Consider the following 57247-nt stretch of genomic DNA (forward strand, 5'->3'; position numbering starts at 1 on the left):
GATCGCTGCCCGCCTACCTCGACGCGCGGGAGCGGGTCAGCGCGGTCAACGCCTCCCTCCAGGAGAACGTGCCCCTGATCCGGGTCACCCAGGCCTTCGGCCGCGAGGCGCGCAACGCCCGCGACTTCGCCCGTCTGGCCTGGGCGTTCCGCGACTCCAGGCTGCGGGCGCAGCGGCTGATGGCGACGTTCTTCCCGTTCGTCGAGTTCCTCAGCACCGCGGCGACCGCCATGGTCCTGGTGATCGGCGCCGGGCAGGTGCGTGACGGCCGGCTCACCGCCGGTGCCCTGATCGCGTTCCTGCTCTACGTCGAGTTGTTCTTCTCGCCGATCCAGCAGCTGTCCCAGGCGTTCGACGGCTACCAGCAGGCGGTCGTGGGCCTCGGCCGGCTGCGCACGCTGATGCGCGAGCCGGTCGGCACACCGGTCGCCGAGCGCCCGGTGCCGGTGCGCGAGCTGCGCGGCGAGATCGAGTTCGACCGGGTGTCGTTCGGCTACCGGGACGGCGGGCGTGAGGTACTCCACGAGGTCAGCCTGCGGGTCGCCGCCGGGGAGACGGTGGCCCTGGTCGGGACGACCGGCGCGGGCAAGTCGACGATCGTCAAGCTCGTCGCCCGCTTCTACGACCCGACCGCCGGGACCGTACGGATCGACGGCACCGACCTGCGCGCCCTGGATCCGGCGGGGTACCGGCGCCGGCTCGGGGTCGTCCCGCAGGAGACGTACCTGCTGGGCACGACCGTGCGGGACGCGATCGCTTACGGCCGTCCCGACGCCACCGACGCGGAGGTGGAGGCCGCGGCGCGGGCGGTCGGCGCGCACGCGATGGTGGCCGGGCTGCCGCACGGCTATCTGACCGCGGTCGGTGAGCGCGGCCGGGGCCTGTCCGCGGGCCAGCGGCAGCTGCTGGCGCTGGCCCGGGCCGAACTCGTCGACCCGGACGTCCTGTTGCTCGACGAGGCCACCGCCTCGCTCGACCTGGCCGGCGAACGCCGGGTGGCCGCGGCGACAGCGGCGCTCACCCGGCGGCGCACCACGCTCGTCGTGGCCCACCGGCTGACCACCGCCGCCCGCGCGGACCGGGTGATCGTGCTGCGGGACGGCACGGTCGCCGAGGCCGGCACCCCTCACGAACTGCTCGCGGCGCACGGCCCGTACCGAAGGCTTTGGGACGCGTTCCGCGCCGCCGGCGGGGCGGCGAGCGTCGACCGGATCGCGGCATCCGGGACGACACCCGGACGAGGGCCCGCCTCCACGGCCCCGGCAGCCCCCACACCCATTCCCACAGCCGCCCCCACACCCATCCCGGCGGCTGTCCCCACGGAAGGAACGTCATGACCATCCCGTACCGGCCCTTCGGCCGCACCGGCGTGCAGGTGAGCGCCCTCGCCCTCGGCGCGATGAACTTCGGCGCCCGGGGCAACCCGGACCACGAGGACGGGGTCCGCGTCATCCACCGCGCCCTGGACGCCGGGATCAACATCGTCGACACGGCGGACGTGTACTCCCAGGGCGAGTCGGAGGTGATCGTCGGCAAGGCCCTCGCCGATCGCCGGGACGACGTCTTCCTGGCCACCAAGTTCCACGGCCGCATGGGAGACGACGTCAACCGGTTCGGCAACTCGCGCCGGTGGATCCACCGTGCCGTCGAGGACAGCCTGCGGCGTCTCGGCACCGACCACATCGACCTCTACCAGGTGCACCGGCCGGAGGAGGACACGGACTTCGACGAGACGCTCGGCGCACTGACCGATCTGGTCCGCCAGGGCAAGGTCCGCTACCTCGGCACGTCCACGTTCCCTCCGTCGTCGATCGTCGAGGGGCAGTGGATCGCGGAGAGGCGGGGCCGTGAGCGGGTGGTGGCCGAGCAGCCGCCGTACTCGATCCTGGCGCGCGGCGTGGAGGCAGAGGTGCTGCCGGTGGCCCAGCGGTACGGCTTGGCGGTGATCCCCTGGAGCCCGCTGGCCGGCGGCTGGCTGACCGGCCGCTACCGGGCGGGCGGGCCGCAGCCCGAGTCGAGCCGGGCGGCCCGCCAGCCGGGCCGCTTCGAGATCGGCGGTGCGGAGAACGCGGCCAAGCTGGAGGCGGTCGAGTCGCTCGCGATCCTGGCCGAGCAGTCGGGCCTCACCCTGATCGAACTGGCCCTCGGCTTCGTCCTCGCCCACCCGGCGGTCACCGCCCCGATCATCGGCCCGCGCACCCTGGAGCAGCTGGAGTCCCAGCTCAGCGCGGCCGACAGGCCTCTGCCGGCGGACGTCCTGGACGAGATCGACAAGATCGTTCCCCCGGGCACCACCCTGTCGTCCCAGGACGCGGGCTACGCCCCGCCGTCCCTGCGCGAGCCGACGATCCGCCGCCGTCCCCTCGGCTGACGGGGACGGATCAGGGCGGGCCCGGCCCGCCGAGGGCCCAGCGAAGCCGATCCGGGGGCCGTGGCGATCACCGCGGCCCCGGGAGCGATGAACCATGCACAGGCGCTGCGCAGAGGGCGGAGGGTCGGCAAGCGGAGACAGGGCTGCGACGCATGCTGACCATTTGCTGACCCGAGGGGCCCATATCATGCCCCTGACCTGCACAGACGTCCAAATGCTAGATCTTGGACTTGAAGATCGCCTCATCGCCCCCACCTGCACGAGAGTCATTCCGTCCGGGTTGCCCCCGCCATCGGCAGGCGCCGCCCCCTTCCCACCATGCCACTGAACGCCGACACCCCCGGCCACGTCCACACCCGTGTCCGTGCACGATCGGGCGTCGATAATTTCGCCATGCTGCGCACATGCAAAACGCGTCCACCCGACCCCCGGCTGATTTATCGTCAGGAAAGTCAGCATCAGTACCGCTCAGGGCCGCCCCTCCAGGCCATGAACCGACAAGATCCACAACTCACCTCACCTGCCCTGACCTGCAAAGACCCTACCCAGCAGCGTGCCTGCTAGTCTCACCAGGAGGTATCCGTGAGGATGCTGATCAACGTCCCTGAGACCGTCGTCTCCGATGCGCTGCGGGGTATGGCCGCCGCGCATCCTGAGCTCCGTGTCGATGTGGAGAACCGGGTCGTGCTGCGGCGGGACGCGCCCGTCGACGGGAAGGTGGGGCTGGTTTCCGGGGGTGGGTCCGGGCATGAGCCGTTGCATGGGGGGTTTGTGGGGCCCGGGATGTTGGCGGCCGCGTGTCCTGGGGAGGTGTTCACCTCGCCCGTGCCCGATCAGATGGTGCGGGCCGCCGCCGCGGTCGACAGTGGAGCCGGGGTGTTGTTCGTCGTCAAGAACTACACCGGCGACGTCCTCAACTTCGACATGGCCGCCGAGCTCGCCGAGGACGAGGGCATCCAGATCGCGAAGGTGCTCGTCGACGACGACGTGGCCGTGACCGACAGTCTGTACACCGCCGGGCGGCGCGGCACCGGGGCGACGCTCTTCGTGGAGAAGATCGCCGGGGCCGCCACCGAGGAGGGGGCGCCTCTGGAGCGGGTCGAGGCGATCGCGCGGCGGGTGAACGAGCGGTCGCGGAGTTTCGGCGTGGCCTTGAGTGCCTGCACTACTCCCGCGAAGGGCAGTCCCACCTTTGAACTGCCTGAGGGGGAGCTGGAGTTGGGCATCGGGATTCATGGCGAGCCCGGGCGGGAGCGGCGCGCGATGATGACCTCGCGCGAGATCGCCGACTTCGCCGTCGACGCCGTACTGGAGGACCTGCGGCCGTCCGGTCCCGTCCTCGCCCTGGTGAACGGGATGGGGGCCACGCCGCTGCTCGAACTGTACGGGTTCAACGCCGAGGTGCAGCGCGTCCTTGCCGAGCGCGGGGTGCCCATCGCCCGCACGCTCGTCGGGAACTACGTGACCTCGCTCGACATGGCCGGCTGCTCCGTGACCCTCTGCGAGGCCGACGAGGAGCTGCTGCGGCTCTGGGACGCGCCCGTGCAGACGGCCGCCCTGCGGTGGGGTCGGTGAGGGCGGAAATGGACACGCTCGAACAGTTCGATGCCGAATTCTTCCGGCGGTGGCTGGGCGCCGCCGCTGCCGCCGTCCACCGGGAGGCCGATCGGCTCACCGAGCTCGACTCGGCGATCGGGGACGCGGACCACGGTGCCAATCTGAAGCGGGGTTTCGCCGCCGTCACGGAGGTGCTGGACAAGGAGCCGCCCGCCACGCCGGGGGCCGTACTCGTCCTCGCCGGGCGGCAGTTGATCTCCACCGTGGGCGGGGCGTCCGGGCCGCTGTACGGGACGCTCCTGCGCCGCACCGGCAAGGCACTCGGCGAGGCCGGCACGGTGACGCGGCAGGACCTTGCGGCGGCGCTGGCCACCGGGGTCGCCGCCGTCGGTCAACTCGGCGGGGCCCAGGTCGGCGACAAAACGATGCTGGACGCGCTCGTGCCCGCCGCCGAGGCGCTCGGCACCTCCTTCGCCGCCGCCCGGGACGCGGCCGAGGCCGGCGCCCTCGCGACCGTACCCCTGCGGGCGCGCAAGGGCCGGGCGAGCTATCTGGGTGAGCGGTCGGTCGGGCATCAGGACCCCGGGGCAACGTCGTCGGCGCTGCTGATCGCCGCGCTCGCGGAGGTGGCCGCCGCATGACCGGTCAGGTGGGCATCGTGCTGGTCTCGCACAGCGCGGCCGTGGCCGACTCCGTCGCCGCCCTGGCCCGGGGGCTCGCGGGCGGCGCGGCGACCGCGCCGGTCGCCGCCGCCGGAGGCACCCCCGACGGCGGGCTCGGCACCAGCTCCGAGCGGATCGTCGAGGCGGCGCGGGCGGTCGACGAGGGTGCCGGCGTGGCCCTCCTCGTCGACCTCGGCAGCGCCGTCCTGACCGTCAAGGCGCTCCTCGCCGAAGGGGACGAGCTGCCTGAGGGGGCACGTCTCGTGGACGCGCCCTTCGTCGAAGGTGCCGTCGCCGCGCTCGTCACCGCGAGCGCGGGCGGAGACCTGGACGCGGTGACGGCCGCGGCGGCTGAGGCGTACACCTACCGGAAGGAGTGAGCGAGGGGCACGAGGGGGTGAGGGGGCGCGCGCGAGATCCGTCGCACACCGTCCGGGGGCGTACCCGTGTTGTGATGTACCTGGTCAACCCACTAATGTCACAGCGCCTTGGTGTACGGGAAACCGGTGCGGTACCGGTGCGGCCCTCGCCACTGTGATCGGGAAGTCCGGCTCCATCCCTCCGGGGAAGCCACTGGACCACTGCGGGAGACCGCGGCGGTGTGGGAAGGCGGAGCCGCGGCGGCATGACCCGTCAGCCAGGAGACCGGCCAAGGTGCGTTGTCCATCCACGAGGTGCTGGAGAGGGTCTCCCAACCATGCATATAGCCGAGGGGTATCTACCCCCGTTGCACGCGGCCGCCTGGGGCGTCGCGTCCGCTCCCTTCGTCGTCCACGGCGTCCGCGCGCTGACCCGTGAGGTCAAGGCCAACCCCGAGTCCACTCTGCTGCTCGGCGCGTCCGGCGCGTTCACGTTCGTCCTGTCCGCGCTCAAGATCCCGTCGGTCACGGGCAGTTGCTCGCACCCGACCGGCACGGGCCTGGGCGCCATCCTGTTCCGTCCGCCGGTGATGGCGGTCCTGGGCACGATCACCCTGTTGTTCCAGGCGCTGCTGCTCGCGCACGGCGGGCTCACCACGCTCGGCGCCAACGTGTTCTCGATGGCGATCGTCGGGCCATGGGCCGGATTCGGTACGTACTGGCTGCTGCGCCGGTTCGACGTCCCGCTCATGGTGAGCGTGTTCTTCGGCGCGTTCGTCGCGGACCTGTCGACGTACTGCGTGACCAGCGTCCAGCTCGCGCTGGCCTTCCCCGACCCGGGCAGCGGTGTGGTCGGGGCGCTCGCCAAGTTCGGTTCCATCTTCGCGGTCACGCAGCTGCCGCTCGCCGTCAGCGAGGGTCTGCTCACGGTCCTCGTGATGCGGCTGCTCACGCAGTCCAGCAAGGCGGACCTGACCCGGCTCGGGGTCCTGCTCCCGTCCCGGAAGAAGAACGAGAACGCGGAGGCGAGCGCCTGATGAGCCGGAACGCGAAGATCAACTCCCTGCTCCTGCTCGTCGTCGCGGCCCTTGCGGTGCTCCCGCTGGTCCTGGGCCTCGGCGACCACAAGGAGGAGCCGTTCGCGGGCGCGGACGGCGAGGCGGAGGCGGCGATCACGGAGATCGCTCCCGACTACGAGCCGTGGTTCAGCCCGCTCTACGAGCCCCCCTCCGGCGAGATCGAGTCGGCGCTGTTCTCCCTTCAGGCCGCGCTCGGCGCCGGTGTGCTGGCGTACTACTTCGGCGTGCACCGGGGCCGTAAGCAGGGCGAGGCCCGCGCCGAGGCGAAGGCGCTGCGGTCGGGGGCGGCGTCCGGCTCGGCAGCGTCCGGCGACGCGTAACCGCCGCCGGTGCTGCCGATCGACGCGGCGGCGCACAGCAGTCGCTGGCGCCGCCGTCACCCGTGCGAGAAAGCCGTCCTCGGCTTCGGCCTGACACTGTGCGCGGTCTGTCTGCCGCCGTGGCCGGGTGCCGTCCTGGTCGCGGCGGCCACCCTCGCCGTCCTCCTCGGCCCCGCGGGGGTGCCGGGGCGTCAGCTGTGGCGCGCGTTCCGCATCCCGTTGGGCTTCTGCGTGACGGGGGCGATCCCGCTCCTGTTCGAGGTGGGCGGGGCGCGGGGGCTCGTCGTGTTCGCGCACGACGGTCCGGTCCGCGCCGGTGAGCTGCTGCTGCGGACCTCGTCGGCGTCTCTGGGCGTCCTGCTGTTCGCCTTCACGACGCCCGTCTCGGACCTGCTGCCCCGGCTTGTACGGGCCGGGGTGCCGGCGCCCGTGGTGGACGTGGCGCTGGTGATGTACCGGATCAGCTTTCTCCTTTTGGATTCCATATCCAAGATCCGACAGGCGCAGGCGGCCCGCCTCGGGCTGACGACCCGGGCGGCGACCTGGCGTTCGCTCGCCGGGCTCGGCGCGACGGCGTTCGTCCGCGCCTTCGACCGGGCGCAGCGGCTGCAGACCGGGCTCGCCGGACGCGGCTACGACGGGACGCTGCGCGTCCTGGTGCCCGAGGCCGCGGTCTCGGGCCGCTTCCTCGCCTCGACGGCCGGCCTGCTCACCGGGCTCGTCGCCCTCACTCTCGTACTGGAAAGGTCCCTGCCGTGAGCCCCGCACCCCCTGTCGTGGAACTGGTGAAGGCCACGTTCGCCTACGAGGACGGCCCGGTCGTCCTCGACGGCGTCGACTTCGCCGTGCCGGAGGGCCGGGCGCTCGCGCTGCTCGGCCGCAACGGCGGCGGCAAGACGACGCTGCTGCGGCTCCTGAGCGGCGGCCTGCGCTGCGGCGGCGGGGCGCTCCGGCTCGACGGTACGGAGGTGTCGTACGACCGGAAGGGGCTGACGCGGCTGCGGACGACCGTGCAGCTGGTGGTCCAGGACCCGGACGACCAGCTCTTCGCGGCCTCGGTCGGGCAGGACGTGTCGTTCGGGCCGATGAACCTGGGGCTTCCGGAGGAGGAGGTACGGCTCCGGGTGCGCGAGGCCCTGGAGGCGCTGGACATCGCCGCCCTTGAGGACCGGCCGACGCATCTGCTCTCGTACGGGCAGCGGAAGCGGGCGGCGATCGCGGGCGCCGTGGCGATGCGCCCCCGGGTCCTCATCATGGACGAGCCGACCGCCGGGCTCGATCCGCACGGGCAGGAGCGGCTCCTGGAGGTGCTCGGCCGGCTGCGCGACGCCGGTACGACGCTGGTGATGGCGACCCACGACGTCGACCTGGCGCTGCGCTGGGCCGACGAGGCCGCGGTCCTCACCCCGGAGGGCCTGCGGACGGGCCCCATCGAGACGCTGCTCGCCGACGACGCGCTCCTGGACGCGGCCCGCCTGCGCCGCCCATGGGGCATGGCGGTCACCCGCCTCCTCCGCGCCCACGGCCTGCTCGCCCCGGACGCGCCCGGTCCGCGCACGGCGGAGGAGCTCGCGGTGTGGGCGGGGACGGCGGTGACCGAGTAGCGCGGATACCGGCCGGTACGCGGATACCGAGGAGGGCGGATGCCGAGTGGAGCGGATACCGGGGAGAGCTCCGAATGCCCCGGTCATCGCGCAGGGCGGTTACCGAGTAGTAGCGCAGATCACGTGACCAGCCTTCTGCAACTAGTTGCATAACAGGGTCGGGGTCGCCTACAACAAGGGTGACCACCCTGCGCGAGGAGGCGCCCCCATGAACGCGACCCCGACCCCGACCCCGTACCCGCATCTGCTGAGCCCGCTCGACCTCGGGTTCACCACCCTGCCCAACCGGGTGCTCATGGGTTCCATGCACGTCGGTCTCGAAGAGACCGAGAACGGGTTCGCGCGCATGGCCGCCTTCTACGCCGAGCGCGCCCGCGGTGGCGTCGGGCTCATCGTGACCGGTGGCATCGCGCCCAACGAGGCCGGCCGGCCGTGGGACGGCGGCGCCAAGCTGACCACCGACGAGGAGGTCGCCGAGCACCGGCTCATCACCGACGCCGTGCACGCCGAGGGCGGGCGGATCGCGATGCAGATCCTGCACTTCGGCCGGTACGCGTACCACCCCGGGCTCGTCGCGCCGAGCGCGATCCAGGCGCCGATCAGCCCCTTCGTACCCAACGAGCTGACCGACGCCGAGGTCGAGCGGACGGTCGAGGACTACGCCCGCTGCGCCGAGCTCGCCAAGGAGGCCGGGTACGACGGTGTCGAGGTCATGGGCTCCGAGGGTTACCTCATCAACGAGTTCATCGCCTCCGCCACCAACCAGCGCACCGACCGCTGGGGCGGCAGCTACGCGAACCGGGTGCGCTTCCCGCTGGAGATCGTCCGCCGGATCCGCGAGCAGGTCGGCGAGGAATTCATCGTCATCTACCGGCTCTCGATGCTGGACCTGGTCCCGGGCGGTTCGACGCTGGAGGAGGTCGTCTCCCTCGCCAAGGAGATCGAGGCCGCCGGCGCGACCATCATCAACACCGGCATCGGCTGGCACGAGGCCCGGATCCCGACCATCGCGACCTCCGTCCCGCGCGGCGCGTACACCTGGGTCACCCAGAAGCTGATGGGCTCGGTGAGCATCCCGCTCGTCACCAGCAACCGCATCAACACCCCCGAGGTCGCCGAGCGGATCCTCGCCGAGGGCCGCGCCGACATCGTCTCCATGGCCCGCCCCTTCCTGGCCGACCCCGACTTCGTCGCCAAGGCCGCCGCGGACCGCTCCGACACCATCAACACCTGCATCGGCTGCAACCAGGCCTGCCTGGACCACACCTTCAGCCTGAAGATCACCTCCTGTCTGGTGAACCCGCGCGCCTGCCACGAGACCGAACTAGTCCTCTCCCCCACCCGGCTCGCCAAGCGGATCGCCGTCGTCGGCGCGGGCCCGGCCGGTCTCGCCTTCTCCGTCTCCGCCGCCGAACGCGGCCACTCCGTCACCCTGTTCGACGCGGCGGACGAGATCGGCGGCCAGCTGAACATCGCCAAGCGCGTACCGGGCAAGGAGGAGTTCGACGAGACGCTCCGCTACTACCGCGTCCAGCTGGACGCGCGCGGGGTCGAGGTCCGGCTGAACACCCCAGTCTCGGCCGGTGACTTGAACGGGTACGACGAGATCGTCGTCGCGACCGGCGTCACGCCGCGCACCCCGGAGATCGAGGGCGTCGACCACCCGAGCGTAGTCAGCTACCTCGACGTCCTGCGCGACGGCGCGCCCGTCGGCGAGCGCGTCGCGATCCTGGGCGCGGGCGGCATCGGCTTCGACGTCGCCGAGTACCTCACGGACGGCGGCGAGGGCGCGAGCCAGGACCCCGAGACGTACTTCAAGCAGTGGGGTGTCGACACCTCGTACGAGGGCCGGGGCGGGCTGCGCGCCCCCGAGCGGCCACGGCCGCCGCGCCAGGTCCACCTGCTCCAGCGCAAGACCTCCAAGGTCGGCGCCGGTCTCGGCAAGACGACCGGCTGGATCCACCGCGCGGAGATGAAGCACCGGGGCGTCACGATGGTCGCGGGCGTGGCGTACGAGCGGATCGACGACGAGGGCCTGCACCTCACCGTCGACGGCGAGCCGCAGGTCGTCCCGGTCGACACCGTGGTCCTGTGCACCGGCCAGGAGCCGCGCCGCGGTCTCTACGAGGAGCTGGTCGCCGCGGGCCGTACGCCGCACCTCATCGGCGGGGCGGACGTGGCCGCCGAACTGGACGCCAAGCGCGCGATCGACCAGGGCACGCGGCTCGCCGCCACCCTGTGATCGCGCCGACGGCCCGAACCTAGGATGCGTGCATGTCCCTCCCGCACGCGATCCTCACGGCGCTGCTCGAGAAGCCGTCCTCGGGCCTCGAACTGACGCGCCGCTTCGACCGCTCGATCGGCTACTTCTGGTCCGCCACGCACCAGCAGATCTACCGCGAACTGGGCAAGCTGGAGCAGGCGGGGCACATCCGCGCCCTGCCCGCTCCGGTGCCGGCGCGCGGCCAGAAGAAGGAGTACGAAGTGCTGGCCGCGGGTCGCACGGAGCTGGCCGTCTGGGTGGCCCGCACCGAGGACCCGAAGCCGCTGCGCTCCGCCCTTCTGCTGCGGATGCGGGCGGCGGCGGTGGTCGGGGCACCGGGCATGCGCGAGGAGTTGCGCCGCCATCTCGATCTGCACCAGCGGCAGTTGGACGAGTACCGGGCGATCGAGGTACGGGACTTCCCGCCCGCGCGCCGCGAGACCGAACCGGACCGGCTGCGCCATCTCGTCCTGCGGGGCGGGATCGACCTGGAGCGCTTCTGGGTGGAGTGGCTGACGCAGGCGCTCGCGGAGCTGGAGGGCTGAGCACGTCAGGGTGCTCCGGACGCCGCGTTCGCGAGAAGGCGCCTGAACAGGCTCGTGCCTGCCAGGCGCCTTCCCTTGCGTCCGGGCGGACGCGTCAGTGCTTCTTCTTCTTTCCGCTCAGCCAGCTGACGATCGGCGACACCGCCTCCTGCGCGACCGAGGACAGCTCCTGGAGGGCGTGCGCGCCCTTCTTCGCCGCGTGGGCGCCGGTGCTGATCCACCGGGACTGGCCCAGGAAGAGGGCGCTCAGGCCCGCGATCGCGGCCTGCTTCTTGAACTCCTTGCTGTTCCAGCCGTAGCCGACCCCGTAGAACACCGCGCTGGTCGCGTCGAGGATCGCCGCACCGACCCCGATCCCGAAGCCTGCCGCGATGATGACGGCGCCGGCGGGAGGGAAGAACAGGCCGACGCCGATGCCGACGAGCCCCACCCCGACGCCCGCGAACCCGGCAACGACGGCGGCCTGGTGGGTGTAGTTGGCCCACCACTTCGCGCTGCCCGGCTCCGGTCCGCTCTTGACGGTGTCGTAGTCGGCGACGTCGCACTGGTTCTTGCCGGACTGCTTGGCCGCCTGCGCCTCTTCGGCCGCCAGCCTGGCCTTCGCAGCGGCCTCGGCCCGGAACTTCTCCCCCTCGATGCGGCGGGCATCGCTGGCGGCGGCGGCCGCGGTGTCCCGGTTCTGGTTGGCCTGCCACTCCGCCGCGCGGGCGTTGGCGGCGGAGGCCTGCGCGGAGTTGGCGGAGGCGATGGCACTGCGCGCCGATTCCATGGCACGCGTGGCCGAGAAGTTGGCCGAACGTGCGGCGATACGGGCGTTGGCGGCCGCGCTCAGCGCCTGGTCCGCGGACTGCCGCGCGTTCGCGGCCGACGTCTCCGCGTCCTTCGCCAGGTTGTTCGCCTGCTGCGCGGATTCGGCGGCCTTCTCGGCCGACAGCCGCGCCTTCTCCGCCCACTGCACGGCCTCGGCGGCCGCCTTGCGGGCGTACGCAGCCGCCTCCTGGGCGCGGCCGGCGTCCTCCTGCGCCTTGTGGGCGATCTTCGCGGCCGCCGCGATCGCGCCCTGCATGGCGGCGATGTGGGTGTCGGAGTCGTAGTCGAGCTGTGCGGACTCGTACTGCATCGACGCGATGAAGGTGCGGCGCATCCACGCCGGGCCCTCCATCGCGACCTGGGCGTGCGCCTTGGTGTACCGGCCTCCGGTCTGGAGGAGGGCCGCGGTCGCCACCGCGTCGTCCTGCCGCAGCGCCTTCTCCAGGCCGACGGTGAGGAACTCGTAGAGCGCCTGCGGGGTTCCGGCGTTCAGGGCCGCGTTGGCCGCGTCCGTCACCGCACGGCCGGGCTTCTCGGCCAGCACACGGTTGACCGCGACGCGGTTGTCCATGGCGGCGGCCTGGACGGCGCCGGAGCCGAGGAACTTCGCCACGGCGTCCGCTGCCGTGCTCTCCAGCGCCGCGGTCGCGGCGAAGGCGACGTCCGGGTTGGAGGTCCGCGCGATGAAGAGGGCGTTCTCGCGGTCGTCCTGGCGCTGGGCGATCTGCCGGTCGACCTCGATCCAGGCGTGGATCTCGGACTCGGTGCCGGCCAGGGCGAACCGTGCCGCCTCCAGGGACCAGGCGCCCTTGGCCTCCATCATGGCGAGCGCGGCCTGGCGGCCGAGGGTGGTGGCGCCCGTGGCGTCCCCCGCCGCGAGGGCCGACTCGGCCCGGGCGATGAGGTCCTTCGTGGCCTGGGCGGTCTGCTCCGCCTGGGTCCGCTTCCGTTCGATCTCGGCCCGCTCCCTGGCCTCGATCTCCCCGAGCAGACGCACTTCCTCGAGCGCCCGCTGCGTGTCCTCGTCCAGCCGCTGCCACTCGGCCTCGCGCGCGGCCTTCTCCACCTCGACCGCCTTGAGGACGGCCTCGGTCGCCGTGTTCGCCGCCAGTGTGGCCTCGTTGGCGAACTCGGTGGACTTGTTGGCGTACTCCACCGCCTGACCCGCGTACTGCGCGGCCCAGTCGGCGGCGACGGCGGCCTTCTCCGCATGGTCGGCCGCGCTGTTGGCGGCGTCGCGCGCGGCGCGGGCGGCGGCCGCTGCCGCCTTGGCCAGGGCCTGTGCGGTACCCGCCGCGTTGGTGGCGATCGTGGCGTTGGCGCTGGCGATCTGTGCCTGGCGCTTGGCCTCGGCGGCCTCCGCCTGCGCCGCTCCGGAAGCCGCGGCGGCCGCCGACGAGGCGTTCGCGGCCGCGGTGGCGTTGCGCGCCGCGGAGGCGGCGGCGGCACCGGCGCCGGCCGATGCCTCCGAGGCGGAGGCGGCGTGGGTGGCGGCCTCCGCCGCGCTGCGGGCCCGGGCCGCGGCGTTGCGGGCGGCGACGGCCGCGTCCTTGGCGAGGCCCGACTGGGTCGCGTCCTTGGAGGCGGCGATGGCGGCTCGGTACGCCTGGGCGGCCGCGGAGCCCGCGGTCGCCGCCGCCTGGCTCGCGGCCGCGGCGGCGTACGAGGCGCGGCGGGAGGCCTGGACGGCGGCGTGGGAGGCGTTGATCGCGACGCGGGCGGAGTCGGCGGCGCCCTTCGCGGCCTCGCCGGCCTTGCGGGCCGCCTTGCCGGCCTTCGCCACGTCGTCCTGGGCGGCCTGGGCCTCGGCGGCGGCCTTCTCCGCGGCCTCCTTGGCCTTCTCCGCCGCTGCCACGGCACGGGCGGATGCCTCTTCGGCCTCCTTCGTCTTCGCGTCGGCCTTCTTGCCCTCGCGTTCGACGACGGCGACGAGTTCCTCGATGGTCGCGCGCTCCTGGTCGCGGGCGCGGGCGATGTGCTGGCCGGTCTCGAGGAACCACTCGACGTCGCCCTCGGTGCCGGACAGGGCCCGGTCGGCGTACTTCTGCACCTCCGGCCCCGCCTGCACCAGCATCTTGGAGACTTCGACGCGCATGTCCTGGAGCCGCGCGGTGTACTGACCCTGGCTCAGGAATGCCTCGAGCGCCGCCTGGGAGCCGTCGTTCAGGGCCGTGTTGCCGGCCCGGTTCACGCCCTTGCCGCCCTGGCCCATCACGGTGGCCGTGGCCACCCGGAGGTCTTCCAGGATGCCGGCCCTGAAGCCGCCCGCGAGGTACGCGGAGATGGCGGCGTTGCCGCCGTTGATCGCGGCGGTGGCCTCGCGTCGCGTGCCCTTTCCGCCGACGGCGAGGCCGCTCATCAGGGCGACGCGGTTGTCCTCCGCCGTCTCGAGGGCGAGCCTGACGTCGAGGAAGTTCCGCACATCGGCGTCGGAGCCGGTCAGCGCGGCCGCCGCGGCGGCCCGGACGGCTCTGCCGCCGAGAATCCACTCTCTGACGACCTTCGCCCGCTCGGTGTCGGGCAGCAGGAACGGGTCGCCGTCGTCGTCGCCGCCGGCCGGCGGTGTGTCGGCCCAGGCGGCAACGGGGTTGAGCACGAGGCTCGACGTGGTGACGACGGCCGTGGTGGCGGCGATCGCGCCGAGAACGCGCCGCCTACTCCAATAGGTGGTGTCCAAAACGATCCTTCGCTTTCGACGCCTGGCACGCCGCAAAGCAGTGCGGTCCGAGCCAGGACAGCAAGAATGAGGCGCGCTATTGTCCGCCGGCACATGACTGGCGTGACGAGGTCCGGCGGCGCGCGGCATGACCATACGCGGCCCGATCGAAGTTAGCCAGACGGTAGTTGATGAGAAATCAACTTCCGTTTATCCCCTGCGGCTTGAATTGTGGCCCTGGTGGCGCGAACGCGATGCCCAAATCGGTTGTGACCCCCACAGTCTGCATCTTTTCGTCGCACTAACTCGACCCAAGGCCGTGATGCAGGTCACTTGAGGAGGGCGCTCCGCTCCCCCCATCCCCGCTCCCACCCGGGCACGGAAGGTATTGACGGAGTGTCACTCCCGTTTTTCGGGGCTTGATTTACGCGCCATTCCATCGGTTAGTATCCGGGGCGAAGTTGGGGGCTTCCACGAAGAGACGACCCGTCTTTGACGCATCTCTCATTGGCTGGACACAAGCCTTCACGCCTTTTGGCACACCTCTTCCGGATCACACCCGGAACCGACTACTGGGACAGAGATGAAGGCACGCAGGACACTTGTCCGCACAGTGGCCACGGCACTGGTCGCCGGCGCCCTGGCATGGGTGGGGATCACCGGCGGCTCCGGCGCCGGCTCCTCCGACGCGAACGCCACGGACGCCGTGGCGATGAAGGCCGTCGCCGAGGAGGAACCGGGCTACGCCGTCGAGGACTTCGGCTACCCCAACGCCGACAAGATCCTCGCCGAGAGGAAGATCACCCTCAAGCGCGGGGACGGCCACATCCTCCTCGCCGACTGCGGCAGCGCCCCCGACCTGATGGAGGTCTGGACGCGCCAGGACGAGGAGCGGTTCTGCTTCAAGATCACCGGAAACCAGGGCTATCTGGCCCTGGAGCTCCCGGCCGTCTTCTCGATCAAGGGCAACAACTACTCGGCCGAGGTCGACATGACCGTCGGCACCGAGGAGAAGTCCTTCGACATCAAGAAGAACACGTGGACCCCGGTCGGCGAGAGCGTCGACCCGCAGGCCCGCGACTTCATGCTCATGGAGATCCGCGCCAGCAAGTAGGCACCCCCGCACGGGAGTCGGCCCCGGCCGGCGCCCCGCGCATGCCCTCCACGCTCCCAGCCCTTGCTTCCAGGAAGTGAAATGAAGCGTCCGAACCCCGCAAGACCCTCCCTCGGAGTCGCCCTCGGCGCGGCTCTCCTCGCCGCCCCGCTCACGCTCACGGGCCTCACCGCCGGCACGGCGCAGGCCGCCGCGGGCACGCCCGCGGCGGCCGGCTCGCTCACCCACACCGTTCAGCTCTCGGTGGGCGAGTGGCCCGAGAACCGGGGCTGTTCCGCCACCCTGGTGGACGAGCTCTGGCTGGCCACCGCCGCCAGCTGTTTCGCCGAGCGCCCCGGTGAGGCGGTGCCCGCCGGCAAGCCCGCACGCAAGACCACCGCCACCCTGAGCAGCGGCACGGTCCTCACCGTCACCGAACTGGCGCCGCGCACGGACCGCGACCTGGTCCTCGCCCGCCTGAACCGCCCGGCCAAGGGTGTCACGCCGGTCAAGCTCGCCTCGGCCGCCCCCACGGTCGGCGCCCAGGTCTCGGCGGCCGGCTTCGGCCGCACCAAGACCGAGTGGGTACCGGACAAGATCCACAAGGCCGGCTTCACCGTCAGGAGCACGACCGCCGCGGACCTGGCGCTCGACTCCACCAACGGCACCGACGTGCTGTGCAAGGGCGACACCGGCGGCCCGGTCCTCGACGGAGCCGGCAACCTGCTCGGCATCAACAGCCGCTCCTGGCAGGGTGGTTGCTTCGGCGCGCCCAGCACCGAGACCCGCACCGGTGCCATCGCGGCCCGCACCGACGGCCTCGCCTCCTGGATCGAGACCGTCAAGCAGAGCCCCTTCATCCTCAGGGCGGGGGACACGCTGCAGCCCGGCGAGACGGTCTCGTCCCAGCACGCCAAACTCATCATGCAGACCAACGGCGACCTGGTCCTGTACCACCGCACCGGCGGCGAGAACGAGGGCGGCGCCCTGTGGATCTCCGGCACCGGCGGCAACCCGGGTGCCTTCGCCAAGATGCAGGCCGACGGCAACTTCGTCGTCTACAAGAAGGACGGCAAGGAGACCGACCCGTCCACCGCGCTGTGGCGCTCCGGTACGCACAACAACGCCGGTGCCCGCGTGGAGCTGCAGTCCGACGCCAATCTCGTCGTCTACACCAAGGACGGCGGCTGGGGACGGGGCGGCCACCTGTGGCACTCCGACACCTACCCTCGCGGTGACAAGCTCGCCTCCGGCGCGAAGCTGATGCCCGGTAGCTGGCTCACCAACGGCCAGACCGTGCTGATGATGGACATCCAGGGCAACGCCCTCGTCCGCGACGCGGTCACCGGCCGCGAGCTCTGGGGCAAGTACACCTGGAACTGGCGCTCGTACCTGCACATGCAGGACGACGGCAACCTGGTCCTCTACAAGGCCGACGGCGGCCAGGGCAAGGGCGGAAACCTCTGGGCCACCCAGACCTGGAACGGCGCCGGCGCGTACACCTCCCTCGACGGCAACTCCCTCGTCGTCCACGCGAGCGACGGCGGCATCCGCTGGGTCAACTCCACGCTGATCGGCGCGCAGTCCGGCCGCTGCCTGGACTGGAACGGCGCCACCGGCGCGATGATCTGGGACTGCTGGGGCGGTGAGAACCAGCGCTGGGACGCCACGCCGGCCAAGGAGTTGCGCGTCGGCGGCGACAAGTGCCTGACCGCCGACAAGGGCGCGAACCAGGGGGCCCGCGTCTCGGTCACGCCGTGCGACGGCACCGACGAGCAGAAGTGGAACGTCAACGCCGACTCCACCATCACCGCCGTGCTCAACCCCGGCCAGTGCATGAACGTCTGGGGCCAGGCCACGGCCAACGGCTCCGGGCTCGGCCTGTGGCAGTGCAACGGCGGCGCCAACACCAAGTGGGCCCGTCCCTGACCTTCCGACGAGGGGGTGGGCCGCGCTACGGCCCACCCCCGACGGGGGACACGGAGGATGCCTCCGTATCCGGGGTTACGGGGGTACCCACGGATGCGGAGGGAGCGGGGGACACGGCAGGCACCGCGGACATCGCGCGGGAGACGCCCACCAGGAGGTCGCGGTACTCGGCTTCGGCGGCGCGCAGCGCCCGGGCCGCCGCCGCGGCCTCCTCCTTGTCGGCGGGTTCGCCGAGGGCGCGGGCGGCGGCCGCCGCCTTGAACATGGTGGCCAAGGCGGTCGCGACGCTCTCGGCCTCGGTCGCCCCGCCGGCGCGGGCCCGGGCGCAGGCGTCGGCGCGCACCTCCTGCGAGCAGTACGCCAGCAGCTCCAGCGTCCGGTCGTGGATGTCGGTCATGCGGTCCGTGAGGCGCCGGCCGGGGCCCGCGTACCACGGAGTGGTGAGCCGCACCCTGGTCCGACGATCGGCGGGGCATCTGACGGCGCGCCACAGCGGGCCGAGGGCCCGGAGGGTCCTCAGGGGTCCGATCACCCGCTCCGCGAGCCAGGGTCCGACGACCGGGATCAAGAAACCGAGGGCCACGAGGAGGGATCCGAGGGCGGCGAAGGACACGCCCACGCGGTTGATCGGTGTGCCGTCGCGGCCTTGCCAGACGACGACGATCGCGACGAAATTCGCCACCCCGTACGTGAGGTTGGTCAGGAACCCGGCACCGAGGAAGCTCAGCCCGAGGCGCAGCGAGGCGCCCGTCACCGTCCGCCATTCGCGGCCGCCCCAGTGGATGTCCCGCGCCCAGTTCCAGCACGTGGCGGCCGCCAGGACGGCCGTCGTCGTGCTCGTGATGAGGCAGAGCAGCATCATCTCGCGGATGAAGGGCGTGGTGGCGTAGTAGGTCTCGAAGGCCCGCGTCCGTTCCACCGGTGCGTCGCCCAGGGCGAAGAGGCCGACGAGAAGAATCGCGACGACGACATGGCTCGCTATGTAGATCCGGACCCTGCGGTGGGTGCAGGGCTTCGACCGCGTGTCCTCCCGCCAGTTCTCCAGAAGGACCAGGCAGGCACACGCGTACGCGCAGAGCAGGCAGTAGACGAGCACCACGGAGAAGTTGCTGACGCCGGTCATCTCGTTGACGGCCACGATCGTGGGCGGTGCGGAGAAGAAGAACGCCGCGGCCTGAAGGAAGATCGTGGTGTTGGCGCTGCGGACGACAGGGTTGCGCCACTGCTTCACCAGGGAGGGAAACTTGACGACCAGGACGAGGGCGAGTGCCGCGACGGGGATGTAGAGGTTCACGTTCCGACGAATCCTCAGCCCTTGAGTGACGCCCAGATGCGGCCGGTGACACCCGCGGCTTGTCTCGTGCCCTGCCCGCCCTCCAGGTAGGGCCTGACCTTGCCGGCGAGCATCCGGCCGAACGTCTCGGCGCGGCGCTCCTCCGCGAGGTCCGGCTCCGTACGGGCGGCGACGTGTCTGACGGCGTCGCTCAGGCTCCAACGGTCACCCAGCATGCGCGCCGCGGCCATCATGCCGGCGGCGCCGCCGTGACCGCTGTGTCCTTCCTTGAGGTGCCACAACTCGTGCCCGAGGATGACGATCTGATGCAGTGGTGAGGTGTTCGCCTCCAGGGCGATGAGGTCGTAGTCGCCCATGTCCAACCAGAGTCCGGTCACCGTCTCCGGCGGGAACTCCTCCAGCATCAGGCGGACTTCGCCGCCCCTGAGTTTCGCCGCGCTCGCGCAGATGGCGTTCAGCAGCTCCACCGGTCCTGCCGCGGGCGGCTCCCCCAGGCCCGCGCAGAGCGCGTCACGATGGCGCTTCATCTCACGCGAAACCAGCACCGGTGCCCCCTCGATCGATCCCGACGCACAGCCCCCCGCGCGTCGTTCGTTGTGCATTACCGCTGGTCAGCCACGGTTTCGGTCAGCCGTGGTCAACCGACGCCATTGTGCCCCACCCCTGGTTCAAGGGCTGCGCGGGTCTCCCGTGCGCGCTCCTCGCGGGAGCGCCGGGCGACGGATTCGATCAGCGCGATCAGCGGCTGGGCGGTGTCGTCGGGTACGTCGACGAGGGCCCGAGCCGCGAAGGCGACGACGCCGAGCTCGGGGTCCACTCCGCCCGCGGGCACCCCGCTGCGCAGCCGCTGGAGGTCCTGGTCCTGGCGCTCCACGGTCCGTTCCAACAGGTCCTTGTGGATCTGCTGGAGGACGCGGTCCAGGGCCTCGGCGGGTTCGGCGACCAGGAACTCGATCTTCTCCCCGAAGAACGCGGCGATGCCGGCGGCGTGGTCGAGGTTCGGCACCTTGCCGGTCTTGATCATCTTGTCGAGCCACTGCGCGCTGGTCCCGACGGCGGTGGCGATCTCCGCGAGCGAGTGGGGCCGTCTGATGCCCGAATCGGCCGTCCTCATTCGGGTCGCGCGCAGGAAGAGGATACGTTCGAGCACGCGACGGTGGCGTGCCTCGACCGCGTCCGCGCCGGTCCCTGACCCGGCCGGGTCGAGCGGTTCGCCCCTCAGCAGCTTCTCGACTTCCACCACCGGCACTCCGGAGGCGTACGAGAGCCCACCGTCGCCCTGCACCCGCAGGACGTCACCGCGGTTCAGGCCGATGCGCTCCAGCAGCCCGTCGATCCGCCGCACCGTGCCCACCAGGTCCGGAGCAGGTCCCTCAGCCACACGCACTCCCGGGGTCGTTGAACGAGGCCGCTCAAGGCTAGCAATCGCAGCGGGCGTCATCGCCGGGGCACCCTCCCTCCGAGCCGCTCCTCGCCGGCCGCCTTCCGCCAGGCCGCGTCGCGCAGCAGCCGCAGGCCGTTGAGCCCCACCAGGACCGTCGACCCCTCGTGTCCGGCCACGCCGAGCGGGAGCGGCAGGTGGCCCGCCAGGTCCCAGACGACGAGGGCCCCGATGCAGGTGCCCGCGATCACCAGGTTCTGGACGACGAGACGGCGGGCGCGGCGGGAGAGGGCCACGACGGCGGGGACGGTGGCCAGTTCGTCTCGTACGACGACGGCGTCGGCGGTCTCCAGGGCCAGGTCGGAGCCGGCCCGGCCCATGGCGATGCCGCTGTGGGCGGCGGCCAGGGCGGGGGCGTCGTTGACGCCGTCCCCGACCACGAGGACCCGGGCGCCTGTCCGTTCCCATTCCCGTACGACGGCGACCTTGTCCTCGGGCAGCAGCCCGGACCGTACGTCGGTGATGCCGGTCGCCTCGGCGATCCGGGCTGCCGCGCCCGCGTTGTCGCCGGTCAGGAGGGTGGGCGTGACGCCGGCGAGGCGGGTCAGGGCGGCGACCGCCTCGGGGGCGCCGTCGCGGAGCCGGTCGGCGAGGCCGAGGACCGCGACGCGGGTGCCGTCGACGAGGACCTCGACGGCGGTGTCGGCGTGCTCGCCCGCCGCCCGGCGCACCCGTACCTCCCGCCCCTCGACCGTGGCCCGTACGCCTTCGCCCGGGATCGAGGCGAAGTCGCTCGCCTCGGGCACGCGCAGCCCACGCGCGCGTGCCGCGGCCACCACGGCGCGGGCCAGCGGGTGTTCGCTGGGCAGTTCGGCCGCGGCGGCGAGGGCGAGCGCTTCGTCGTCGCCGTCGAAACCGGTGACGCGCGGCGCGCCCTCGGTCAGGGTGCCGGTCTTGTCGAGCGCGACCCGGTCGACCGCGCCCAGGCGCTCCATGACCACGGCGGACTTGACGAGGACGCCGTGCCGGCCTGCCGTGGCGATGGCCGAGAGCAGCGGCGGCATGGTGGCGAGGACGACCGCGCAGGGCGAGGCCACGATCATGAACGTCATGGCGCGCAGCAGGGTGGGGGTGAGCTCGGCGCCGAGGGCGAGGGGGATCGCGAAGAGCGCGAGGGTGGCGACGACGACGCCGACGGAGTAGCGCTGTTCGATCTTCTCGACGAAGAGCTGGGTGGGTGCCTTGGTGGCGCTCGCCTCCTCGACGAGGGCGACGATCCGGGCGACGACGGAGTCGGCCGCGCCCTTGTCGACCCGTACGCGCAGCGCGCCCGTGCCGTTGAGGGTGGAGGCGAAGACCTCGTCGCCGGGCGCCTTGGGCGCGGGCAGCGGCTCCCCGGTGATGCCGGCCTGGTCGACGTCGCTCGCGCCGTCGAGCACGGTCCCGTCGGCGGGCAGCCGTTCCCCCGGCCGTACGAGGACGGTGTCGCCGATCCGCAGGTCGGCGACGTCCACCGGCTCCTCGGTCCCGGCGGCCGTGAGGCGTACCGCCCGCGCGGGTGCGAGGTCGAGCAGTCCGCGCACGGAGTCGGCGGTGCGGCGGGTGGCGAGGGCTTCCAGGGCGCCGGAGACGGCGAAGATGACGATCAGCAGGCCGCCGTCGAGGTACTGGCCGATCGCGGCGGCGCCGAGGGCGGCGACCACCATGAGCAGGTCGACGTCGAGGGTCTTCTCCCGCAGGGCCGCGAGGCCCTCCCGGCCGGGTTCCCAGCCTCCGGCGGCGTAGCAGACCGCGTAGAGCGGGCCCCAGGCCCAGGCGGGAGCTCCGGCCAGGTCGAGGGGCAGGGCGAGGAGGAAGGCGAGCGCGGACAGCGCTGCCCAGCGGACCTCGGGCAGGGCCCACGCGCGCGTGCGGCGCTGGGAGGACGCGGCCCTGTCGGGGGAAGCGGCGGTCCGCGCGTCGAGCACCGGGGAAGCCATGGGCGGGCACCTCTTCGATCGTCGGGCAGGGCGGGGCGGTGACGGGGTCGGCCGACGGGGCGGCTGACGCGCCCACCATAGCGGAATACATGAAGAGGTCTTCATTCATGAGTTCCACGCCACGCCTCCGTTCCACGGCCGCGACTACGATGAGCCCATGGGACACGGAGCGAACGGCGGGACGACCCCGGCAACCCACCTGGACGCGGAGTCCGCGGCCACCATCGCCGCCACCCTCCAGGCCCTCGCGACGCCCTCGCGGCTGATGATCCTCACCCGGCTGCGGCAGGGGCCCTGCGGAGTGACCGAACTGGCCTCCGCCGTCGACATGGAACAGTCCGCCGTCTCCCACCAGCTGCGCCTGCTGCGCGCGCTGGGCCTGGTGACCGGCGTACGGCAGGGCCGCCGGATCGAATACAGCCTGTACGACAACCACGTCGCCCAACTCCTCGACGAAGCCGTGTACCACATCGAGCACTTGCGGCTCGGCGCACGTGATGTGCCCCGGGAGACGGTGGATACTGGATCGCCGTAGACCACACTTCGTTGAAGGGGCGGGGATGACCGACGAGTTGGGGCACCGCGAGACACGTCATGCGGTGGTCATCGGGGGCAGTCTCGCGGGCCTGCTGGCGGCACGCGTACTCAGCGAACACGCGGAACGGGTGACGGTCGTCGAGCGCGACCGCTTCCCGGCGGGACCCGAAGCACGGCCGGGCGTCCCCCAGTCGCGCCACGTGCACGTACTGCTCGACTCGGGGCAGGAGGCGCTCGACGAGCTGCTCCCCGGCTTCATGGGCGAACTGCGCGACCTCGGCGCCCCGAGGGTGGGAATGCCCTCGGACATGGTGCAGTGGCAGAACGGACGCTGGTTCAGCCGCCTTCCGTCCACCACCCACCTCTACACCGGGCCGCGCGCCCAGCTCGAGTGGCTGGTGCGCCGCCGGGTCCTCGCCGATCCGCGGATCGAGCTCGTCGAGGGCACGGAGACCGTCGGTCTCCTCGGTGACGCCTCGCGCGTGCGGGGCGTGCGGCTGCGTGAGCGCGGCGCGGGCAAGGAGCGCGAGAGCCGCCTCCTGGAGGCGGACCTGGTGGTCGACGCCTCGGGGCGCGGCACGCACGCCCCTGACTGGCTCGCGTCGATCGGCGCGGAGGCGCCGCACGAGGAGACGATCGACACCGGTCTCGGCTACGCGACCCGGATGTACCGCGGGCCGGCCGACCCCGGCATGGACGCCGTGGGCTTCAACATCGTCCCCAACCCCGAGCAGGTGTACGGCGGTGTGGCGCTGCCCGTCGGGGACGGGCTGCACCTGGTCACCTTCTCGGGGCTGCGCAACGATCTGCCGCCCACCGACGAGGAGGGCTTCGAGGCGTTCGCGGCCAAACTCCCGCACCCCGTCCTGAGCGAGTGGATCGCGAAGGCGACACCCGAGTCGCCGGTGCACGGATTCCGGCAGACGGCCAACGTCCGCCGCCGGTACGACCGTCCGGGCCGCAGGCCGGCCGGCTTCCTCGCCGTCGGCGACGCGCTCTGCGCCTTCAACCCCATCTACGGACAGGGCATGGCCGTGGCCGCGATGAGCGCGGTGACCCTGCGACGCGTGCTCGCCGACCCGCGACGGACCCCGACCACGCGGACCGTGCAGAAGGCGCTGCTCGACACCTCCAAGCAGGCCTGGGACATCGCGGCAGGGGCGGACCGCAAGATGCCGGGTGCGACGGGAAACGACCTCGCCGCGCGCGCGGTGGACCGGCCGGTGGGCTGGTACCTGCGTCGGCTCCAGGAGCGGTACGGAGGGGACCCGGTCGTGGGCGCCGCGTTCCGCTCGGTGCTGACCCTGAAGGAGCCGATGACCGCTCTGTTCGCCCCGGCGGTCGCCCGGCAGGTGCTCTTCGGCCCGGTGCCGAAGACCCCGGCCGAGCCGCCGATGCGGCGCGAGGCGTAGTCGGGCGCGAGGGGTGGCGGCGGCGCGGCGGCGCCGGGGCGGGTGTCAGACGCCCGGCGCCGCCGTGATCACGCCCGCGGCGATCGCCGCGCCGAGGGCCGCGTAGTCGTCGGCGTTCTGGTCCGTGTAGCTGATCGCGAAGTCGGCGATGGCGCGGTCGAAGACGTCGGAGGTGCCGAGGTAGGCGGCGATCGCGATGCGGTCGCCGGAGCGGGCGTGGGCGCGGGCCAGGGTGCGGCCGCAGAGGCCCGCGTAGGCGCGGAGCATCGCCGGGGACATGGCCTCCACCTCGGCCGAGCCCTTCATGTCGCGCAACTGGCGCCAGTAGAAGTGGCGTTTCTCCGGTCCTGTCATCCAGCCGAGGAAGATGTCACTGGCGGCCTGGGTCAGGCGCTGACCGCGGACGACCCGCTGCCCCTGGTGCCCGTACACGGTCGGCGGCAGATGCGCCTCGAGGACGGAGCGGCCGGCCTCCTTGATCTGGAGGAACAGCGGGTCGCTGTCGTCGCGGCCCTCCAGGAGGAGGATGAAGCAGCGGGTGCCGACGCTGCCGACGCCGACGACCTTGCGGGCGGCGTCCACGTAGTGGAAGCGGTCCAGGAGGAGCCGGCGCTCCTCGGAGAGCGAGCTGCGGTAGTCGCTGTAGATCTTGCCGAGGGTGACCCGGTCGATGTCGGTGGCCCGTTCGAGGAGCGGGGGGTCGTCGACGATGTGCCGGTTGCCCTTCTCGTCCAGGGCCGTGAGCTTGCCGAAGGCCTGGAGGCTCGTACGGCGGCGGGCCTTGGCGAGACGGTTCTCGAACGTGGCGCGGCGGTTCCGGCGGACCAGCGGGGCCAGGTCGTCGGCGTCGATCCGCTCGTACCAGACGGCGAGTTCACCGAGGCCGGCGAGGCGGCGCATGGATTCGCGGTACGCCTCGCCGACGACGAGGGCGGCCTGGTGGGCCTTGGCCTTGCTGGAGCCGTTCTGGAGCGCGGCGACGGCCACGCTGGCGGCGAGGCGCTTGACGTCCCACTCGAAGGGGCCGGGCAGCGTCTCGTCGAAATCGTTCACATCGAAGAGGAGCGCCCGTTCGGGTGAGGCGTAGACGCCGAAGTTCAGCAGATGGGCGTCGCCGCAGAGCTGGACGAGGAGTCCGGTGTGCCGTTGCGGGGCGAGGTCGGCGGCCATGACGGCGGCCGCGCCGCGCAGGAACGCGAACGGCGAGACGGCCATCCTCCCGTACCGGATCGGCACCAGTTCGGGCACCCGGTCGACGGACTGCCGCTCCAGGACGCGCAAGGGGTCGAGGCGCTGCGAGGACGGTATCCAGCGGCCGTGTGAAGACCGCGGCACCCTCTTGCGGGCCACCTTCCCCGCCTCGGCCCGCTCCGCCGGTGTCGTCATCCGGCCTCACCCGCCTCTTCCGCCGCCACGTCCGGTTGAGACTTCATTACAAGGTCAGACGGCGCTGTCCGCACTCCGAGACGCCCCGGCTTTCGGCCACTCCCTTTCGCCACCCCTTCCTTAATGGTTTAGACCAATGATAGGAATTGATCACCCCTGCGGACCAGACTGTCACGCTGAGCAAAGAGAGGGGTTGCATCACCATGACCGAAGCCGCACCCGCACCGGAACCCGAACACCTGGCGGCGGTCCCGCTCTACCTGAGAGTCGCCGCGGCTCTGCGAGAGGACCTCGCCGGCCGGCACATCGCGCCCGGCAGCCGGCTCCCGTCCGAGCGCTCCCTCGCCCACCGCTACCACGTCAACCGGCAGACCGTCCGCAGCGCGCTCCAACTGCTGCGCGAGGAACGGCTCGTCGTCACCGACCGGCGCGGAACCTTCGCCGCGGGCACCGGACACGAGCCGGGCGAACCCGCCCTGACGGTCCGTCGGCAGCTCTTCCCCGGCGGTACGGAGGCAGCCGACGCCCTCGTACGCACCTCGCTCACCTGGGAGGCACCGCCGGCCGGACTGGTGACACGGCTCGGGGTCGTCCCCGGCGAGCCGACCCTCGTCCACCGCCACGTCGTCCTCTCCCCCGGCGGGACACCAATGCAGCGATCGGTGTCCTGGTTCTCGCGGGCGGCGCTGAGCGAGATCCCGCAGCTCGCCAAGTACCGGCGAACCCGGGGCTCCGTCCTCCACCCGGACATGCGGCTGCTCTACCACTGGATGCACCAGGCCGGACTCCGGCTCACCCGCCGGGAGTCGATCGGGGTGCCGCCGGGCGGCGCGACGGGCGTCGGGGGCGGGGCGCCCCGGCTGGCCGTCCACCGGGTGGTGTGCGACCAGCACGGGCACGCGCTGGAGATCACGGACATCGACTGCGCGGCGCAGGGGGTCTCCTGGACCTACGAATTCAGCGGCTGACGCGGGCGAGATCGGATCCAATATCCAGGATCATGGATCCAATATCCGATGTCTGAGCTCTGGGATCCGATATCTGAGCCCGCGGATCCGATGTCCGAGCCCTCGGATCCGTCATCTGCCCCTGCGGAGCCGTCAGACGATGCCCTCCTCGATCTCCGCCTCCTCACGCGCCGTTCCGTACGCCGACGGCGTGCCGTACGAGCGTCGCGCCACGTACCACCACACGCTGGCAAGGACGAGGACCACGGCCAGCGCGATGACCGCGTAGTTCATCGAGTCGATCGTCACCGGCGACTTCTGGGGCAGGCAGAAGAGCACGGTGACGAGCGCGACCCAGCCCACGGCGATCCAGCCGATCGGGCGACTCCAGCGACCCAGGTTCCACGGCCCCGGGGTGAACCGCTTCCCCGCGCGCAGGCGCAGGTAGATGGGGATCGCGTAGGCGGGCGTGATGCCGATGACGTTGATCGCGGTGACGGCTCCGTAGGCGGTGGCGGAGTAGAGGGACGGGACGGCGAGGAGGGCGGCGACGCCGACGGCGAGCCAGACCGCGGGCACCGGGGTCTGCGTCCGGCTGCTGACCTTCCGCCATATGGCGGAGCCGGGGAGGGCGTTGTCGCGGCTGAAGGCGAAGACCATCCGGCTGGCGGCGGCCACCTCGGCGTTGCCGCAGAAGAGCTGGGCGACGATCACCACGAGCAGCAGCGCGGTGGCGGCGCCTGAGCCGAGCGCGTCGAGGAGGATCTGCGCCGGCGGTACGCCCGTGGCGCTGTTCTGGGTGCCCGCGTAGTCCTGGATCGCGAAGGTCAGTCCGGCGAGCAGGGCGAATCCGGCGATCCACGAGACCCAGATGGCGCGCACGATGCCCTTGGCGGCGCTGACCGACGCGTTGGACGTCTCCTCGGAGAGATGGGCGGAGGCGTCGTAGCCGGAGAACGTGTACTGGGCGAGGAGCAGGCCGACGGCGGCGACGTAGAACGGGTTGGCCCAGCCGGTGTCGTTGACGAACTCGGTGAAGACGAACTCGGCGGACTGGTGGCGGTCGGGGATGAACGCGAGCGCGCCGACGATCACGGCCACGCCCGCGAGGTGCCACCAGACGCTGATCGAGTTGAGCACGCTGACGAGCCGAACGCCGAAGAGGTTGAGGACGGCGTGCAGCAGCAGGATGGCGAGGAAGATCAGGAAGGTCGAGCCGGCGGTGGGCACGATGCCCCACTGGAGGTTGAGGAAGGCTCCGGTGAACAGGGCGGCGCCGTAGTCGATGCCGGCGATCGCGCCGAGCAGGCCGAGCAGGTTGAGCCAGCCGGTGTACCAGCCCCAGCGGCGGCCGCCCAGGCGGTCGGCCATGTAGTAGAGCGCGCCGGAGGTCGGATAGGCGCTGGTGACCTCGGCGAGCGCGAGACCGACGCAGAGCACGAAGAGCCCGACGCCCGCCCAGCCCCACAGCATGACGGCGGGGCCGCCGGTGCCGAGGCCGAATCCGTAGAGCGTCATGCACCCGGAGAGGATCGAGATCACGGAGAAGCTGATGGCGAAGTTGCCGAAGCCGCCCATGCGACGGGCCAGGACGGGCTGGTAGCCGAGCTCTCTCAGCCGGGCCTCGTCGTCCTGGCCGCCCGCGGGGGGCCTCAGTGTCTCGTCGACGGGGGCGGTGCGGGACATGCCGGTACCTCCAGGGTGGGGGGAAGAGGGCGGAGCGGGGGTCAGGGGTCGAGACAGCGGGCGCGGGCGCGCACGAAGAACTCGGTGGCGAGGGCCCGGTCGTCGGGGCGGTCGGTGCGGTACGCCCAGGGCAGCACCGTGTGGTACGGCCCGAGGGCCTCGAAGACACGGGCGGCGTCCGCGAACCGCTGAGCGCCGAAGAGGGCGTGGGCAAGGTGGTTGAGGTCGAGGAGGGAGGCCTCGTCGGTGGCGCAGAAGAGGAACCAGGAGTGCAGGGCCTGGTGGGCGTCACGGACGGCGTCCTCGGCGACCCAGTGCAGGTCGAGGGCGTGCGTGTGGCCGTGCTCCCGTCGGTAGCGCTCCACGCGGACGTACAGCGGCAGGGCGTGCAGAGCGGATCCGGTGGGGGCAGAACCGGCGGCCCACTGAGCGTAGTTGACGGCCTCCGAGAAGGAGCCCGCGCGCCGGAGGTAGAGGAACTGGAGCATGCGGTGGTGCGCCTCGCGGTTCTGCGGGTCGCGCCGCTCGGCCTCGGCGAGGAGACCCCAGGGGCCGGGCGGGAGGAGCGGCGCGGGCGGGGACAACCGGTGCTCCGGCATGCGCTGCCGGTCGTCGAGGGCGGCGAGGGCGAGCAGGCAGATCCAGGGGACGGGGTCGGCGGGCGCGCTTTCGGCGGAGCGGCGGCAGGCGGTCCAGGCCTCCTGCCACAGTTCGCGGGTGCGGGGGTGGCCGCCCCGGTGGGCGCGTACGGCCCGCTCGACGGCCACGCGCGCGTGCAGGACGATGGCGGGAACGCTGTCGGGCTGCTCGGTCCGCCAGGCCTGGACGACGTCGCCGCCGGCGCCGACGGTGGCGAGCACCTGGGTGCGCCGCGTCCAGTCGGCCCAGCCGGGTGTCTCGTCGAGTAATCGGGCTGTCGACACCCAGCGGCCGGTCCGCAGGTCCTGGACCGCGTGCCGCAGGGCGTGGTCGTGGCCCGCCGGATGGTAGACGGGCCGGAAGTCGTGCCCTGCCATCACGGAACGGGACGTGCGGTGGGTGACATGGCTCCTCGGTCGGTGGGGGCGGGCCCGTCGGGTGTTCCAATGGGGTCCCCGTCGGTGTCCCGGCGGGCGTAGCGGCCGGTGATCGGCGATGACCGGCGGTGATCGGCGATCACTATAGGCTTCACCGGATGATCGCGATCACCTTTCGAATCTGACCGTAACTATCCGGCCACAGAACGAATATGACCATGCATCACACACGTGGCGGCGAGCCGACAGACGGGCTCCGACCCGCTTGACGGGACGCGGCGCGTGCACCAGTCTTGCCGGTTCCGCGATCAAGGCCCGCTACCCCTTCGAGGGCAGGAGGACGAGTGATGACGGGTCCGGTGCTCGCCGTCGACCAGGGAACGTCGGGGACCAAGGCGCTCGTCGTCTGCCCCGAGCGGGGCGTCATCGGGACCGGCTCCGCGCCCGTACGGCCCCGCTACCTGCCCGGTGGCCTGGTCGAGGTCGATCCGGCGCAGCTGTACGACTCCGTCGTCACCGCCGGCCGTGCCGCGCTGGCCGAGGCGGACACCCCGGTCGCGGCCGTGGGCCTGGCCAACCAGGGCGAGACCGTTCTCGCCTGGGATCCCGCGACGGGCGAACCGCTCACCGACGCGCTCGTCTGGCAGGACCGCAGGGCCGACGAGCTCTGCACCGAACTGGCTTACCACGCCGCTGAGTTGAGGCAGTGGACGGGACTTCCGCTCGATCCCTATTTCGCCGCTCCCAAGATGGCCTGGATCCGCCGTCGGCTCACCGGGGCGGGTGTGGTCACCACGAGCGACGCCTGGCTGGTGCACCGGCTGACGGGCGCGTTCGTCACCGACGCCGCGACGGCGGGCCGGACCGGGCTCCTCGACCTGGACTCCGTCTCCTGGTCCGCGCCCGCCCTCGACGTGTACGGACTGGGCGCCGAACGGCTGCCCCACGTGGTCGACGCGGACGCGCACGTCGGCACGACGACGGCGTTCGGCCGGCCGATCCCGCTGACCGGGCTGCTCGTGGACCAGCAGGCGGCCCTCCTCGCCCAGAGCGTCACCGACCCGGGCACGGCCAAGTGCACTTATGGCACAGGAGCGTTCCTGCTCGCCCAGACGGGTTCCGCGCCGCGGCGCGGCGACTCGGGCCTGGTGAGCTGTGTGGCCTGGCGGCTCCGGGGCCGTACGAGCTACTGCCTGGACGGACAGGTGTACACGGCCGCCTCCGCCGTGCGGTGGCTGACCGACCTCGGCGTGCTGTCCGGCGCCGGGGAGCTCGACGCGGTGGGCGGGACGGTGTCCGACAGCGGCGGAGTCACCTTCGTCCCGGCCCTGGCGGGCCTCGCCGCGCCCTGGTGGCGGGGCGACGTCCGCGGCTCCCTGCACGGGCTCGGCCTGGACACGACCGCCGGGCACCTGGTCAGGGCTCTCTGCGAGGGGATCGCCGCGCAGGTGGTGGAGCTGGCCGGCGCGGCGGCGGCCGATCTCGGCCGACCGCTCACCTCCTTGCGCGTGGACGGCGGCCTCACCCGCTCCGCGCTCCTGATGCAGACGCAGGCGGATCTCCTCCAACTCCCCGTCGAGGTGTCGGCGTTGCCCGACGCCACCGCGCTCGGGGTCGGCGCGGTGGCGCGGCTCGGGCTCGACCCGGGGCTCGCCGTCCACGAGGCCGTACCGGAGTGGAAGCCGTCGGCCGTCTACGAGCCCGCCGTGACCGCGGCGGAGGCCGCCGAGCGCATGGGCCGGTTCCGTACCGCCGTAGCGGGGCTGCTCGACGGGGCCGAGGGGCGGCCATGACCTCGCACGGCCCGGCGTCGGACCGGCGGCTCGGGGCGGTGACCCACGCGGGCACGCTCCCGGACACCTCGGCGCCGGGCGCCGAGTACGACGTCGTGGTGGTCGGCGCCGGAGTGGTCGGCTGCGCGGTCGCGCGCGAGCTGGCCCGCCGGCCGTTGCGGGTCGCGCTGGTCGAGGCGTCCGGCGACGTCGGCGAGGGCACGTCCAAGGCCAACACGGCGATTCTGCACACGGGTTTCGACGCCGTGCCCGGTTCGCTGGAAGCGCGTCTGGTACGGGAGGGGCAGCGCCTGCTCCTCGACTACGCGCGGGAGACGGGCATTCCCGTCGAGCCGCTCGGAGCGCTCCTCGTCGCCTGGGACGAGGAGCAACTGGCCGCCCTCCCCCGCCTCGCGGACAAGGCCGCGCGCAACGGCCATCGCACGACCCGCGTCCTGGGCACGGACGAACTCCGGTCGCGGGAACCCCACTTGGGGCCCGGATCCCTGGGGGCGCTCGAAGTCCCGGGCGAGTCGATCATCTGCCCGTGGACGACCACCCTCGCGTACGCCACCCAGGCCGTGCGCTCCGGGGTCGACCTGCACTTCAACTGCCGGGTGGAGAAGGCCGATCCGGGGACTCCGCACCGACTGATCACACCCCGGGGAGTGCTGCGGGCCCGGTACGTCGTCAATGCCTGCGGGCTCTACGCGGACCGGTTCGACGCCCTGTTCGGGCGACGGGACTTCACGGTGACCCCGAGACGCGGGCAGTTGATCGTCTTCGACTCCTTCGCCCGCACGCTCGTCCGCCACATCCTCCTGCCCGTACCGGGCGCTCTGGGAAAGGGAGTTCTGGTCGCGCCGACGGTGTACGGGAAGGTGCTGCTCGGCCCCACGGCGGAGAACCTCGACGACCGGACGGCCACCGGAACGACCGCCGAGGGCCTGGCGTCCCTGCGCGCCCAGGGGCGCCGCGTGCTGCCCGCGCTCCTCGACGAGGAGGTGACCGCGGTCTACGCGGGGCTCCGGGCCGCCACCGAGGACGAGGACTACCGGTGCGCCGCCCACCCCGGGCTGCGGTACGTCACGGCGGGCGGCATCCGGTCGACCGGACTGACGGCCTCCCTGGCGATCGCCGCCCACATGGTGGAGCTGCTCGCGGAGTGCGGCCTCGCTCTCGGGCCGGAGCGGCCGCTCGCCCCGGTCCGGATGCCGAACCTCGGCGAGGCCTTCCCGCGCTCGTACCGGGATGCCGAACTCATCGCCCGTGAGCCGGAGTTCGGTTCGATCGTGTGCCACTGCGAGCGAGTGACCCGGGGCGAGATCCGGGCGGCCCTCGCTTCCACGGTTCCGCCCGCCTCGCTGGACGGTCTGCGGCGCCGGACGCGGGCCCGGGGCGGCCGGTGCCAGGGATTCGCGTGCGGTGCGGCGGTCCGGGCGCTGTTCGAGGAGGGGGTGGGACGGCCGTGGCGGGAGCGGTGAGCGGTTCCGGGGACGTACGCGCAGACGCGGGCCTGGAGGCCGACCTGGACCAGGACCCGACCGGGCCCGCCTCCGGACCCGTGCACCGGTTCGTCGACGTCCTCGTCGTCGGTGCGGGGCCCGCCGGGCTCGCCTCGGCGGAGCGGCTCGCCGCGGCCGGCGCGGGCCGGTACCGGATCGAGGTCCTGGAGCGCGAGCGGAAGGCCGGCGGAGTGCCGCGCCACTGCGCGCACGGCGGTTTCGGCCTCGCCGACCTCGGGCGCCCGCTGGACGGGCCGGGGTACGCGCACCGCCTCGCACGCGCGGCGGACCGCGCCGGTGCCACGGTCCGTACGGGTGTGTCGGTGACCGGCTGGTCCGGGCCGCTCACCCTGGACGTCACGGCCCCGACCGGCCTGGAACGGATCACGGCGCGTGCGGTGGTCCTGGCGACGGGCGCGCGCGAACGGCCGCGCAGCGCACGGCTCGTACCGGGGACACGGCCGACCGGAGTGCTGACGACCGGCGAACTCCAGCAGTCCGTGCACCTGTACGGGGTACGGCGGGAGCGGCTCGGCCGGCGTGCCGTCGTGATCGGCGCCGAACCGGTCGCCCACCACGCGGTGCGGGCGCTCCGCCGGGCCCAGGTCGACGTGGTGGCGATGGTCACGGAACAGCCCCGATCACCACGCCGGTTCACCACGCTCCCGCCGCCACCGCTGCTGACCGGCACCACGGTCACGGAGCTGCTCGGCCGCGGCCGGCTCACGGGCGTCCGGGTGCGCCGCGCCGACGGTCGGGAGGGCGTGATCGGCTGCGACACGGTCGTGTTCACCGGGGACTGGATCCCGGAGCACGAACTGGCCCGCGCCGGAGGGGTGCCTCTGGACGCGGGTACGCGCGGCCCCGCGGTCGACGCCGCCCATCGCACCGCGACGGCGGGCGTCTACGCGGCGGGGAACGTCCTTCGCGGGGTCGAGTCGGCGGGGGCCGCGGCGGCCGAGGGGCGGGCCGCGGCCGATGCCGTGCTGCGGTATCTGGCCGGAGAGCCCTGGCCGGTGACGTCGGTTTCGGTGAGGGTGGACGGGCCGGTGCGGTGGGTGGCGCCGAACCGGATCCCCCTTCCGCCGGCCGACGGGTCCGCGGCTCGCCCGGTCCTGTTGCGGGTCGCCGAGCCCTTGTCGTGGCCGGTCGTGGAGGTCGGCCAGGACGGCCGGGTCCTCCATCGCGTCCGGCTCCTCGGGACGGCCTGGCCGCATCGCTCGGTGCACCTGGCCTCCGGCTGGGCGCGCGAGGTCGATCCGGCGGGCGGACCTGTGACGGTGCGGGTCACGGTCTGAGCCGGGCCGGCAACCGTGCGGGACAAGGGGTCTGAGCCTCGCAGGTGACCGTGCGGGACAAGGGGTCTGAGCCTCGCAGGTGACCGCGCGCGACAAGGGTCTGCCCTCCACGGTCCGACCTGCCAGTGGCCTGGGCCACTGGCAGATGCCCGGAACCGTTGACCGGCCCGTCACCTCCCCCCATCCTCGTGGTCATGTTCATGACGGATGCTGCGGGTGGAGATCCCGCCCAGTTCCGACACGGAGGTGTCATGGTCCGGCGCATGGTCAGATCCCTGTTCGCCACACTCCTGATGGCGGCCGCCGCCCTCACGGGAACGGTCGCCACGGCCGGCACGGCGCACGCAGACGAGTGCTACACCTGGAGCCGTACCCTCTCCTCGGGCATGTCCGGCGCGGACGTGACCCAGCTGCAGATCCGGGTGGCCGGATACCCGGGCTACGGCGGAGTCCTCGCGGTCGACGGCGCGTACGGCCCGGCCACCCAGGCCGCGGTGACCCGCTTCCAGCAGGCGTACGGTCTCGGCGCGGACGGCGTCGCCGGTCCCGCGACCTTCGCGAAGCTGTACGCCCTCCAGGACGCGGACTGCACGCCCATCCACTTCACCTACGCCGAGCTCAACAAGTGCAACGGCGACTTCTCCGGCGGCGCGGTCAGCGCGGCCACCGCCAGGTCCAACGCCCTGCGCGCGATGTGGAAGCTGGAGGCACTGCGCCACGCGCTGGGCGACGTTCCGATCTCGGTGAGCAGCGGCTTCCGCTCGCACGCCTGCAACGCGGCCGTGGGCGGTGCCTCCGACAGCCGCCATCTGTACGGCGACGGCATCGACCTGACGGGATCTCCGTCGCTGTGCACGCTGGCGAAGCAGGCACGCAACCACGGCTTCAACGGAATCCTCGGCCCCGGCTACCCGGGCCACGGCGACCACGCGCACGTGGACACCCGCGCCTCGCGCTTCTGGTCGGCGAGCAGCTGCGGGATCTGATCCGCTCGGCGACACTGGGCGGTATGCCGGACAAGCGCAGCGCTGGGCTCCTTCTCTTCCGCAGAGCGGCGGACAGCGGTTTCGAGGTACTCATCGGCCATATGGGCGGGCCGTTCTGGGCGTCGAAGGACGTCTCCGCCTGGTCGATCCCGAAGGGCGAATACGGCCCCGAGGAGACGCCCGAGGCCGCCGCCCACCGCGAGTTCGAGGAGGAGCTCGGCCTGCCGGCGCCCGACGGCGAGCGGATCGCGCTCGGCGAGGCCCGGCAGACGAGCGGAAAGACCGTCACGATCTGGGCGGTCGAGGCGGATCTCGACCCGACCCTGGTCGTGCCGGGCACGTTCACCATGGAGTGGCCGCGCGGTTCGGGGGTTCTGCGGGAGTTCCCGGAGATCGACCGGGTCGGCTGGTTCGCCCCGGAAGCGGCCGCTCCGCTGCTCGTTCCGGGCCAGCGGGTCTTTCTCGAACGGCTCGCGGAGTGGCTCGACGGGCGGGGCTGAGCCCGATTGTCAGACCCGTACGAGAGGGTGGAGGTCGCCAACCTGTCGAGAGGGAGCCCGACATGACCACGATCACCGTCCGTGAGCGCGCCGCAGCCCAGGCGTACCTCCGTCTGCTGGAGTCCACGCAGGCCGTGCTGACCGATCCGCACCTCGTTCCCTACGCGGCGGCGATGCTCACCCACCCCATGGCCGAGGCCGACGAGGCGCTGCGCGCGGCGGGCCTCTCAGGGAACGAGGCGAGACTGCTGCACCTCGTATCGGCCCTGCGCGCCTCCCCCACCGCCGACCTCGGCCGGACGGGTTGAGCGGCGGAGGCCGAACTGGGTCCTGATCGTCTGCGACGGCCGGGGGTCGGGCCTGCCCCTGGCCGTCGCCGTCAGCGCCGGCAACGTACGTGCGCTCCGAGAGGATCTCCCCCGAGCGTTGACGCGCCGTACACCGTCAGCTCGTCCTGTGGCGGGTCGAGTCGGGGTGCTCCTGGCGCGGAGGACGGGGGTGGCGGCCGAGGAGTTCGGCCAGGCCTCGGCGGGTGGCGGCGACGAGGACGCGGTCGCCCGCGCCGAGGACGCGGTCCGGCTCCAGCTGCCAGACGAGGCCCGCCGAGTGTCGGACGAGGGGCGTCGAACCGGTGGCGCGGGCGATGATCCGCCAGGCCCCCGGGCGGAAGGCCTCGGCGACCGTACGGCCCTCCAGGAACGGGTTGCCGCCCGCCTCCACGGCCGCGAAGAGCAGCACCCGGCGCTCCACCGGGATGGCGCCCAGGATCTGGCGGCCCATCATGGCCCCCGCGAAGGAGGGGGCCGCCAGGTGCGAGACGCTGCGGCTGCGGGTCAGGGCCGCCGGGTGGGCGGCGCGCAGGGTGCGGTAGACGGCGGTCGCGAAGTCGTCGTCGTACAGCCGCAGCACGACCCGGAGCTCGGGCTTCACGGAGCGGGCGGAGAGCGCGGCCTCCAGGTTGGTGATGTCGATGCTGGTCAGCGCGAGCAGGGCGTGCGCACGGTGGATCCGGGCAGCCTCCAGGACGCCTTCCTCCGTGACGTCGCCGATGACCGTGGGCACACGCAGTCGGCGGGCGAGTGCGATGCCGCGCGCCTCCGGGTCGGACTCGACGCAGACCACGGGGATGTCGAGGCGTATCAGCCGGGCGAGGACGCGGGTGCCGACCTTGCCGAGGCCGAGCAACACCACGTGCCCGGAGAGCCCGCGCGGCGGACGGCGCAGCGAGGTCGCGCTGCGGAAGGTGCCGAGTGCCTCCAGGATGCCCGCGATGAGCACCGGCATGAGGAGGAGCCCGACGAAACCGGCGAGGATCTGCAGCACCTGACGGCCGGTCGTCTCCTCGACGGCCGGGTCGCCGATGGCGAAGATGTCGAGGAGCGTGAGGTACGCGGCGTGCAGGGGGTGGTCGCCGGTGGTGAGCCAGGTCGCGAGGGCGATCGCCCCGACGGCGGCGGTGACCCCGGCGAGCGACCAGCGCAGCCGGCGCGAGAACAACGAGCCCATGGGCAGCGCGGCGCCGAACCGCTTGTTGGAGAGGGTCGGGCCCGCGTAGGTGATCGTTTCGAGGGCGACCGTGCCCCGTCCCGGTGCGGCGGCGACGGCCCGGTCGTCGGGCAGCAGCAGCGGGCCCTGGGCGCCGCTGTCTTCGGCGCCCTCGACGCCGGCCGGGTCGTTGGTGGTCGCCGAGAGCAGCGCGAGCGTGCAGAGCCCCGGATCCGCGAGCTCGCCCCGGGCGGGCGGGGTCCGCTCGACGGCGTGCAGCAGCAGTCCGCCGGCCTGTACGACCTTGCTCGTCCCGGCGACGGCGGTGGCCGCGAGCGCGGGCGCCGCGGTGTCCGCGTCGGAGAGCACCGTCGTCGCCGCGTCGAGCTCTTTGGGGTCGAGGCCGGGCTCGGCGACGGTGGCGGCCTGGTCCAGGAGCGTCTCCAGGTGCTGGCCGAGCTTGCGGTTGTAGAGCCGGATGACCAGCCGCAGTCGCGGGTTGAGCCGCCGCGCGGCGAGCGCGGCCCGGATGTTGGTCTCGTCGTCGTCGTGGACGAGGGCGAGCGCGGCGGCCCGCTCCACTCCCGCGTCGATCAGCACCGCGTCGTCGACCTCGGCCGTCTCGACCATCCGGATCGACCGGCCCTCGGGCACTCCGCGCTGGTCCCCCGCCGGCGTACGCGTCATGGCGGCGGTCACCCGGCCGAAGAGCGACGCGGCGCGCCCCGGGCGGCCTGACGGCGCCTGCGGCTCGTCGCCGCGCGCGGGTACGAGGAGGGTGATCCGCTCCCCGTACACGTCGTGGAGCTCGTGGGCGAGCCGGTGCGCGAGCACGTCGTCACCGCACACGATCATGTGACCGGCCGGGGCGGGCTGCGGCAGCCGGTCGGGGCGCGGCGCGGGCGCGCCGAGGGGCGTGCCCTGCGGGTCGGCGGCGGGCGCCCGCCGCGCGGGCTCCGGCGGAACGGGCATGCTCTGGTACGGAAGTGAGGACACGTCACCAGCATGCCGTGCGCCACCGACACTCCGGCCACCGCCCATGGCCCCGGGTTCCGGAGCCTTCCCGTCCGCACCACCACCCGGGCCGTCGCGCGCGGCCTCACGGACCGTCACGCGCCACCCGACGAGGCCCCGCCGACGTCCCGACGACGCCACGCCGACGCCACGCAGAGGCCCGGAAACCGCCCGTACGCCACTCGTAATACGCCGGTCGGCGCACTCCGATCTGCGAGCGACGGTCCCGCTTTCTACGGTGGCTGAATGATCGTCATGTCAGCTGTCCACCACGCTGCCGCCGGTGCCGCGGCGCTGCTGCTCGTGCTGCCCGCACCGACAGCCGCGGCCTCCACCGTCACCGAACCCACGCCTCCTGCCGAACGCTTCGTCGATCCCGCCCGGCTCCACCGCTCCGGGACCCAGGTCCAGCCGCTGCCCGGCGGGCCGGAGGCGCCGTCCTCCGTCTCCGCGCTCTCCTGGCTGGTGGCGGACGCCTCCACGGGGGAGGTCCTGGCCGCCCGCAACGCGCATCGGCGGCTGCCGCCCGCCAGCACGCTCAAGACCCTGTTCGCCGTGACCGCGCTCCCCCGCATCGATCAGAGGGAACAGCACACGGTCGCCGAATCGGAACTGGCGGGGATCGGCAGCGGCAGCAGCATGGTCGGGGTCCAGGCCGGGCTCACGTACAAGGTCTCGGACCTGTGGAACGGAGTCTTCCTCAATTCGGGGAACGACGCGGTGCGGGTGCTCGCGGCGATGAACGGCGGCTGGGAGTCCATGACCCGTCAGATGCAGGAGAAGGCCCGCGCGCTGGGGGCGCGTGACACCCGGGTGGTCTCCCCTGACGGGTACGACGCGCCGGGGCAGGTGTCCTCCGCCTACGACCTGGCGCTCTTCGGCCGGGCCGGGCTGCAGGACCGGGACTTCGTCCGGTACTGCTCCACGTCGTACGCGGAGTTCCCCGCGGGCGGCTGGTCGTACGGCATCCGCAACACCAACCGGCTGCTGACCGGCGAGGACGGCGTGAGCCGCTATCCCGGGCTCATCGGCGTGAAGAACGGCTACACCAGCAACGCGGGGAACACCCTGATCGCGGCCGCCCGGCAGGGCTCGCGGACGCTGGTCGTGTCGGTGATGAACCCGCAGTGGGGCGGCGGGCTCGCGGTGTACGAGGAGGCGCGGACGCTGCTCGACTGGGGCTTCGACGCGGCGGGACGGGTCCAGCCGGTCGGCTCCCTGGTTCCGTCGGCCGTACGGGACCGGTCGAAGGACCGTCAGGTGAAGAAGGCCACAGGGAAGCCGGCGAAGGAGGCCGTACCGCAGGCGGGCCCGAAGGCAGGTCCCAAGGCCTCCGCCGAGGCAGGTCCGAAGGCAAGCCCCAAGGCCGCCCCCGAGGCAGGCCCCAAGGCCGGTCCGCAGGCGCCAACCGAACGGCGGACCGGCGCGGTGACGGTCTCCGAGGACGTGGCCGCGCTCGCCGGACCCGCGAAGGCCGTACGCCACGAGGACGTTCCCTCGGGCCCCTGGGCCGGACTTCCGCTCGCCCTGGTGGGGGCGTCGCTCGGCGCCGCGCTCTCGCTCTGGGTCTGGCGCCGCCGGTCGGCCGGGCGGGGCGACGGGGGCATGTGACCGCCGGTCGCGCGGCGCCACGAGAGACCGGGGCCTCACGCCACGGGCCCCGGTGCACGCCGCACGACCGGCTCCCCGCCCTCCTGTCAGGCGGGCAGGAAGTCCCCGAGCAGCTCGGCGAACTCCTCGGGACCGACCAGACGGATGCCCAGCTCCTCCGCCTTGGCCCGCTTGGACCCGGCCTTCTCGCCGGCGACGACGAGCCCCGTGCGCTTGGACACGCTGGAGGAGGACTTCCCCCCGGCCCGCTCGATCAGTTCGTTCATCTGATTGCGGCTCAGGGCCTCCAGCGGCCCGGTCATGGCTCCGGTGACGACCACCGCCAGACCCGCGAGAGGCCCGGCCGCCACGTCCGCGCCCGCGTCCGTGGCGCCGGTCCCCGGCGGCGGGGGCGGGGTGGCGCCGGGCTCGGTCATGTTCACCCCGGCGGCGACGAGCTTGTCGACGACCGGGCCGAGCTCGGCCAGCTCGGCCACGATGACCGGCGCCTTCTCCGCCCCGATGCCCTCGACGCTCCGCATCGCCTCCTCGTCGGCCGCGCGGACGGCGTCCATGGTGGCGAAGTGGCGGGCTATCCGGCGGGACATGGAGCGGCCCGTGCCCCGGATGCCGAGCGCGCACAGGACGCGGGAGAGCGGTCGGGTGCGGGCGGTGGCGAGCGCGGCGAGCAGGTTGTCCGCGCTGGTCTCGCCCATCCGCTCCAGGCCCAGGAGCTGCTCGCGGGTGAGCGTGAAGAGCTCGGCCACGTCGGCGACGAGTCCGGCGTCGACGAGCTGGACGATCCGGGAGACGCCGAGCCCCTCGATGTCGAGCTGGTCTCGGCCGACGGCGTACGAGAGGGAGGCCACGAGGTGGCAGTTCCGGCCCTGTGCGCACCGCCAGCGCTGCTCGCTGCGGTCGATCTCCGAACCGCACTGCGGGCACGTCTGCGGGAACTCGATCGGCTGCTCCTCCCCGGTCCGCAGGTGGGCGACCGGCGCCTCGACGCGGGGGATGATGTCGCCCGCCTTGTGGACCATCACTTGGTCGCCGAGGCGCAGATCGCGGCGGGTGATGTCCGAGGGGTTGTGCAGCGTGGCGTACGTGACGGTGCTGCCGTCGATGTCGACCGGCTCCAGGACGGCGCGGGGCGCGATGATGCCCGTGCGGCCGACGTTCCACTCGACGGCGAGGAGCCGCGTGACCTTCTCGACGGCCGGGAGCTTGTACGCGATCGCCCAGCGCGGCGCGCGGGAGCCCTCGCCGGCCTCGCGGCGGTCGGCGGCGAGGTCGGCCTTGATGACGATCCCGTCGATCCCGAACGGAAGCTCCGCCCGGAGCGCCGCTATCTCCTCCACTCTGACCAGGACCTCGGCCGCGCCGGTCACCATCCGGCCGGGAACGGCGGTGGCGGCCGAGGTGTGCAGCCCGAGGGCGACCGCCCGCGCGAGCAGCTCGCTGTGGGCCGCCTCGCCGAGACCGGCACCACCGACCCCCGTCCCTGCATCGCTCTCCGGTGCGCCCAGCGGCAGCATGTCGTAGGCGAAGAAGGTCATCTCGACCCGGTAGGGCCGGTCCTTGGCGCGCAGGGTGCCCGCCGCCGCGTTGCGGGGGTTGGCGAACGGCTCGCCGCCGTGGGCCACCCGGACCGGGTTGGCGGCCTCGAACTGCTCGGTGGTCATGAGCACTTCGCCGCGGACCTCGACCGTGACGGGCTCGGCGAGCCGCTCCGGCAGACCGACGATCGTCCCGATGGCGTGCGACACGTCCTCCCCGGCCGTGCCGTCCCCCCGGGTGATGAGGCGGGCGAGCCGCCCCTCTTCGTAGCGTGCCGCGATCGCGAGTCCGTCGAGCTTGGGTTCGACGCTCCACCGCTCCACGGTCCGGCCGATCCGCCGCTCCAGGGAGGCGGCCCAGGCGGTGAACTGCTCGGCGGAGAACACGTTGTCGAGCGAGAGCATCGGCCGCGTGTGCGGTACGTCCCCGGTCGCCGCGCCCCCGGCGACCTTGCCGGTCGGGGAGTCGGCGCGCGCCTCGTCGGGGTGGTCGGCCTCCCAGGCCGCTATCGCCCGGGCGAGGTGGTCGTAGGCGTCGTCGTCCAGCGGGGACGTACCGCCCGCGTAGTAGGCCGCGGCCGCGTGCTTGGCATCCTCGACCGCCCGCGCGTACGCGGCGGCATCGGCGAGAACCGGAGTCGTCGTCATGGTCTCCATCGTGCCGGGCACCACTGACAACGGGCCCGGGCGACGCCGTGCCGCACGTCTCCTCGGCCTCAGGTCGGCCAGGACCTCGGCTTCAGGTGGCGGGACCAGCGGATGACCAGCTTCATCAAGCAGGTCAGGGTCAGCACCCACATGACCGCGAAGGCCCAGATCAGAGCGGGTTCACCCGACATGACCGCCAGGACGAGCAGCCCGAGGGTCAGGACGCCGAGGAGCACGACGGCCACCGCCAGCGCGTGGCGGCGGACCGGGCTCCGGCCCCGCTCCGGCCACACGTCGTCCCGCGACCCGCCACCCGGCGACACGCCATCCCGCGACCCGTCCTCCGGCGACGTGTCCGCACGGAGATCCCGCTCCATCTCGGCCAGGATGCGCCGCTCACGCTGCGAGAGCCGTGCTTCGTCCATCACCGGACACCTCCACCCGCACGCCAATCCCCTTCCGCCCCGGCGGGTACCCGCGCAGCGCCCCGGAACACTCCCCAATCCGCCCTCGGGCCACACCTCACCACAGGACCAGAACGGTAGAATCCTGAGCGAACACGAGCGTTCCGGACAACCACCTGGTGGAGGGACGGCAGGGAGTCGTGACGACGTCCGCGGCGGGTCCCGAGGGGCCCGGCATCACCGGTCTCTCGGCCGAGAACAGGCGACTGCGCGCCGAACTCACCCGCCGACATCTGATCGATCTGGCCACCGGCGTCCTCGCGGCCCAGCTCGGCGCCTCCCCCGCCGACGCGGCCGAGCACCTGGCCGCCCTCTCCCACGCGACCGGCCTCGGCGTGGAGGATCTCGCCGCCGACGTCGTCAACGGAGTCGCCGGCCTGTCCGGCTCGGAGCCGTCCGCCGCCGTGCGGGCGGAGCCCGCCGCGGCCGCCCCTGTCGTCTTCAGCACCCCCGAGGAACGGCGGGCGCGGCAGGCGGCCGCAGCGGCCGAGACGGCGGACACGGTCGGCGAGGCGGCCCGCGCCCTGCTGGAGGGCGGGCTCGTCCCGCTCGGCGCGGAGTGCCTCTGGCTCTGGCGGCGCGACGCGTGGGGCTGTCTGCGCCTTGCCGGCCACGCAGGCGTCGGGGCGGCGGAGGCGGCGGCCTGGCAGTGGATCCCCCCGGCCGCCCCGCCCGCGTTCCGCACGGTCCTGGCCGACGGCGCCCCCGTCTGGCTGGACGACGGCCCGGAGGCCGGGGACGTCCTGCCGGGCCCCGCCCGCCGTTCGGCGCGGGCGCTCCTCCCGCTGCGGTCGCGCGGGGTGACGGTGGGCCTGGCCCTGGTCGCGTGGCCAGGACCCGTTGTCCTCGACGCGGCCCTGAGGAAGGCGCTGGTCGGGCTCACGGACGTGGCGGGCACCGTCCTCGACGCGGCCGACGCGCCGTCGTCGGCCGTGCCGGGCCTCGTGGACGTCCTGGACGCCCTGGTCCACCCGGCGATGCTGCTACGGCTCGCCCCGCCGGCCGAGACACCCACCGCGCCTCCCACGGTCGAGCACCTCAACGACAACGCCGGCGCCGCCCTCGGCGGCGCCCCGCCGGCCGAGGACCGGTCCCTGTCCCTCGCCCTCCCGCACGTCCACGCCGACCTCGCCCACCTGGCCCGGCGCGCCCACCGGACGGCCCGCACCCAGCGCGTGGCCCGACTCCCGGCAGGGCCGCCGACGGACCCCGAGGACCGGGCCGACGACGAAGGACCGCCGACGCTGCTCGACGTACGGGTGCTGCCGGCCGGGCCCGAGCGCGCGGTCGTGCTGTGGCACGCCGCCAGTGATCCGGGGCTCGCGTCGGAGCGCGCGGTGGCCCGGCTGCAGAGCGTGGCGCTGTTCCAGGACAGCCTGACCGACGGCGGCACGGTCTGGTCGGAGCAGGCGTACGCCGTCTTCGGCAGGTCCCGTGACGAGCCTCCCGTACCGCTGCTCGGGCTGCGCGGCCTGGTGCACCCGGAGGACGGGGAGGCGCTGACCGGCCTGCTCAGGACGCTGACGGAGCGGCGCACCGGGGCGCAGACGGTGCTGCGGATCGTTCTCGGCGACGGCACCGTGCGCCACGTGCGGGTGGCCGCCGAGCCGCTCCTGGACGCCGGGGCGGTCACCGGCTTCGCCGGGGTGTACCAGGACGTGTCCGCGAGCCGCCGCGTCGAGGCGGCCCTGAACGCGACGTTCGACCAGTTGACGGCGGTACGGACCCGGGCGGAGCTGCGGCACCAGATCGCGCTCCAGCTCCAGCAGGCGATCGTGCCCGAGGTGCCGGACCTCCAGGAGTTCCCGGGACTCGTCGTGGCGGCCCGGTACCGGCCGGCGGCCGAGGAGTACCGGGTGGGCGGCGACTGGTACGACGTCCAGCCGCTGCCCGACGGCAGGATCCTCGTCGCGGTCGGGGACGTGGCCGGGCACGGCATCGACTCGGTCACCGGCATGGTGGCGCTGCACAACGCCCAGCGGGGTCTTGCCTGCACGGGCGAGTCGCCGCGGCGGCTGATGGGGTGGCTCAACGAGGTGACGCTGCGCACCAGCGGACACCCGACGGCGACGGCGGTGTGCGCGCTGTACGACCCGGTGGCGCGGGTGCTGGTCTGGGCGAGCGCGGGGCACCTGCCGCTGGTGCTCGTACGGAACGGTGAGGCGCGGCTGCTCGACCCGCCGCACGACGTCCTGCTCGGCGCGGTGCCCTCGTACGCGTACGAGGAGCGGCGGACCTCGCTGCGGCCCGGCGACACGTTGCTGCTCTACACGGACGGGCTGATCGAACGCCGTCACGACGGTCTGGACGACGGGCTCGCCCGGCTCGCCGAGCAGGCCGCCCTCGTCAGCGGCCACCCGCCGGACGAGCAGGTGGAGTCGCTCCTGGACGCCGCCCCCGGAGACACGGACGACGACACGAGCGTCGTGGCCGTGCTCGTGCGGTGACGAAAGCCCGCGTCGTCACGGAGTCGGGCCCGCCAGCCAGTGGCGGACCTTGTCCATCAGCTCGTCGGCGTCGACGGGCTTCGCCACGTAGTCGCTGGCGCCCGCCGCGAGGGCGCGGGCGCGGTCTCCCGGCATGGCCTTCGCGGTGACCGCGATGACGGGGAGGGTCCTGCGGCCGGGGAGTTCGCGGATCGCCCCGGTCGTCGCGTAGCCGTCCAGACCCGCCATCATCACGTCCATCAGGACGAGTTCGACCTCGTCGTGCGCCTCCAGGAGGGCGAGGCCCGCCCTGCCGCTGTCGGCCTGGAGGACGTGCATGCCGCGCCCCTCCAGCACCTCCGTGAGCGCGTAGACATTGCGCACGTCGTCGTCGACGACGAGGACGGTACGGCCGGAGGTCGTGGGGTCCTGGTGGTCGGCGGGGCGGGTTCCGGGTGCTTCGGCCGCGCGGTCCGTGTCGGTGGAGGGTGGCTCGGTGTCCGTGACCGGGTCGCCGTCGCTCGTACCCACGGGCGCGGTGTGCCGCGGGGCCGGCAGGTAGAACGTGAAGCGGCTGCCCTTGCCGGGGGTGGAGCGGACGTCGATGGTCCCGCCGAGCAGCCCGGCCACCTCGCGGCTGATGGAGAGCCCGAGTCCCGTGCCGCCGTAGCGGCGGGCGGTGGTGCCGTCGCCCTGCTGGAACGCGCCGAAGATGTCGTCGAGCCGCTCCGCCGGGATGCCGACGCCCGTGTCGCTGACGCGGAAGGCGAGGACGGGTCCGCTCCCGCGCAGCGCGAGGGGCGGTTCGTCGGCGTCGGCGTACTCGATGATGAACTCCACCGCTCCCTCGTCGGTGAACTTCAGCGCGTTGGACAGCAGGTTGCGCAGGATCTGCCGCAACCGCGACTCGTCGGTGGTCAGTTCCTCGGGCACGTCCGAGGAGACGGTGATGGAGAAGGCCAGGCCGCGTTCGTCGGCGACCGGCCCGAAGGTGGCCTCCAGGTACTCCAGGAGGTGGTGGAGGGCGAAGCGTTCGGGCCGGATGTCCATCTTGCCCGCCTCGACCTTCGACAGGTCGAGGATGTCGTTGATCAGCTGGAGCAGGTCGGATCCCGCGGAGTGGATGACCTCGGCGTAGTCGACCTGTTTCTCCGTCAGGTTCCCCTCCGGGTTCTGGCCGAGCAACCGGGCGAGGATCAGCAGGCTGTTGAGCGGGGTGCGCAGCTCGTGGCTCATATTGGCGAGGAACTCGGACTTGTACATCGAGGTCCGGGAGAGCAGTTGGGCGCGCGCCTCCAGCTCCTGGCGCCCCTGTTCGATGACGAGGTTCTTGGACTCGATGTCCTTGTTGCGTTCGGCGAGGAGGGCCGCCTTCTCCTTCAGTTCGGCGTTGGAGCGCTGGAGTTCCTTCTGCCGGGCCTGCAACTCCTGGGAGCGGAAGCGCAGTTCGTCGGTGAGTCGCTGGGACTGGCCGAGGAGTTCGTCGGTACGGAGGTTGGCGACGAGGGAGCTGACGACGGCGCCGGCGGTCTCCACGAACCGTTCGAGGAAGTCGCGGTGGAGGTCGGTGAAGGGCCGGAGCGAGGCGAGTTCGACGGCGCCGAGGACCTGGTCCTCCACGACGATCGGCAGGACGACCAGCATCGCGGGTTCGCCGGAGCCGACCGCGGAGGCGACGGTGGCGTAGCCGGCCGGCACGTGCTCCACGACCAGGGTGCGGCGGTCGTGGGCGGCCTGGCCGACGAGCGACTGCCCGAGGCGGAACCGGCGGGCCGGGGCGTCCGGTTCGTCGGGGGAGCCGTAGGAGGCGGTCACGACGAGTTCGGTGCCGCGCTCGTCGTGGCGGGCGAGGAAGAAGGCGCCGTACTGGGCGGAGACCAGGGGTGGCACCTCGGTCATGATGAGCTCGGCGACGGCCGGGAGCGTACGGGTGCCCTGCATGAGCCCCGCGACCCGGGCGAGGTTGGTCTTGAGCCAGTCCTGCTCCTCGTTGGCGCGGGTGGTGGCCCGCAGCGACTCGACCATCGCGTTGATGTTGTCCCGCAGGTCGCCGACCTCGCCGGGGGCCTCCACGGTGATGGACCGGGTGAGGTCGCCCTCGGCGACGGCGCTGGTGACCTCGGCGATGGCCCGGACCTGCCGGGTCAGGTTGCCGGCGAGTTCGTTGACGTTCTCGGTGAGCCGCTTCCAGGTGCCGGAGACGCCCTCCACCTCGGCCTGGCCGCCGAGTTTGCCCTCCGTACCGACCTCGCGGGCCACCCGGGTCACCTCGGCGGCGAAGGAGGAGAGCTGGTCGACCATGGTGTTGATGGTGGTCTTGAGCTCCAGGATCTCGCCGCGCGCCGCGACGTCGATGCGGCTGGTGAGGTCGCCCTGGGCGACGGACGTGGTGACCTGGGCGATGTTGCGGACCTGGTTGGTCAGGTTGTCGGCCATCGAGTTGACGTTGTCGGTGAGGTCCTTCCAGGTACCGGAGACTCCCAGGACGGTGGCCTGGCCACCGAGCTTGCCCTCCGTCCCGACCTCGCGGGCGACCCGGGTGACCTCCTCGGCGAAGGAGGACAGCCGGTCCACCATGGTGTTGATGGTCTCCTTCAGCTCCAGGATCTCGCCCCGGGCGTCGACCCGGATCTTCCGCGTCAGGTCGCCCTGGGCGACGGCTCCGGCGACCTGGGCGATGGACCGGACCTGGGAGGTCAGGTTGTCCGCCATGGTGTTGACGCCGGAGGTCAGTTCGAGCCACACCCCGCTGACGCGCGGCTCGCGGGCCCGGCCGCCGAGCAGGCCCTGCCCACCGACCTCGCCGGCGACGCGGGTGATTTCGGAGGTGACCAGGGAGAGCCGGTCGACCATGTCGTTGTAGACGGCCGCGATCTCGCCGAGGATGCCTCCGGCGGACTCCGGCAGCCGGACGGACAGGTCGCCGTCGCGGACGGCGGTGAGCCCGGCAAGCAGCCGTGCGAGCCCGTCGTCACCGAGACGGTCCTCGACCCCGTCGTCGCCGAGTCGGTCGGGGGGCACGTGCGGCCTGTCGGACGCGGCCGACCGGTGGGAACTCTCCATCGCGGTCCTCACGCTGCACGGAGGGGTACGGGTCCGGTAGGGGGCCGGATACGGTACGCGACCATGCCCGGTCCCGTTTCTCCACTCTAGGCACGGCCCGGCGCGGGGGCAGCGTCGGTGATCGCGACCTCGAACCAGACGGTCTTCCCCTCCCCGCGCGGCCACCAGCCCCAGCAGGTCGAGAGCCGTTCCAGCAGGTAGAGCCCGTGCCCGGAGGGCCGGGCCGCCACGTGCGGGCCGTGCGGACGCGGACGGACCGGACTGGTGTCGCTGACCTGGGCCCGCAGCCGGTCGGCGGAGCCGTCGAGGCGCAGCTCGTACGGTCTGCCACCGTGCGTGTACGCGTTGGTGACGACCTCCGAGACAAGGAGCAGGACGTCCTCGACGAGCACGTCCCGCGCACCGCCGAACGGGCCGAACCAGTCGTGCAGGGCCTGCCGGGTGAGGTCGCGGCACTCTCCCACCAGGCCTGGGCCGTCCCGCAGCTCGTACCGGCGGGCGAGCCCGGCGTCCTCCCGCCCGGTCGTCGTCATAGGGGGCCGATGCCCGAACGGACAATGCCAAATCACCCATCCGGGGGATAATTGCCTCAGGACGCTCGAACGACGGACCGCGCCGCCCCACCCGGCGGCGATGGCTCGCCCCACCCGTCGAGGGAGCCGCATGTCCACCGACCGGAACTTTCCCACCACGGCCCGCACCCACGCGGAGGCCGAGCAGGCCGCCGTGCGCGAGCGCGCGCTGGACGGCCTGCCCGAGATCGACCGGCCCACCGACGTGAGCACCGGCGACGCCCAGACGCTCTCCACGGCGCTCTTCTCCCGGCTGGAGAAGCTGGAGCAGGGCACGCCGGAGCACGCGTACGTACGGAACACGCTGGTCGAGCTGAACCTCAGCCTGGTGAAGTTCGCGGCCCGCCGTTTCCGGAACCGCGCCGAGCCGACGGAGGACATCGTCCAGGTCGGCACGATCGGCCTGATCAAGGCGATCGACCGGTTCGAGACGGGCCGGCAGGTGGAGTTCTCGGCCTTCGCGCTGCCCACGATCGTCGGGGAGATGAAACGTTTCTTCCGCGACACCAGCTGGGCCGTCCAGGTGCCGCGCCGTCTTCAGGAGCTGCGCATCGAGTTGGCGAAGGCGGTCGACACGCTGGAGCAGCGGCTCGGCAGGCGTCCGACCCGCGCGGAGCTGGCCGCCCATCTGCACGTGGACGAGGAGAGCGTGGCGGAGGGCGAGCAGGCCTCGAACGGCTATGTCGCCCGCTCGCTCGACACGCCCGCCTGGGACGACGAGTCGACGGTGACGGAGGGGGCCCGGCGGCTCGGGGCGGAGGAAGGGGCCTTCGAGCTGATCGACGCGCTGGAGTCGCTCAAGCCGCTGATCGCGCGGCTCGACGCGCGGGACCGCCGGATCCTGGTGCTGCGGTTCGGCGCGGAGCTGACGCAGGCGGAGATCGGCGAGCGGCTCGGACTCTCGCAGATGCACATCTCCCGGCTGCTCGCCCGGATCCTCGACGAACTCCGCACGGGCCTGCTTGAGGACGCGCAGCACCGGTGACGTGCGGCTCAGGCACCCGCCCCTCGGCGCAGGTGCCCCGGGCGGGCGACCTCCAGCCAGACGACCTTGCCGCGCCCGCGCGGCTCGGATCCCCAGGCGCCTGCCAGCCGGTCCAGGACCATCAGGCCGTGGCCGCCGGGCAGTGACGGCGCCCTGGGCTGCCGTCGCCTCGGGAGTTCGGGGCTGGCGTCGGAGACCTCGACGCGCAGGTGGTCGTCGCGTTGACGCAGGACCAGTTCCTCGGGGCCGTCGGTGTGCAGGCAGGCGTTGGTGACGACCTCGGAGACCAGGAGCAGAACGTCCTCGGCCCGTTCCTGGCCCTCGTCGTCCTCAGCCGGGATCCAGCCCCAGTCACCGAGCGCCGCCTCGGTGAAGTCACGGCAGCGCGTGACGACTCCCTTGGTCCCGAACAGCACCAGCCGCCGGACCTGGCCCTCGTCCACGGCGTTCCCGCCCACCACACCCTCCGCCCTCGCGTGTTCTAGCCGCTCGCCCGCCGGTCGGTGAGCGCCTCGGCCACGTTCTCGTACACGCGGAACACGGTCCGCGCCCCGGTGATCTCGAACATCCGGGAGACGGGCGGGCGCAGTCCCGCCAGTTCCAGCCGGCCGCCGGACTCCAGGGCCTGCAGCCGGGCCCGCAGCAGCACGTTGAGACCGGTCGAGTCGCAGAAGCTCAGCCGCTCGCAGTCGACCAGGATCAGTTCCGCGCCGTTCCGTTCCTCCAGCGCCTGCCGCAGGGTGCCCGCCGTGTCGTGGTCGAGCTCTCCCGTGAGGGAGAGCACCACGGCACCGGGCGCACCGGGCTCACCGGGTCCCGGGCCGGTCCCGGCCGTGACGGCGAAGCGCTCCGACGCCATCGAGTCACCCGCCTCCCTCCGTGCTCGTACAGGGGTCTACCCCACTCATGCACCGGAACGCATCGTCTGCCCCATCGAGGGCGAACGGGCCCCGTCAGGAGCCGGGGAGCCGTTCCAGCGTCTGGCGGGGCGCTGGGCTCGGGCTTCCGACGTACCGTTCGGCGGCGTGCACCGCCTCGCGCGCGGTCCGCTCCCCCATCAGCACGCACAGCGTGTACGCGGTGTCCTCGAAGCGGCGACGGATCGACAGGTCGCAGGGCCTGGCCAGAACACCCCGCTCCTGGGCCCTGTAGTGCCGCAGCAGCTGGTCGACGGTGTTTCTGTCGGGCATCAACATCATGGCCTCCTGGCGCGACCCCCCTCCCTCCGTCGCTCCATATTCGGGTCGCCGGGTCACCCGCGCGACCCATGCGAACACGGTCCGTCACGGAGCAGGGTCCGGCGTGCGGCCGCGCTCCGGATGGCGGATGGTCGATTCCATGAAGGCGAGTACGGGACTCAAGGTCGTCGTCACGGGCGCCACGGGCAATGTCGGGACGAGTCTGGTCCGGGCTCTGGAACGGGAGCCGCGGATCTCCTCGGTGCTCGGCCTCGCCCGCCGCACCCCCTCGCTGTCCCTGGAGAAGACCGAGTGGGCCGAGGTGGACCTGTCGCTGGAGGGCGACGAGCCGAGGCTCGCGCGGTACATCGAGGACGCCGACGCCGTCGTCCACCTGGCCTGGGCATTCCAGCCGACCCACGAACCGGCCGTGACCTGGCGGTCCAACGTCCTCGGGGCGCTGCGGGTCTTCGACGCGGTCGCGGCCGGGCACGTGCCGGCCCTGGTGTACGCCTCATCCGTCGGCGCCTATTCCCCCGGGCCCGGCACCGGCGCGCCGGTCTCCGAGTCCTGGCCCACGCACGGCTGGCCGGGCGCCGCGTACACCCGTGAGAAGGCGTACGTGGAACGGGTCCTGGACACCTTCGAGCGCGACCATCCGCAGACGCGGGTGGTGCGGATGCGGCCGTGCTTCCTCTTCAAGGAGGAGTCGGCCAGCGAGCAGCGGCGGATCTTCGCGGGCCGGTTCTTCCCCGGCTGGCTGATGCGTCCCGATCTGCTGCCGCTCCTCCCCGAGCTGGACGGGCTGCGCTTCCAGGCCATGCACACCGACGACGCGGCCGACGCCTACGTCCGCGCGCTCGTACGGGACGTCCGGGGCGCGTTCAACATCGCGGCCGACCCGGTCGTCGACACGGCCGCGCTCTCCGCGCTCCTCGACGCCCGGCCGGTGAAGGTGCCGAGCGGGGCGGCGCGCGGTCTGCTCGCGGCGGCCTGGCGCCTGCGGGTCGCCGGGGCGTCCCCCGGCCTCTTCGACGCGGCCCTCAGACTGCCGTTGCTGTCCACCGAGCGGGCCCGCCGTGAGCTGGACTGGGAACCGACCCGTACGTCTCTGGAGGCGCTGGACGCCTTCCTGCGGGGCGTACGGGCGGGCAGCGGCGACGCGACGGCCCCACTGACGGGGCGCCGCGTGGGATGACGGGACGTCAGTCGGCCCGGTACGCCTCCCAGTCGACGACGCCCATCGCGGCGCCCGCCGCCTCCCGGCCGCCGCAGTGGGCGCGATGGCGGGCCGCGATGCCGTCGAGGTCGAGGTGGCGGCCGAACGCCGGCTGCGCGGCGAGGCGTTGGGCGTAGGACCAGAGCGCCGGGTGTCCGGCGATCCGCTCCAGGGCGCCGGCGTCCAGGTGACGGCGGTGGACGGTGTCGAGTTGGACGAGGGTCACCCAGACGTGGACGTCGGCGGCGGTGAGGGTGTCGCCGAGGACGTACTCCTGCCGCCGCAGCCTGCGTTCGAGGCCGCCGAGGGCGGCGAACAGCTCGGCGAGCGGGTCCTGGTGGGCGGCCCCGTCGTCGAGTCCGAGCTCGCCCGCGCGCTGCGCGGCCCGGTTGATGCCGCGCTCGCAGAGTTCGCCGATCGCCTCGATCTCGGCCTCGCGCCCCTCGGGCAGCAGGTCGGGGTGGCCGGGGGCACGGAACCGTACGGCGAGGTCGCGCAGGATGTCGGGCACGTGGGTGCTCACGATCCGGCCGGTCCAGCCGTCGCTGAGCACGGGCGCGGCGGCCGGTCCCGCGTACTGGTGGGCACTGGCCTCGTACAGCGGCAGCAGGGCCGCGTACCCGCCGCCGGGCGTGTCGGGGGTGGCGGGGAGGAGCGAGAGCGGGACGGTCTCCTGGAGCCCGAGGAGGCCGTGGGTGACGGCGATGCGCAGACAGCCGGGACAGGCGAGGGACAGATGGAGCCGGTAGCGGTGCGGCACGGCGTAGTGGCCGCTGCGCACGTCCGGGCCGATGCGGCCCCGGAAGGCGGGCGCGGCCGGGGCCGGCGCGGCGGGCGACGGAGCGGCGTACGGGCGGCCGAGGTGCGGGGTGACGGACATGCTTCTCCCTGGGGGTGCTCGGTGCTGGGTCACGGGCGCACGACGGCGTCGGCGGGCACCCGGAGGCAGCAGAGGTACGGGAAGGAGGAGAGCTGGAAAGCCGTGGTCAGGGGGCGGACTCCCGCAGACGGCTCAGCGGGCGGAGCCGGTCTCCTGGGCCCGCAGGGCGGAGGAGAGGTCAACGCGGGCCCGTGCCCGAAGGGCGACGGGGAAGCGCGGTGCCAGAGCTCGCGAGCCCGGCGTGACCCCGACCGAAGGCTCTAGGCGCCCCGGCGGCCGTGTCGACTCGCCGCGCTGCACACACGCAGCAGGTCGATGTGACGGCGGGAGGTCAGGAGCGGCGAGCGCACTGTCCGGCCGGCGAAGGCCGTCTCCCGTGCTCCCCTGCGCGCCATCGCTTCCCTACCTGTTCACTCGGATTCCCGTTCCCGAGTGTCGGCGCGGCCACGGTCCGCGTCAAGAGCGCGGACAGCCCTCGGACACGCAGCCGCCCGCCGCTCCGCCGTGGGGTACGAATCCGGTCACCGGGGTGCGGAATAATGCGGGCATGCGCATCTCAGCCAGGGCCGACTACGCGGTGCGAGCCGCGCTCCAGCTGGCCGCCGCCCAGGACGCGGGGCCGGTGAAGGCCGAGGCGATCGCCGAGGGCCAGGACATCTCGCACAAGTTCCTGGAGGGGATCCTCGGCGACATGCGCCGGGGTGGTCTGGTGCAGAGCCAGCGGGGCGGGAACGGCGGCTACTGGCTGGCCAGGCCCGCGGACTCGATCTCGGTCGCGGACGTGATCCGGTGTGTGGACGGGCCGCTGGTGTCGGTGCGCGGGGTGCGGCCTCCGGAGCTCTCGTACACGGGTCCGGCCGAGTCGCTGCTGACGCTCTGGATCGCGCTGCGGGCGAACGTGCGGAACGTGCTCGACGGGGTCTCCCTCGCGGACGTGGCGGCGGGGAAGCTGCCGGCCGACATCTCCGGGCTCGCGGAGTCCCCTGACGCCTGGACCAATCCCTGAGCGTCTCGACTCCTGGAATTGAACTGTCCATGATGTGAACGCCTCTTGGGGCCCATGCCTTTCCTCTGCGACTATCCCTACCATTCCAGTGGGAAAACTCGGGAATCTATGAGGTGACGTGAGAACGCCGAAGAAGTCAGCGCTGCGCCCCACCTCCCGGCCTGCCGACCGCCGTGGTGACGACGAGATCTGGCCCCGCGTCACCCGCGAGCTCGCGGACGACCTCGCCTTCGACGCCCCGGTGCGGGACCGCGCCGGGAAGCCCCCGTTCGACGAGGTCGCCCGCCTGCGGGAGGCCGGACTGCCCGCCCTGCTCACCCCGCCGGGCGCGAGCGGGCGGGGCGCCGACTGGCGGGCCGCGTGCGCCGTGATCCGGGAGATCTCCGCCGCCGACAGCTCGATCGGCGAACTCCTCGCCCACCACTACGTCCTGGCCTGGAGCGCCCGCTTCCTGGGCGGCGGCGAGCCGCCGGCCCCCGGAGCGACGTCCCCGCACGCCGCGTTCGAGGACGGCACGGCCCGGGAGGGCCGGCTGCTCGGCGGCGGCCTGGAGCCGTCGGACACGAGCGGGGAGCGCGAGCTCTCCCTCACCCCGACCCGAGGCGGCCATGTCCTCGACGGGCGCCGCACGTTCCCCTCCGGGGTGACCGTCGCCGACCGTCTGGTCGTCGGGGCGCGCTGTACGGAGACCGGGAACGTCCTGGTCGTGCTCGTGGATCCGGCGGATCCGGCCGTGTTCGTCGAGGCCGGGGCCGAGCGGGTCGGCCAGCGGCTCGCGGGCGCGGGGACGGTGACGTTCGACCAGGTCCGGGTGGACGCCCGGCACATCCTCGGCTCGCTCCCCCGCGACGAGCACGCCGTCGCCCCGTTCACGACGCTGGCCCCGCTCGCCCTGCGGCTCCTGCTCGTCCACGTCGGGCTCGGCATCGCCGAGGGCGCGCTGGCCGAGGCCCGGGACGTGAGCCGCGCGACCCGGGCCGCTCCGGTGGCGGCCGCCGCGCGGCTCGGGGCGCCCGACCAGCCGCTCGGTCAGGAGGACCCGTACCTCCTGCTGGCCTACGGCGAGTTGGCCACCGCCGCCCACGCCGCGTCGGCGGTCGTCGAGCGCGCGACGGACGCCCTCGCGCACGGCCTTGGCGCCGGGCGGGCCCTCGGCGTCGAGGACCGGGCCGACATCGCCGTCCTCGTCGCGGCGGCCGAGGCGGTGACGAGCCGGGCGGCGGTACGGATCACCAGCCGCATCCTCGAACTCGTCGACACCACGGCGCCCGCCGATGCCCCGGGCGGCGGCCCCGGTTTCGACCGGTTCTGGCGCAACGCCCGTACGCTGACCGCCCAGTCCTCCTCGACGCACCGCCTGCGCGACATCGGCGACCACTACCTCCACGGGACCAGACCGGGGCTCCGACTGCTCGCCTGAGGTGCCCCTTCCGGCATGTCGGGACCTCCGGCCCTCTCCTCGGGCGGCCGTTGGGCCCAAGCTGGGAGGCAGAGGGGGCCGGCCGAGGCCGGGCCCGCCACCGAACTGAGGGAGGCAGCCTGATGAGTCGCGAGATCGTCGCCGGAGTGGACGGTTCGCCCGAGAGTCTCGCCGCGGCCGACTGGGCCGCCCGGGAGGCGGGGCGCCGCGGTCTCGCGCTGCGGCTCGTGTACGCGTGGCGGACGGAGCCGCTCAACATCCCGCTCGCTCAGGACCGCGCGCGCCAGGACCGGATGGCGGAGGAGGTGGTGCGGGCGGCCGAGTCGACGATCGGCGGGCGGTATCCCGGCCTCGCCCTCACCGCCGAGGTCATTGCCGACACCCCGGTCGCGGCGCTGCTGGGCACCGAGGAGCGGGCCGAGATGCTCGTCGTCGGCTCGCGCGGGCACGGGGCGGTGGTGGGCTTCCTGCTCGGCTCCCACGGACAGCAGATCATCGCGGCCGCCACCCGGCCCGTGGTGGCGGTCAGGACGCGCGACGACGAGGAGGACGCCGAGGCGGAGGACGCGGGCGGCGAGATCGTCGTCGGGCAGCAGGGCGGTCCCGAGGACAGCGCCGCGGCCCTCCGCTTCGCCTTCGCCGCGGCGAAGGCGCGCGGGGCGTCCCTCCGAGCGGTACGGGCGTGGAATCTGCCGTCCCTGTACGCCTACAGCCCCGGGTCGATGGCGCTGGCCGACGAGGCCGGCGGGCTCGTCCCGTTCGAGGAGAAGTCGCTCCACGAGGCCCTGGCGCCGTGGCGGGAGCGGTACCCCGAGGTGCCGGTGACGGAGCAGGTGGAGATCGGGAGCGCGGGACAGGTGCTGCTCTCCTCCTCGGGCGCGGCGCGGCTCCTGGTGGTGGGGCGCAGGGCCCAGCGCGGGGCGCTCGGGTCCCGGATCGGTTCGGTCGCGCATGCCGCGCTGCACCTGGCGCCCTGTCCGGTGGCGGTCGTCCCCCACGAGTGATGCGGTGGCTCCACGGGGCGGCGTGTTGACGGGCCGGGTTGACGAGATGTGTCGACGGCACCGGCGCCGGAAAGTGTGATGACCGCCGCCCCGGCGGCTCTCCCGCGCCGGACGGTCCGGCGGCCCCGGAGAAGAGAGCGGAGCCCATGGAGCACCACGACGAGACCAGCCCCGACGAACAGCCGACGAGCGACGGGGGCCGGCACCGCAGGGGCGGGGGTGCGGGACGGCGTGCCCGCGGGGGGCTGTCCTTCCGTACGGCGGTGACGCTCGCGGGCACGGCGGCGGTCGTCCTGACGGTCGCCGCCGGGGCGTACGTGGCGTCCCGCGGAACCCCGCCCGCCACCCGTTCGGAGGACGTCGTCCGCACGAACCTGGCGCCGCTCGGCGAGAGGTCCGTAGCAGCGGCCCCGGGGACGACGTACTCGGGCGGCGGAAAGGTCGCGCGGTACGTCGACGAGGTCGTCGCGCTCGCCAACGCCGAGCGCGAGAAGGCCGGTTGTGCGCCACTGCGCTCCGAGCGCCGGCTGGCCGAGTCCGCCCAGGCGCACGCGGACGACATGGCGGACCGCGACTACTACGAGCACACGACACCCGAGGGCAGGGACGCCGGCGACCGGATCACCGCGGCCGGATACACGTGGTCGAGCTGGGCGGAGAACATCCACCGCGGCCCGAAGACCCCCGTGCAGGCGATGGAGGACTGGATGAGCAGCGACGGGCACCGCCGCCACATCCTCAACTGCGCGTTCAAGGACATCGGCGTGGGGGTGGCCCTGGCGGCCGACGGACCGTGGTGGGTGCAGAACTTCGGCACCCGGCGCTGATCCGGCCGCCCGGTCCGGCGGCGCGGGTTCAGGGCGCGGGCGTGGCCAGCTTCTGCACCCACACCGTGCCGTCGGGTCCGTCCACGGCGGCGACGCCGGTGTCGCGGTAGTCGCAGTCCAGCATGTTGCGCTCGTGCATCGAGCCGTCCATCCAGTCGTCGAAGACGGCGGAGGGGTCGGCGCTGCCGCGCGCCAGGTTCTCGGCCCACGCGGACCACTCGTATCCGGCGGCCGAGATCCGCGCGTCGGCGAACTTGCCCTCCGGGCTGTTGTGCGCGTAGTAGCCGCGCCGGACCATGTCCCGTGCGTAGGCGCGGGCCGCCTCGTTGAGCCGCGCGTCGGTCCGCAGGGGCGCGCAACCCTCCTGTGCCCGCCGCTGGTTGACCAGCCGGGTCAGCCGCTCCTCGGCGGTGACCGTCCGCGTCGGCGTGGGCGTCGGCGTCGGCTTCGGGGAGGGGGTCGGCGTCGGGGTGGGCGTGGGGGTGGTGGGACTCGGCGAGGGCGTGGTCGGCTCCGCCGGGGGCGCCGCCACGGGCGCGACGGGCGCGGGCGCACGCTCCTCGGGCTCGGACGGTACGAGCAGGATGAGCCCGCCGAGTACGCCGACGGCCACCGCCCCGGCTATCCAGGCCCGCCCGATCGACCCGCCGCCTGTGGTCCCGACAGGCTCGATCTCCGCGCCCCCGTGCGGAAAGGCGTCGGAGGCGTCCGCCGCCAGGGCGGCCGCCTGGGTCTCCGGGCCCGCCGCGCCCCACAGCAGGAGCGGAGGGACCAGGCCGAGGCCCACCAGGAGCGCCTCGGCCGGGGCGAGGACGGTGCGGGGCGGGAGGCAGCGGCGGCAGGGCGTCACGTGGCGGGCGACGCGCTTGCGCCAGAGCGGGGAGGGGACGCCGTCCCAGTCGGCGGTCAGCCGGGCCAGCTCCTCGCAGCGCGGCCGGGCGCCCAGCGCGCGGACGACGGTCC

The 57247-nt window shown here is 73.1% G+C and carries 48 protein-coding genes and 1 riboswitch (2 of these 49 running past the window's edge); of the genes, 30 read left to right on the top strand and 18 right to left on the bottom strand.

The window, feature by feature from the left end:
• The 11 genes from AB0F56_RS13815 to AB0F56_RS13865 form a co-directional block, all read left to right on the top strand.
• Window positions 1–1337, top strand: the final stretch of a protein-coding gene (locus AB0F56_RS13815; RefSeq protein ID WP_362008672.1) for an ABC transporter transmembrane domain-containing protein. The gene continues 2593 nt to the left of window position 1, outside the view; only the last 1337 of its 3930 coding nucleotides appear in the window; its start codon lies beyond the left edge, outside the window; its stop codon occupies window positions 1335–1337.
• Complete coding sequence (locus AB0F56_RS13820) at window positions 1334–2371, top strand: aldo/keto reductase (RefSeq protein WP_362008151.1); 1038 nt, start codon at window positions 1334–1336, stop codon at window positions 2369–2371. Before AB0F56_RS13815 ends, AB0F56_RS13820 begins: the two co-directional genes overlap by 4 nt.
• A gap of 582 nt (window positions 2372–2953) precedes the next feature.
• Entirely contained in the window at window positions 2954–3946 is a 993-nt protein-coding gene (gene dhaK, locus AB0F56_RS13825) for a dihydroxyacetone kinase subunit DhaK (protein WP_362008154.1), read from the top strand.
• Window positions 3947–3954: 8 nt separating this feature from the next.
• Window positions 3955–4569, top strand: coding sequence for a dihydroxyacetone kinase subunit DhaL (gene dhaL, locus AB0F56_RS13830; RefSeq protein ID WP_362008157.1), 615 nt, complete (start codon window positions 3955–3957; stop codon window positions 4567–4569).
• A complete protein-coding gene (locus tag AB0F56_RS13835; RefSeq protein WP_362008159.1) occupies window positions 4566–4970 on the top strand; it encodes a PTS fructose transporter subunit IIA in 405 nt (134 codons plus the stop codon). The genes dhaL and AB0F56_RS13835 overlap by 4 nt, the downstream gene beginning before the upstream one ends.
• 64 nt (window positions 4971–5034) lie before the next feature.
• Window positions 5035–5259, top strand: a riboswitch (cobalamin riboswitch).
• A 28-nt stretch (window positions 5260–5287) separates the two neighbouring features.
• Window positions 5288–5986 (top strand): energy-coupling factor ABC transporter permease, encoded by a 699-nt coding sequence (locus AB0F56_RS13840; RefSeq protein WP_362008162.1) that lies wholly within the window; start codon window positions 5288–5290, stop codon window positions 5984–5986.
• Window positions 5986–6348 (top strand): energy-coupling factor ABC transporter substrate-binding protein, encoded by a 363-nt coding sequence (locus AB0F56_RS13845; protein WP_362008165.1) that lies wholly within the window; start codon window positions 5986–5988, stop codon window positions 6346–6348. Before AB0F56_RS13840 ends, AB0F56_RS13845 begins: the two co-directional genes overlap by 1 nt.
• Before the next feature lie 9 nt (window positions 6349–6357).
• Window positions 6358–7107 carry a cobalt ECF transporter T component CbiQ gene (gene cbiQ / locus AB0F56_RS13850; RefSeq protein WP_362008168.1) on the top strand — a complete coding sequence of 250 codons (750 nt, stop codon included), beginning with the start codon at window positions 6358–6360 and terminating at the stop codon, window positions 7105–7107.
• On the top strand, window positions 7104–7952 hold the full coding sequence (locus tag AB0F56_RS13855) for an ATP-binding cassette domain-containing protein (protein ID WP_362008171.1): 849 nt from the start codon (window positions 7104–7106) through the stop codon (window positions 7950–7952). The genes cbiQ and AB0F56_RS13855 overlap by 4 nt, the downstream gene beginning before the upstream one ends.
• Window positions 7953–8160: 208 nt before the next feature.
• Complete coding sequence (locus tag AB0F56_RS13860; RefSeq protein WP_362008174.1) at window positions 8161–10194, top strand: NADPH-dependent 2,4-dienoyl-CoA reductase; 2034 nt, start codon at window positions 8161–8163, stop codon at window positions 10192–10194.
• 32 nt (window positions 10195–10226) lie between these two features.
• Window positions 10227–10760 carry a PadR family transcriptional regulator gene (locus AB0F56_RS13865; protein WP_362008177.1) on the top strand — a complete coding sequence of 178 codons (534 nt, stop codon included), beginning with the start codon at window positions 10227–10229 and terminating at the stop codon, window positions 10758–10760.
• A gap of 94 nt (window positions 10761–10854) precedes the next feature.
• Here the strand turns inward: AB0F56_RS13865 and AB0F56_RS13870 are convergent, their stop codons facing one another.
• Entirely contained in the window at window positions 10855–14247 is a 3393-nt protein-coding gene (locus AB0F56_RS13870; RefSeq protein WP_362008180.1) for a hypothetical protein, read from the bottom strand.
• A gap of 562 nt (window positions 14248–14809) precedes the next feature.
• On the opposite strand from AB0F56_RS13870, the gene AB0F56_RS13875 reads away from it, so the two are divergent.
• Both AB0F56_RS13875 and AB0F56_RS13880 read left to right on the top strand, forming a co-directional pair.
• Window positions 14810–15340 carry a hypothetical protein gene (locus AB0F56_RS13875; protein ID WP_362008183.1) on the top strand — a complete coding sequence of 177 codons (531 nt, stop codon included), beginning with the start codon at window positions 14810–14812 and terminating at the stop codon, window positions 15338–15340.
• Between the two features lie 81 nt (window positions 15341–15421).
• Window positions 15422–17248, top strand: a complete 1827-nt coding sequence (locus AB0F56_RS13880; RefSeq protein WP_362008186.1) for a trypsin-like serine protease — start codon at window positions 15422–15424, stop codon at window positions 17246–17248.
• 25 nt (window positions 17249–17273) lie between these two features.
• Here the strand turns inward: AB0F56_RS13880 and AB0F56_RS13885 are convergent, their stop codons facing one another.
• The 4 genes from AB0F56_RS13885 to AB0F56_RS13900 all read right to left on the bottom strand — a co-directional run bounded on the left by AB0F56_RS13885 (window position 17274) and on the right by AB0F56_RS13900 (window position 21902).
• The gene (locus AB0F56_RS13885) at window positions 17274–18542 is read right to left on the bottom strand and encodes an MAB_1171c family putative transporter (RefSeq protein WP_362008189.1); all 1269 of its coding nucleotides are present in this window, start codon (window positions 18540–18542) and stop codon (window positions 17274–17276) included.
• Window positions 18543–18556: 14 nt separating this feature from the next.
• Window positions 18557–19069, bottom strand: coding sequence for a toxin-antitoxin system, toxin component (locus AB0F56_RS13890; protein WP_362008191.1), 513 nt, complete (start codon window positions 19067–19069; stop codon window positions 18557–18559).
• 110 nt (window positions 19070–19179) lie between these two features.
• Window positions 19180–19923, bottom strand: a complete 744-nt coding sequence (locus AB0F56_RS13895) for a hypothetical protein (RefSeq protein ID WP_362008194.1) — start codon at window positions 19921–19923, stop codon at window positions 19180–19182.
• Window positions 19924–19979: 56 nt separating this feature from the next.
• Complete coding sequence (locus tag AB0F56_RS13900; RefSeq protein ID WP_362008197.1) at window positions 19980–21902, bottom strand: heavy metal translocating P-type ATPase; 1923 nt, start codon at window positions 21900–21902, stop codon at window positions 19980–19982.
• A 157-nt stretch (window positions 21903–22059) separates the two neighbouring features.
• Between AB0F56_RS13900 and AB0F56_RS13905 the strand changes: the two genes are divergently transcribed.
• Together AB0F56_RS13905 and AB0F56_RS13910 are read left to right on the top strand one after the other, a co-directional pair.
• Window positions 22060–22437 (top strand): metalloregulator ArsR/SmtB family transcription factor, encoded by a 378-nt coding sequence (locus AB0F56_RS13905; protein WP_362008200.1) that lies wholly within the window; start codon window positions 22060–22062, stop codon window positions 22435–22437.
• Between the two features lie 25 nt (window positions 22438–22462).
• Window positions 22463–23851: an FAD-dependent monooxygenase gene (locus tag AB0F56_RS13910; protein ID WP_362008202.1), complete on the top strand. Its 1389-nt coding sequence runs from the start codon at window positions 22463–22465 to the stop codon at window positions 23849–23851.
• Between the two features lie 45 nt (window positions 23852–23896).
• On the opposite strand, the gene AB0F56_RS13915 is transcribed toward AB0F56_RS13910, so the two are convergent.
• The gene (locus AB0F56_RS13915) at window positions 23897–25237 is read right to left on the bottom strand and encodes a DUF2252 domain-containing protein (protein WP_362008204.1); all 1341 of its coding nucleotides are present in this window, start codon (window positions 25235–25237) and stop codon (window positions 23897–23899) included.
• Between the two features lie 203 nt (window positions 25238–25440).
• Between AB0F56_RS13915 and AB0F56_RS13920 the strand changes: the two genes are divergently transcribed.
• Entirely contained in the window at window positions 25441–26205 is a 765-nt protein-coding gene (locus AB0F56_RS13920) for a GntR family transcriptional regulator (protein WP_362008207.1), read from the top strand.
• A gap of 132 nt (window positions 26206–26337) precedes the next feature.
• Here AB0F56_RS13920 and AB0F56_RS13925 read toward each other — a convergent pair whose 3' ends face one another.
• A complete protein-coding gene (locus tag AB0F56_RS13925; protein ID WP_362008209.1) occupies window positions 26338–27870 on the bottom strand; it encodes an amino acid permease in 1533 nt (510 codons plus the stop codon).
• A 41-nt stretch (window positions 27871–27911) separates the two neighbouring features.
• Window positions 27912–28886, bottom strand: a complete 975-nt coding sequence (locus tag AB0F56_RS13930) for a hypothetical protein (RefSeq protein WP_362008212.1) — start codon at window positions 28884–28886, stop codon at window positions 27912–27914.
• Between the two features lie 347 nt (window positions 28887–29233).
• Between AB0F56_RS13930 and AB0F56_RS13935 the strand changes: the two genes are divergently transcribed.
• The 6 genes from AB0F56_RS13935 to AB0F56_RS13960 all read left to right on the top strand — a co-directional run bounded on the left by AB0F56_RS13935 (window position 29234) and on the right by AB0F56_RS13960 (window position 35255).
• A complete protein-coding gene (locus AB0F56_RS13935; RefSeq protein ID WP_362008215.1) occupies window positions 29234–30679 on the top strand; it encodes an FGGY family carbohydrate kinase in 1446 nt (481 codons plus the stop codon).
• Window positions 30676–32142, top strand: coding sequence for an FAD-dependent oxidoreductase (locus tag AB0F56_RS13940; protein ID WP_362008217.1), 1467 nt, complete (start codon window positions 30676–30678; stop codon window positions 32140–32142). Before AB0F56_RS13935 ends, AB0F56_RS13940 begins: the two co-directional genes overlap by 4 nt.
• Window positions 32143–32222: 80 nt before the next feature.
• Window positions 32223–33461 carry an FAD-dependent oxidoreductase gene (locus AB0F56_RS13945; RefSeq protein ID WP_362008674.1) on the top strand — a complete coding sequence of 413 codons (1239 nt, stop codon included), beginning with the start codon at window positions 32223–32225 and terminating at the stop codon, window positions 33459–33461.
• Window positions 33462–33712: 251 nt separating this feature from the next.
• Window positions 33713–34447, top strand: a complete 735-nt coding sequence (locus AB0F56_RS13950; RefSeq protein WP_362008219.1) for a D-Ala-D-Ala carboxypeptidase family metallohydrolase — start codon at window positions 33713–33715, stop codon at window positions 34445–34447.
• Window positions 34448–34470: 23 nt separating this feature from the next.
• Window positions 34471–34947, top strand: coding sequence for an NUDIX domain-containing protein (locus AB0F56_RS13955; RefSeq protein WP_362008222.1), 477 nt, complete (start codon window positions 34471–34473; stop codon window positions 34945–34947).
• A 62-nt stretch (window positions 34948–35009) separates the two neighbouring features.
• Window positions 35010–35255, top strand: a complete 246-nt coding sequence (locus tag AB0F56_RS13960; protein WP_362008225.1) for a hypothetical protein — start codon at window positions 35010–35012, stop codon at window positions 35253–35255.
• Between the two features lie 136 nt (window positions 35256–35391).
• On the opposite strand, the gene AB0F56_RS13965 is transcribed toward AB0F56_RS13960, so the two are convergent.
• The gene (locus tag AB0F56_RS13965) at window positions 35392–37287 is read right to left on the bottom strand and encodes an NAD-binding protein (protein ID WP_362008676.1); all 1896 of its coding nucleotides are present in this window, start codon (window positions 37285–37287) and stop codon (window positions 35392–35394) included.
• A gap of 405 nt (window positions 37288–37692) precedes the next feature.
• Between AB0F56_RS13965 and AB0F56_RS13970 the strand changes: the two genes are divergently transcribed.
• Complete coding sequence (locus tag AB0F56_RS13970; protein ID WP_362008227.1) at window positions 37693–39057, top strand: serine hydrolase; 1365 nt, start codon at window positions 37693–37695, stop codon at window positions 39055–39057.
• Between the two features lie 86 nt (window positions 39058–39143).
• Here AB0F56_RS13970 and ligA read toward each other — a convergent pair whose 3' ends face one another.
• A complete protein-coding gene (ligA, locus tag AB0F56_RS13975; protein ID WP_362008230.1) occupies window positions 39144–41249 on the bottom strand; it encodes an NAD-dependent DNA ligase LigA in 2106 nt (701 codons plus the stop codon).
• A gap of 59 nt (window positions 41250–41308) precedes the next feature.
• The gene (locus AB0F56_RS13980; RefSeq protein ID WP_362008233.1) at window positions 41309–41665 is read right to left on the bottom strand and encodes a hypothetical protein; all 357 of its coding nucleotides are present in this window, start codon (window positions 41663–41665) and stop codon (window positions 41309–41311) included.
• Window positions 41666–41844: 179 nt separating this feature from the next.
• Here AB0F56_RS13980 and AB0F56_RS13985 point away from each other — a divergent pair, with 179 nt between their 5' ends.
• On the top strand, window positions 41845–44151 hold the full coding sequence (locus AB0F56_RS13985; RefSeq protein ID WP_362008235.1) for a SpoIIE family protein phosphatase: 2307 nt from the start codon (window positions 41845–41847) through the stop codon (window positions 44149–44151).
• 15 nt (window positions 44152–44166) lie between these two features.
• Here the strand turns inward: AB0F56_RS13985 and AB0F56_RS13990 are convergent, their stop codons facing one another.
• Both AB0F56_RS13990 and AB0F56_RS13995 read right to left on the bottom strand, forming a co-directional pair.
• A complete protein-coding gene (locus AB0F56_RS13990) occupies window positions 44167–47151 on the bottom strand; it encodes a HAMP domain-containing protein (RefSeq protein WP_362008237.1) in 2985 nt (994 codons plus the stop codon).
• A 128-nt stretch (window positions 47152–47279) separates the two neighbouring features.
• On the bottom strand, window positions 47280–47726 hold the full coding sequence (locus tag AB0F56_RS13995; protein WP_362008240.1) for an ATP-binding protein: 447 nt from the start codon (window positions 47724–47726) through the stop codon (window positions 47280–47282).
• A 130-nt stretch (window positions 47727–47856) separates the two neighbouring features.
• Between AB0F56_RS13995 and AB0F56_RS14000 the strand changes: the two genes are divergently transcribed.
• The gene (locus AB0F56_RS14000; protein WP_362008243.1) at window positions 47857–48750 is read left to right on the top strand and encodes a SigB/SigF/SigG family RNA polymerase sigma factor; all 894 of its coding nucleotides are present in this window, start codon (window positions 47857–47859) and stop codon (window positions 48748–48750) included.
• Window positions 48751–48758: 8 nt separating this feature from the next.
• Here AB0F56_RS14000 and AB0F56_RS14005 read toward each other — a convergent pair whose 3' ends face one another.
• The 3 genes from AB0F56_RS14005 to AB0F56_RS14015 form a co-directional block, all read right to left on the bottom strand.
• On the bottom strand, window positions 48759–49208 hold the full coding sequence (locus AB0F56_RS14005) for an ATP-binding protein (RefSeq protein ID WP_362008246.1): 450 nt from the start codon (window positions 49206–49208) through the stop codon (window positions 48759–48761).
• A gap of 23 nt (window positions 49209–49231) precedes the next feature.
• On the bottom strand, window positions 49232–49609 hold the full coding sequence (locus AB0F56_RS14010; protein ID WP_362008249.1) for an STAS domain-containing protein: 378 nt from the start codon (window positions 49607–49609) through the stop codon (window positions 49232–49234).
• A 94-nt stretch (window positions 49610–49703) separates the two neighbouring features.
• Window positions 49704–49946 carry a DUF5133 domain-containing protein gene (locus tag AB0F56_RS14015; protein ID WP_362008251.1) on the bottom strand — a complete coding sequence of 81 codons (243 nt, stop codon included), beginning with the start codon at window positions 49944–49946 and terminating at the stop codon, window positions 49704–49706.
• 142 nt (window positions 49947–50088) lie between these two features.
• On the opposite strand from AB0F56_RS14015, the gene AB0F56_RS14020 reads away from it, so the two are divergent.
• Entirely contained in the window at window positions 50089–51126 is a 1038-nt protein-coding gene (locus AB0F56_RS14020; protein WP_362008254.1) for an NAD-dependent epimerase/dehydratase family protein, read from the top strand.
• A 7-nt stretch (window positions 51127–51133) separates the two neighbouring features.
• Here the strand turns inward: AB0F56_RS14020 and AB0F56_RS14025 are convergent, their stop codons facing one another.
• Complete coding sequence (locus AB0F56_RS14025) at window positions 51134–52027, bottom strand: glutathione S-transferase C-terminal domain-containing protein (RefSeq protein WP_362008257.1); 894 nt, start codon at window positions 52025–52027, stop codon at window positions 51134–51136.
• Window positions 52028–52574: 547 nt separating this feature from the next.
• Between AB0F56_RS14025 and AB0F56_RS14030 the strand changes: the two genes are divergently transcribed.
• The 4 genes from AB0F56_RS14030 to AB0F56_RS14045 all read left to right on the top strand — a co-directional run bounded on the left by AB0F56_RS14030 (window position 52575) and on the right by AB0F56_RS14045 (window position 56284).
• Window positions 52575–53033, top strand: a complete 459-nt coding sequence (locus AB0F56_RS14030) for an Rrf2 family transcriptional regulator (protein WP_362008260.1) — start codon at window positions 52575–52577, stop codon at window positions 53031–53033.
• A gap of 118 nt (window positions 53034–53151) precedes the next feature.
• Complete coding sequence (locus AB0F56_RS14035; RefSeq protein ID WP_362008263.1) at window positions 53152–54453, top strand: acyl-CoA dehydrogenase family protein; 1302 nt, start codon at window positions 53152–53154, stop codon at window positions 54451–54453.
• Window positions 54454–54575: 122 nt separating this feature from the next.
• The gene (locus tag AB0F56_RS14040) at window positions 54576–55457 is read left to right on the top strand and encodes a universal stress protein (RefSeq protein WP_362008264.1); all 882 of its coding nucleotides are present in this window, start codon (window positions 54576–54578) and stop codon (window positions 55455–55457) included.
• Window positions 55458–55603: 146 nt separating this feature from the next.
• Window positions 55604–56284, top strand: a complete 681-nt coding sequence (locus AB0F56_RS14045) for a CAP domain-containing protein (RefSeq protein ID WP_362008266.1) — start codon at window positions 55604–55606, stop codon at window positions 56282–56284.
• A gap of 28 nt (window positions 56285–56312) precedes the next feature.
• On the opposite strand, the gene AB0F56_RS14050 is transcribed toward AB0F56_RS14045, so the two are convergent.
• A protein-coding gene (locus AB0F56_RS14050; RefSeq protein ID WP_362008269.1) for a sigma-70 family RNA polymerase sigma factor crosses the window boundary here: on the bottom strand, window positions 56313–57247 show its 3' portion. The gene runs 556 nt beyond the window's last position; only the last 935 of its 1491 coding nucleotides appear in the window; the start codon falls outside the window, past its right edge; its stop codon occupies window positions 56313–56315.

This window comes from Streptomyces sp. NPDC026092 (assembly GCF_040638605.1).
Taxonomy (GTDB): Bacteria; Actinomycetota; Actinomycetes; order Streptomycetales; family Streptomycetaceae; genus Streptomyces.

Coding starts and splice junctions, on each gene's coding strand:
- AB0F56_RS14015 (WP_362008251.1), bottom strand. CDS start 49,946: ATGTTGATGCCCGACAGAAACACCGTCGACCAGCTGCTGCGGCACTAC.
- AB0F56_RS13995 (WP_362008240.1), bottom strand. CDS start 47,726: ATGACGACGACCGGGCGGGAGGACGCCGGGCTCGCCCGCCGGTACGAG.
- AB0F56_RS13840 (WP_362008162.1), top strand. CDS start 5,288: ATGCATATAGCCGAGGGGTATCTACCCCCGTTGCACGCGGCCGCCTGG.
- AB0F56_RS13920 (WP_362008207.1), top strand. CDS start 25,441: ATGACCGAAGCCGCACCCGCACCGGAACCCGAACACCTGGCGGCGGTC.
- AB0F56_RS13880 (WP_362008186.1), top strand. CDS start 15,422: ATGAAGCGTCCGAACCCCGCAAGACCCTCCCTCGGAGTCGCCCTCGGC.
- AB0F56_RS14030 (WP_362008260.1), top strand. CDS start 52,575: ATGCGCATCTCAGCCAGGGCCGACTACGCGGTGCGAGCCGCGCTCCAG.
- ligA (WP_362008230.1), bottom strand. CDS start 41,249: ATGGAGACCATGACGACGACTCCGGTTCTCGCCGATGCCGCCGCGTAC.
- AB0F56_RS13820 (WP_362008151.1), top strand. CDS start 1,334: ATGACCATCCCGTACCGGCCCTTCGGCCGCACCGGCGTGCAGGTGAGC.
- AB0F56_RS14020 (WP_362008254.1), top strand. CDS start 50,089: ATGAAGGCGAGTACGGGACTCAAGGTCGTCGTCACGGGCGCCACGGGC.
- dhaL (WP_362008157.1), top strand. CDS start 3,955: ATGGACACGCTCGAACAGTTCGATGCCGAATTCTTCCGGCGGTGGCTG.
- AB0F56_RS13835 (WP_362008159.1), top strand. CDS start 4,566: ATGACCGGTCAGGTGGGCATCGTGCTGGTCTCGCACAGCGCGGCCGTG.
- AB0F56_RS13890 (WP_362008191.1), bottom strand. CDS start 19,069: ATGAAGCGCCATCGTGACGCGCTCTGCGCGGGCCTGGGGGAGCCGCCC.
- AB0F56_RS13900 (WP_362008197.1), bottom strand. CDS start 21,902: ATGGCTTCCCCGGTGCTCGACGCGCGGACCGCCGCTTCCCCCGACAGG.
- AB0F56_RS13955 (WP_362008222.1), top strand. CDS start 34,471: ATGCCGGACAAGCGCAGCGCTGGGCTCCTTCTCTTCCGCAGAGCGGCG.
- AB0F56_RS13875 (WP_362008183.1), top strand. CDS start 14,810: ATGAAGGCACGCAGGACACTTGTCCGCACAGTGGCCACGGCACTGGTC.
- AB0F56_RS13930 (WP_362008212.1), bottom strand. CDS start 28,886: ATGGCAGGGCACGACTTCCGGCCCGTCTACCATCCGGCGGGCCACGAC.
- AB0F56_RS14045 (WP_362008266.1), top strand. CDS start 55,604: ATGGAGCACCACGACGAGACCAGCCCCGACGAACAGCCGACGAGCGAC.
- AB0F56_RS13950 (WP_362008219.1), top strand. CDS start 33,713: ATGGTCCGGCGCATGGTCAGATCCCTGTTCGCCACACTCCTGATGGCG.
- AB0F56_RS13845 (WP_362008165.1), top strand. CDS start 5,986: ATGAGCCGGAACGCGAAGATCAACTCCCTGCTCCTGCTCGTCGTCGCG.
- AB0F56_RS13965 (WP_362008676.1), bottom strand. CDS start 37,287: ATGATCGTGTGCGGTGACGACGTGCTCGCGCACCGGCTCGCCCACGAG.
- AB0F56_RS14010 (WP_362008249.1), bottom strand. CDS start 49,609: ATGGCGTCGGAGCGCTTCGCCGTCACGGCCGGGACCGGCCCGGGACCC.
- AB0F56_RS13905 (WP_362008200.1), top strand. CDS start 22,060: ATGGGACACGGAGCGAACGGCGGGACGACCCCGGCAACCCACCTGGAC.
- AB0F56_RS13860 (WP_362008174.1), top strand. CDS start 8,161: ATGAACGCGACCCCGACCCCGACCCCGTACCCGCATCTGCTGAGCCCG.
- AB0F56_RS14025 (WP_362008257.1), bottom strand. CDS start 52,027: ATGTCCGTCACCCCGCACCTCGGCCGCCCGTACGCCGCTCCGTCGCCC.
- AB0F56_RS13915 (WP_362008204.1), bottom strand. CDS start 25,237: ATGACGACACCGGCGGAGCGGGCCGAGGCGGGGAAGGTGGCCCGCAAG.
- AB0F56_RS13980 (WP_362008233.1), bottom strand. CDS start 41,665: ATGGACGAAGCACGGCTCTCGCAGCGTGAGCGGCGCATCCTGGCCGAG.
- AB0F56_RS13925 (WP_362008209.1), bottom strand. CDS start 27,870: ATGTCCCGCACCGCCCCCGTCGACGAGACACTGAGGCCCCCCGCGGGC.
- AB0F56_RS13865 (WP_362008177.1), top strand. CDS start 10,227: ATGTCCCTCCCGCACGCGATCCTCACGGCGCTGCTCGAGAAGCCGTCC.
- AB0F56_RS14000 (WP_362008243.1), top strand. CDS start 47,857: ATGTCCACCGACCGGAACTTTCCCACCACGGCCCGCACCCACGCGGAG.
- AB0F56_RS13970 (WP_362008227.1), top strand. CDS start 37,693: ATGATCGTCATGTCAGCTGTCCACCACGCTGCCGCCGGTGCCGCGGCG.
- AB0F56_RS13960 (WP_362008225.1), top strand. CDS start 35,010: ATGACCACGATCACCGTCCGTGAGCGCGCCGCAGCCCAGGCGTACCTC.
- AB0F56_RS13940 (WP_362008217.1), top strand. CDS start 30,676: ATGACCTCGCACGGCCCGGCGTCGGACCGGCGGCTCGGGGCGGTGACC.
- AB0F56_RS13935 (WP_362008215.1), top strand. CDS start 29,234: ATGACGGGTCCGGTGCTCGCCGTCGACCAGGGAACGTCGGGGACCAAG.
- AB0F56_RS14040 (WP_362008264.1), top strand. CDS start 54,576: ATGAGTCGCGAGATCGTCGCCGGAGTGGACGGTTCGCCCGAGAGTCTC.
- AB0F56_RS13910 (WP_362008202.1), top strand. CDS start 22,463: ATGACCGACGAGTTGGGGCACCGCGAGACACGTCATGCGGTGGTCATC.